Annotated in this window: 56 protein-coding genes, 1 tRNA gene, 3 pseudogenes and 1 other annotated feature; of the genes and pseudogenes, 43 read left to right on the top strand and 17 right to left on the bottom strand. The window is 49.1% G+C overall.

The features are described 5' to 3' along the window. Together BZJ17_RS11225 and pspF are read right to left on the bottom strand one after the other, a co-directional pair. A partial coding sequence (locus BZJ17_RS11225) for an ABC transporter substrate-binding protein (RefSeq protein ID WP_241836792.1) occupies positions 1-1,170 on the bottom strand: 1,170 nt, incomplete at its 3' end. Between the two features lie 99 nt (positions 1,171-1,269). Continuing rightward, on the bottom strand, positions 1,270-2,283 hold the full coding sequence (pspF, locus tag BZJ17_RS11220) for a phage shock protein operon transcriptional activator (protein WP_077640773.1): 1,014 nt from the start codon (positions 2,281-2,283) through the stop codon (positions 1,270-1,272). A 214-nt stretch (positions 2,284-2,497) separates the two neighbouring features. Here pspF and pspA point away from each other — a divergent pair, with 214 nt between their 5' ends. From pspA to tyrR, 6 genes are all read left to right on the top strand, one after another. Next, complete coding sequence (gene pspA, locus BZJ17_RS11215) at positions 2,498-3,163, top strand: phage shock protein PspA (RefSeq protein ID WP_069588891.1); 666 nt, start codon at positions 2,498-2,500, stop codon at positions 3,161-3,163. Between the two features lie 20 nt (positions 3,164-3,183). Beyond that, complete coding sequence (gene pspB / locus BZJ17_RS11210) at positions 3,184-3,414, top strand: envelope stress response membrane protein PspB (RefSeq protein ID WP_069588893.1); 231 nt, start codon at positions 3,184-3,186, stop codon at positions 3,412-3,414. Further along, positions 3,411-3,803, top strand: coding sequence for an envelope stress response membrane protein PspC (pspC, locus tag BZJ17_RS11205; RefSeq protein ID WP_069588895.1), 393 nt, complete (start codon positions 3,411-3,413; stop codon positions 3,801-3,803). Before pspB ends, pspC begins: the two co-directional genes overlap by 4 nt. A gap of 95 nt (positions 3,804-3,898) precedes the next feature. Beyond that, on the top strand, positions 3,899-5,290 hold the full coding sequence (locus BZJ17_RS11200; protein WP_077640772.1) for a YcjX family protein: 1,392 nt from the start codon (positions 3,899-3,901) through the stop codon (positions 5,288-5,290). A gap of 11 nt (positions 5,291-5,301) precedes the next feature. Beyond that, positions 5,302-6,324, top strand: a complete 1,023-nt coding sequence (locus BZJ17_RS11195; RefSeq protein ID WP_077640771.1) for a TIGR01620 family protein — start codon at positions 5,302-5,304, stop codon at positions 6,322-6,324. A gap of 340 nt (positions 6,325-6,664) precedes the next feature. Beyond that, entirely contained in the window at positions 6,665-8,206 is a 1,542-nt protein-coding gene (gene tyrR, locus BZJ17_RS11190) for a transcriptional regulator TyrR (protein WP_069588901.1), read from the top strand. Positions 8,207-8,221: 15 nt separating this feature from the next. Here the strand turns inward: tyrR and BZJ17_RS11185 are convergent, their stop codons facing one another. After that, entirely contained in the window at positions 8,222-8,692 is a 471-nt protein-coding gene (locus BZJ17_RS11185) for a methylated-DNA--[protein]-cysteine S-methyltransferase (protein ID WP_241836791.1), read from the bottom strand. A gap of 34 nt (positions 8,693-8,726) precedes the next feature. Here BZJ17_RS11185 and BZJ17_RS11180 point away from each other — a divergent pair, with 34 nt between their 5' ends. Continuing rightward, complete coding sequence (locus BZJ17_RS11180) at positions 8,727-9,341, top strand: GNAT family N-acetyltransferase (protein WP_077640769.1); 615 nt, start codon at positions 8,727-8,729, stop codon at positions 9,339-9,341. A 56-nt stretch (positions 9,342-9,397) separates the two neighbouring features. Here BZJ17_RS11180 and pyk read toward each other — a convergent pair whose 3' ends face one another. After that, on the bottom strand, positions 9,398-10,843 hold the full coding sequence (gene pyk, locus BZJ17_RS11175; RefSeq protein WP_077480431.1) for a pyruvate kinase: 1,446 nt from the start codon (positions 10,841-10,843) through the stop codon (positions 9,398-9,400). 178 nt (positions 10,844-11,021) lie between these two features. Next, positions 11,022-11,876 carry a MurR/RpiR family transcriptional regulator gene (locus BZJ17_RS11170; protein WP_069588909.1) on the bottom strand — a complete coding sequence of 285 codons (855 nt, stop codon included), beginning with the start codon at positions 11,874-11,876 and terminating at the stop codon, positions 11,022-11,024. Between the two features lie 322 nt (positions 11,877-12,198). Between BZJ17_RS11170 and BZJ17_RS11165 the strand changes: the two genes are divergently transcribed. From BZJ17_RS11165 to BZJ17_RS11095, 15 genes are all read left to right on the top strand, one after another. Continuing rightward, positions 12,199-13,038: an SDR family oxidoreductase gene (locus BZJ17_RS11165; RefSeq protein ID WP_157893184.1), complete on the top strand. Its 840-nt coding sequence runs from the start codon at positions 12,199-12,201 to the stop codon at positions 13,036-13,038. Positions 13,039-13,950: 912 nt separating this feature from the next. Then, entirely contained in the window at positions 13,951-14,622 is a 672-nt protein-coding gene (locus BZJ17_RS11160) for a TetR/AcrR family transcriptional regulator (RefSeq protein WP_077640767.1), read from the top strand. Positions 14,623-14,814: 192 nt separating this feature from the next. Continuing rightward, positions 14,815-17,115: an acyl-CoA dehydrogenase gene (locus BZJ17_RS11155; protein ID WP_077640766.1), complete on the top strand. Its 2,301-nt coding sequence runs from the start codon at positions 14,815-14,817 to the stop codon at positions 17,113-17,115. Positions 17,116-17,331: 216 nt separating this feature from the next. Beyond that, positions 17,332-17,556: a hypothetical protein gene (locus tag BZJ17_RS11150; protein WP_077640765.1), complete on the top strand. Its 225-nt coding sequence runs from the start codon at positions 17,332-17,334 to the stop codon at positions 17,554-17,556. Positions 17,557-17,723: 167 nt separating this feature from the next. Continuing rightward, on the top strand, positions 17,724-18,926 hold the full coding sequence (gene fabV, locus BZJ17_RS11145) for an enoyl-ACP reductase FabV (protein ID WP_077455154.1): 1,203 nt from the start codon (positions 17,724-17,726) through the stop codon (positions 18,924-18,926). A 139-nt stretch (positions 18,927-19,065) separates the two neighbouring features. Further along, a tRNA-Ser gene (locus tag BZJ17_RS11140) sits at positions 19,066-19,156 on the top strand. A gap of 467 nt (positions 19,157-19,623) precedes the next feature. Continuing rightward, positions 19,624-20,025, top strand: a complete 402-nt coding sequence (locus BZJ17_RS11135; RefSeq protein ID WP_077640764.1) for an HIT family protein — start codon at positions 19,624-19,626, stop codon at positions 20,023-20,025. A gap of 76 nt (positions 20,026-20,101) precedes the next feature. Further along, complete coding sequence (locus BZJ17_RS11130; protein ID WP_077640763.1) at positions 20,102-20,998, top strand: hypothetical protein; 897 nt, start codon at positions 20,102-20,104, stop codon at positions 20,996-20,998. Between the two features lie 138 nt (positions 20,999-21,136). Next, positions 21,137-21,733: a DJ-1/PfpI family protein gene (locus BZJ17_RS11125; RefSeq protein WP_077640762.1), complete on the top strand. Its 597-nt coding sequence runs from the start codon at positions 21,137-21,139 to the stop codon at positions 21,731-21,733. 71 nt (positions 21,734-21,804) lie between these two features. Next, positions 21,805-22,323, top strand: coding sequence for a hypothetical protein (locus BZJ17_RS11120; protein ID WP_077640761.1), 519 nt, complete (start codon positions 21,805-21,807; stop codon positions 22,321-22,323). 157 nt (positions 22,324-22,480) lie between these two features. Continuing rightward, on the top strand, positions 22,481-22,720 hold the full coding sequence (locus BZJ17_RS17470) for a hypothetical protein (protein ID WP_077640775.1): 240 nt from the start codon (positions 22,481-22,483) through the stop codon (positions 22,718-22,720). A gap of 175 nt (positions 22,721-22,895) precedes the next feature. Then, positions 22,896-23,264, top strand: a complete 369-nt coding sequence (locus tag BZJ17_RS11110) for a VOC family protein (protein WP_077640760.1) — start codon at positions 22,896-22,898, stop codon at positions 23,262-23,264. Between the two features lie 131 nt (positions 23,265-23,395). Continuing rightward, the gene (locus BZJ17_RS11105; RefSeq protein WP_077640759.1) at positions 23,396-23,905 is read left to right on the top strand and encodes a hypothetical protein; all 510 of its coding nucleotides are present in this window, start codon (positions 23,396-23,398) and stop codon (positions 23,903-23,905) included. Between the two features lie 141 nt (positions 23,906-24,046). Beyond that, the gene (locus BZJ17_RS11100; protein ID WP_077640758.1) at positions 24,047-24,991 is read left to right on the top strand and encodes a D-2-hydroxyacid dehydrogenase family protein; all 945 of its coding nucleotides are present in this window, start codon (positions 24,047-24,049) and stop codon (positions 24,989-24,991) included. Between the two features lie 167 nt (positions 24,992-25,158). Next, positions 25,159-25,680: a GrpB family protein gene (locus BZJ17_RS11095; protein ID WP_077640757.1), complete on the top strand. Its 522-nt coding sequence runs from the start codon at positions 25,159-25,161 to the stop codon at positions 25,678-25,680. A gap of 166 nt (positions 25,681-25,846) precedes the next feature. On the opposite strand, the pseudogene BZJ17_RS11090 reads toward BZJ17_RS11095, so the two are convergent. Further along, positions 25,847-26,065, bottom strand: a pseudogene (locus BZJ17_RS11090) (IS110 family transposase); the annotation flags it as partial. On the opposite strand from BZJ17_RS11090, the gene BZJ17_RS11085 reads away from it, so the two are divergent. Both BZJ17_RS11085 and BZJ17_RS11080 read left to right on the top strand, forming a co-directional pair. Then, positions 26,059-26,322, top strand: coding sequence for a hypothetical protein (locus BZJ17_RS11085; protein WP_077640756.1), 264 nt, complete (start codon positions 26,059-26,061; stop codon positions 26,320-26,322). The pseudogene BZJ17_RS11090 and the gene BZJ17_RS11085 sit on opposite strands and share 7 nt — an antisense overlap. Positions 26,323-26,433: 111 nt before the next feature. After that, positions 26,434-27,120, top strand: a complete 687-nt coding sequence (locus BZJ17_RS11080) for an HAD family hydrolase (protein ID WP_077640755.1) — start codon at positions 26,434-26,436, stop codon at positions 27,118-27,120. A 262-nt stretch (positions 27,121-27,382) separates the two neighbouring features. Here BZJ17_RS11080 and BZJ17_RS11075 read toward each other — a convergent pair. Beyond that, positions 27,383-27,652 (bottom strand): annotated as a pseudogene (locus tag BZJ17_RS11075) (transposase); the annotation flags it as partial. 30 nt (positions 27,653-27,682) lie between these two features. Here BZJ17_RS11075 and BZJ17_RS11070 point away from each other — a divergent pair. The 8 genes from BZJ17_RS11070 to BZJ17_RS11030 all read left to right on the top strand — a co-directional run bounded on the left by BZJ17_RS11070 (position 27,683) and on the right by BZJ17_RS11030 (position 32,512). Next, positions 27,683-28,159 carry a GNAT family N-acetyltransferase gene (locus tag BZJ17_RS11070; protein ID WP_077640754.1) on the top strand — a complete coding sequence of 159 codons (477 nt, stop codon included), beginning with the start codon at positions 27,683-27,685 and terminating at the stop codon, positions 28,157-28,159. A 160-nt stretch (positions 28,160-28,319) separates the two neighbouring features. Continuing rightward, a complete protein-coding gene (pip, locus tag BZJ17_RS11065) occupies positions 28,320-29,270 on the top strand; it encodes a prolyl aminopeptidase (protein WP_077640753.1) in 951 nt (316 codons plus the stop codon). A gap of 358 nt (positions 29,271-29,628) precedes the next feature. Next, positions 29,629-29,967 (top strand): hypothetical protein, encoded by a 339-nt coding sequence (locus BZJ17_RS11055; RefSeq protein WP_077640751.1) that lies wholly within the window; start codon positions 29,629-29,631, stop codon positions 29,965-29,967. 56 nt (positions 29,968-30,023) lie between these two features. Next, the gene (locus BZJ17_RS11050) at positions 30,024-30,572 is read left to right on the top strand and encodes a GNAT family protein (RefSeq protein WP_077640750.1); all 549 of its coding nucleotides are present in this window, start codon (positions 30,024-30,026) and stop codon (positions 30,570-30,572) included. A 21-nt stretch (positions 30,573-30,593) separates the two neighbouring features. Continuing rightward, a complete protein-coding gene (locus BZJ17_RS11045; RefSeq protein WP_077640749.1) occupies positions 30,594-31,091 on the top strand; it encodes an ASCH domain-containing protein in 498 nt (165 codons plus the stop codon). 159 nt (positions 31,092-31,250) lie between these two features. Beyond that, complete coding sequence (locus BZJ17_RS11040; RefSeq protein ID WP_077458462.1) at positions 31,251-31,511, top strand: type II toxin-antitoxin system prevent-host-death family antitoxin; 261 nt, start codon at positions 31,251-31,253, stop codon at positions 31,509-31,511. Next, the gene (locus BZJ17_RS11035; protein WP_077640748.1) at positions 31,504-31,767 is read left to right on the top strand and encodes a Txe/YoeB family addiction module toxin; all 264 of its coding nucleotides are present in this window, start codon (positions 31,504-31,506) and stop codon (positions 31,765-31,767) included. The genes BZJ17_RS11040 and BZJ17_RS11035 overlap by 8 nt, the downstream gene beginning before the upstream one ends. Before the next feature lie 349 nt (positions 31,768-32,116). After that, positions 32,117-32,512, top strand: coding sequence for a DUF6232 family protein (locus BZJ17_RS11030; RefSeq protein WP_131826806.1), 396 nt, complete (start codon positions 32,117-32,119; stop codon positions 32,510-32,512). Positions 32,513-32,582: 70 nt separating this feature from the next. Here the strand turns inward: BZJ17_RS11030 and yciA are convergent, their stop codons facing one another. The 3 genes from yciA to BZJ17_RS11015 all read right to left on the bottom strand — a co-directional run bounded on the left by yciA (position 32,583) and on the right by BZJ17_RS11015 (position 35,111). Beyond that, positions 32,583-32,981: an acyl-CoA thioester hydrolase YciA gene (yciA, locus tag BZJ17_RS11025; protein ID WP_069590096.1), complete on the bottom strand. Its 399-nt coding sequence runs from the start codon at positions 32,979-32,981 to the stop codon at positions 32,583-32,585. A gap of 93 nt (positions 32,982-33,074) precedes the next feature. Then, positions 33,075-33,617, bottom strand: coding sequence for a septation protein A (locus BZJ17_RS11020; RefSeq protein WP_077640746.1), 543 nt, complete (start codon positions 33,615-33,617; stop codon positions 33,075-33,077). Positions 33,618-33,767: 150 nt separating this feature from the next. Continuing rightward, positions 33,768-35,111 carry a sodium-dependent transporter gene (locus BZJ17_RS11015; RefSeq protein ID WP_069590100.1) on the bottom strand — a complete coding sequence of 448 codons (1,344 nt, stop codon included), beginning with the start codon at positions 35,109-35,111 and terminating at the stop codon, positions 33,768-33,770. 566 nt (positions 35,112-35,677) lie between these two features. Here BZJ17_RS11015 and cls point away from each other — a divergent pair. The 5 genes from cls to BZJ17_RS10990 all read left to right on the top strand — a co-directional run bounded on the left by cls (position 35,678) and on the right by BZJ17_RS10990 (position 39,552). Continuing rightward, entirely contained in the window at positions 35,678-37,138 is a 1,461-nt protein-coding gene (gene cls / locus BZJ17_RS11010; RefSeq protein ID WP_077458260.1) for a cardiolipin synthase, read from the top strand. Positions 37,139-37,361: 223 nt separating this feature from the next. Then, complete coding sequence (locus BZJ17_RS11005; protein WP_069590104.1) at positions 37,362-37,667, top strand: hypothetical protein; 306 nt, start codon at positions 37,362-37,364, stop codon at positions 37,665-37,667. A 305-nt stretch (positions 37,668-37,972) separates the two neighbouring features. After that, positions 37,973-38,515, top strand: coding sequence for a hypothetical protein (locus BZJ17_RS11000; protein WP_077640745.1), 543 nt, complete (start codon positions 37,973-37,975; stop codon positions 38,513-38,515). A gap of 10 nt (positions 38,516-38,525) precedes the next feature. Further along, positions 38,526-38,852, top strand: a complete 327-nt coding sequence (locus BZJ17_RS10995; RefSeq protein WP_077640744.1) for a hypothetical protein — start codon at positions 38,526-38,528, stop codon at positions 38,850-38,852. Then, positions 38,803-39,552, top strand: a complete 750-nt coding sequence (locus tag BZJ17_RS10990; protein WP_198534153.1) for a GGDEF domain-containing protein — start codon at positions 38,803-38,805, stop codon at positions 39,550-39,552. Before BZJ17_RS10995 ends, BZJ17_RS10990 begins: the two co-directional genes overlap by 50 nt. A gap of 17 nt (positions 39,553-39,569) precedes the next feature. Here the strand turns inward: BZJ17_RS10990 and trpA are convergent, their stop codons facing one another. The 7 genes from trpA to aroF all read right to left on the bottom strand — a co-directional run bounded on the left by trpA (position 39,570) and on the right by aroF (position 47,365). Continuing rightward, entirely contained in the window at positions 39,570-40,391 is an 822-nt protein-coding gene (gene trpA, locus BZJ17_RS10985) for a tryptophan synthase subunit alpha (RefSeq protein WP_077640742.1), read from the bottom strand. Continuing rightward, entirely contained in the window at positions 40,391-41,581 is a 1,191-nt protein-coding gene (trpB, locus tag BZJ17_RS10980; RefSeq protein ID WP_069590112.1) for a tryptophan synthase subunit beta, read from the bottom strand. The genes trpA and trpB overlap by 1 nt, the downstream gene beginning before the upstream one ends. Positions 41,582-41,672: 91 nt before the next feature. Continuing rightward, positions 41,673-43,061 carry a bifunctional indole-3-glycerol-phosphate synthase TrpC/phosphoribosylanthranilate isomerase TrpF gene (gene trpCF, locus BZJ17_RS10975; RefSeq protein ID WP_077640741.1) on the bottom strand — a complete coding sequence of 463 codons (1,389 nt, stop codon included), beginning with the start codon at positions 43,059-43,061 and terminating at the stop codon, positions 41,673-41,675. Beyond that, positions 43,058-44,062 carry an anthranilate phosphoribosyltransferase gene (gene trpD / locus BZJ17_RS10970; RefSeq protein ID WP_077640740.1) on the bottom strand — a complete coding sequence of 335 codons (1,005 nt, stop codon included), beginning with the start codon at positions 44,060-44,062 and terminating at the stop codon, positions 43,058-43,060. The genes trpCF and trpD overlap by 4 nt, the downstream gene beginning before the upstream one ends. 77 nt (positions 44,063-44,139) lie before the next feature. Then, positions 44,140-44,754: an aminodeoxychorismate/anthranilate synthase component II gene (locus BZJ17_RS10965; protein ID WP_077640739.1), complete on the bottom strand. Its 615-nt coding sequence runs from the start codon at positions 44,752-44,754 to the stop codon at positions 44,140-44,142. Then, positions 44,751-46,355: an anthranilate synthase component 1 gene (locus tag BZJ17_RS10960; RefSeq protein ID WP_077640738.1), complete on the bottom strand. Its 1,605-nt coding sequence runs from the start codon at positions 46,353-46,355 to the stop codon at positions 44,751-44,753. Before BZJ17_RS10960 ends, BZJ17_RS10965 begins: the two co-directional genes overlap by 4 nt. Continuing rightward, the gene (gene aroF, locus BZJ17_RS10955) at positions 46,352-47,365 is read right to left on the bottom strand and encodes a 3-deoxy-7-phosphoheptulonate synthase (protein ID WP_069590121.1); all 1,014 of its coding nucleotides are present in this window, start codon (positions 47,363-47,365) and stop codon (positions 46,352-46,354) included. The genes BZJ17_RS10960 and aroF overlap by 4 nt, the downstream gene beginning before the upstream one ends. Before the next feature lie 83 nt (positions 47,366-47,448). After that, positions 47,449-47,543, bottom strand: a sequence feature (Trp leader region). A gap of 416 nt (positions 47,544-47,959) precedes the next feature. Here aroF and BZJ17_RS10950 point away from each other — a divergent pair. From BZJ17_RS10950 to BZJ17_RS10925, 6 genes and pseudogenes are all read left to right on the top strand, one after another. Next, the gene (locus BZJ17_RS10950; protein ID WP_077640737.1) at positions 47,960-48,862 is read left to right on the top strand and encodes a PHP domain-containing protein; all 903 of its coding nucleotides are present in this window, start codon (positions 47,960-47,962) and stop codon (positions 48,860-48,862) included. Between the two features lie 90 nt (positions 48,863-48,952). Next, complete coding sequence (locus BZJ17_RS10945; RefSeq protein ID WP_069590125.1) at positions 48,953-49,573, top strand: L-threonylcarbamoyladenylate synthase; 621 nt, start codon at positions 48,953-48,955, stop codon at positions 49,571-49,573. A 361-nt stretch (positions 49,574-49,934) separates the two neighbouring features. Next, positions 49,935-50,453, top strand: a complete 519-nt coding sequence (locus tag BZJ17_RS10940) for an Hcp family type VI secretion system effector (protein WP_077640736.1) — start codon at positions 49,935-49,937, stop codon at positions 50,451-50,453. 84 nt (positions 50,454-50,537) lie between these two features. Then, complete coding sequence (tssI, locus tag BZJ17_RS10935) at positions 50,538-52,598, top strand: type VI secretion system tip protein TssI/VgrG (protein ID WP_077640735.1); 2,061 nt, start codon at positions 50,538-50,540, stop codon at positions 52,596-52,598. Between the two features lie 2 nt (positions 52,599-52,600). Next, positions 52,601-54,142 carry a PAAR domain-containing protein gene (locus tag BZJ17_RS10930; protein WP_077640734.1) on the top strand — a complete coding sequence of 514 codons (1,542 nt, stop codon included), beginning with the start codon at positions 52,601-52,603 and terminating at the stop codon, positions 54,140-54,142. A gap of 78 nt (positions 54,143-54,220) precedes the next feature. Continuing rightward, a pseudogene (locus BZJ17_RS10925) lies at positions 54,221-54,548 on the top strand (ankyrin repeat domain-containing protein); the annotation flags it as partial.

The raw sequence follows: 54,548 nt of genomic DNA, 5'->3' as shown, positions 1-54,548 counted from the left end.
CATTGGCACGGTCAAATCAACGCTAAAACCTTGGCGATAGCCCGCTTTAGCAAGGAGTGCGGCGGCCAATTTCGGGTTGTATTCGGTTTGGCTGTTGGGATCGTAAGCCCACGACATGGGCGGCAGCAAACTGGTGGCCGGAGCGCCAGTGCCGTAATACACCGAGCTGAGCAGGGCATTGCGATCAATGGCAAGGTTAATCGCTTGACGGACTTCCACTTCAGACAAGGCCGGATGACGGGTATTCAAGGAGATAAAGGCGACGTTCATGCCGGTTTGAGATGACAAATGAAAACGCTTGTCATCGACGACCACAGGCAATTGACTAGCAACCGGCGAGGCGAGCACATCGCACTCACCAGTCAGCATTTTTGCTAAGGTGCCTGTGCCACGCGTTGAGACGTCAAATACCACCTGCTCCATGGGTGCTGGGCCCTGCCAATACTGCCAATGGCGACGCAAGCGAATAAATTCGCGTGGTTGAAACTCTGCCAGTGCAAATGGGCCCGTACCGACCGGATAGGTATCTATCTTTTTTGGGGTGCCAGCAGTAAGAAGTTGATCCGCATACTCTTTCGAGAGGATCACCGAAAAGTTGGTTGCCAAAGTGGATAAAAAAGATACATCAGGGCGTGAGAGCGTAAATTGAACGCGATAAGTGTCCAAAGCTCTTACGTCTTTCAATAACCCCGAGAAGTCCATGCTATCAAACCAAGGGTACTGGCCACCGGAGACAGGATGGTAAGGGTGATTGTTGTCGATGAGACGGCGAAATGAAAAGACCACATCATCAGCATTGAGGTAGCGTGACGGCGTAAACTGCACACTGCGATGAAACGCAACGCCCCGCCGCAGAGAGAACGTGTAGGTTTTACCATCCTCGCTGACTTCCCAGCTTTTCGCCAACATGGGTTCGGGCTGATACGTCTTAGGGTTTAGACGCAAAAGGCGATCGTAAAGCTGGCTCGATAAGGTATCGGCCGTGAGGCCGCCGTCGGTCAGTTGAGGGTTAAACGTGGTGGGCTGGCCCGGGCCACAAAAAACAAAGCCACGATTGTCGGCCGCACGTTGGTCCGTGGAGGCATCACAGCCTGCGAGGATCAAGCCGCTGACCCCAAGGATCAAAAATTGGATGAAAACGCGCATAAACCAAGTGAAATCAGCTATCAAAGTAAACCCCGTAATCTACCACCGAAACGGCCTTACCACCAAGCAAAGTAAGGGCAATGTCACGTATCATTTTCCCAGTGATGTACGTATTGGCTTACATCATTGTTCGTCGTTGCCCACATTGTGTTTCCGTAACAGCCCCCTGAGTTGATGGTAGCTGAGGCCGAGTAACTGCGCGGCTTTTCTTTGATGATATTTGGCCTGTGTCATCGCCGCCATCAGCATGGCCTTTTCCATCTCGTTTTGCCACTCCCGCAAATCTACCGGTAACGCAGGGATCGTCCCGCCTTGGTTGTCGGCCGCCGCATTGGTTTGACGTGGCGAGATCATCTCGGCTCGCCAAGGTGGTGTGAACGGGTCCAGACACAGAGATTCAACCGGCGTATCGGGATCATTGTGACGATACAAGGCGCGTTCCACACTGTTTTTAAGCTCGCGTACATTGCCAGGCCAAGGGTGGGCAAGTAACTGTGCTTGGGCTTGGGCAGAAAAACCGGCGAAGTAGCTATAGCCTAACTCGACCGCCATTTTTAGAGCGAAATGCTCGGCGAGTAATAAGATATCTTGTCGCCGCTCACGCAGTGGCGGTAGATGGACAACGTCAAACGCAAGGCGGTCTAACAGATCAGGCCGGAAGTCCCCACGCGTTGCCATCGCAGGAAGGTCTTCATTGGTCGCACAAATCAAGCGCACGTCCGCCTGCTTGGGCTGAGATCCTCCCACACGCTCATATTCGCCATACTCAATCACGCGAAGGAGCTTTTCTTGCACGCCCAAGGGGGCGGTGCCGACTTCATCTAAAAATAAGGTGCCACCTTCGGCACGCTCAAAGCGACCCGCATGACGCCCTTTGGCGCTCGTGAAGGCGCCCGCTTCATGACCAAACAGTTCAGAATCGATAAGACCTTCACTTAATGCGGCGCAATTTAAACTGACGAGGGGCTGAGACCAGCGATGTGATAAGTAGTGCAAGCGTTGGGCAATCAGCTCCTTGCCGGTACCGCGCTCGCCAAGGATCAGCACGGGACGATTTAATGGCGCGAGCCGCGAGACGTGGTCCAACACGGCTAAAAAGCGATCGGATTCTCCGATTAAATTGTCTTGTTCACGCATGGCGATTTTTACCAAATAGTGGTTTTATTCATCATGGCGCGTTTGATGGTAGGATGCAATAAACTTTAAGTGTCTGAAATATAAAGATTAAAAAGTTGGCACGTTAGTTGATTATACATTGGCTAGCAAACTATGGCTGAGCGATGGCGCTCAGACGAATCAGGCACAATGAGCATGTAATCTACTGCTTTGGTGCATCATTAAGGAGTCTATGATGGGTATTTTTTCTCGTTTCGCTGACATCGTAAATGCTAACGTCAATTCGCTGTTAGACAAGGCAGAGGATCCACAAAAAATGATCCGTCTTATTATTCAAGAGATGGAAGACACGCTGGTCGAAGTACGCACATCGTCCGCGAAAGCGCTCGCGGATAAAAAAGAAGTGGCGCGTAAGATTGAAAACGTCAATCGCCAGCTCCAAGAATGGCAAGATAAAGCCTCCTTGGCGCTGCAAAAAGATCGGGAAGATTTGGCGCGAGCAGCATTAATCGAAAAACAAAAAGCGCATGATATCAAAGTCGCGCTGGAAGAAGAGTTAAGCTTAATCGAAGAAAGTGTCGATAAGCTGAGCGGTGAAATCGCCGCACTTGAGACCAAACTGACGGATACCCGCGCGCGTCAGCAGTCGCTGGCTATTCGACGTGAAACCGCCGGAAATCGCCGTGACGTGCGTCGCCACTTAGGAAGCGGCCGTGCTGATGAGGCAATGGCAAAGTTTGAACAATATGAGCGTCGTATTGACGAACTAGAAGCGGAAGCAGACAGCTATCAAATGGGCAAAGGCAAGCGACTCGAAGATGAGTTTGCCGATCTGCAAGCTCAAGATGAAATTGAAAAAGAATTGGCGGCACTAAAAGCCAAAATGAACGATAAGCAATAACAACCACGATAGGAGCGAACATGTCATCATTCTTTTTAGGCATACCACTGGCGATTTTCTTGCTATTTGTCGCCCCGTTGTGGCTGATGCTGCACTATCGTAGTAAGCGTCAAATTGGGCAAGGCTTGAGTGGACAAGATTATGAAACGCTGCAATCACTGGCGCAGCGTGCTGAAAAGCTGCAGACCCGTGTGGATAACCTCGAGCGTTTGCTCGATGCTGAAGCACCCCAATGGAGGCAACGCGCATGAGTCAAACCCTGTATCGTGACCCGGAAAATGGACGCATTGGCGGTGTGTGCGCTGGCATTGCCAATTACTTTGGCATGGAAACCTGGTTGGTGCGTATCTTGACGGTTTCTGCGTTTCTGATTGGTTTTGGCTTTTTTGTGATTGTCGCGTATATCGCTGCGATGTTGATCCTCGATAAAAAGCCGACCCAGCCTGATGAACAACCCGATGCGACACCGCAGCCTGAACACCAAGTGAAACAAAAGGCGTGGCAATCGGGAAAGCCGGCGAGCCAACTGATTGCGGATCTCGATCGCGAGTTTAGCGAGATGGAAGCAAAAGTTGGCCAGATGGAAGCTTATGTCACCTCCTCGGCATTCAATGTCGACCAAGCCTTTAAAAAGCTGTAAAGCGTTTATGACTTAACAGCTACACAGAACCTATTCACGCTGTCCCATCGGATTCCTCTCGGGACAGCGTGGTCATAAAGGAGTCAATCTAACCGATGCCATCAGTGAAAAGGCGCGTAAAGCAGTGGGTAAGCCGCGGGGCTGACCGTCATGTGCGTCTCGCCGTTACCGGTTTATCTCGCGCGGGTAAAACCGCGTTTATTACCTCACTCATTAATCAGCTGACCCATTTAGGCACCCAGCCAAACTTGCCGTTACTGCAACTGGTGCAGCAAGGGCGCGCGCTGGGCGCACGTCGTGAGCCACACCCTCACATGCATCTTCCCGCGTTTGATTATGAAAACGCCATGCATGCCCTGCAAATGACACCGCCGACGTGGCCCTCGCCAACGCGAGATGTGAGTGAGGTGAGAGTGGCCGTGCGCTATCGCCCTCAATCTGCCGCCATGCGCGCGTTGAATGACATGGCTACCTTGTATGTCGATATTGTCGATTATCCGGGCGAATGGTTGTTGGACTTACCCTTGCTGAGCCAAAGTTACCCCCAGTGGTCGCAAAAGCAGTCCAGTATGTTAACGGGGAAACGCGCGGAACTTGCCAAGGTGTGGCAAGCGAAAGCGGCTCAACTGGACCCGCTTGCGCCGGCAGATGAAAAACAATTGGCAGAGGTCGCGGCAAGCTTTACTGAGTTTTTGCATGCTTGCAAAGCGCATGGAGGCTTACATTGGGTTCAGCCGGGACGGTTCGTGTTACCCGGTGAATTAGCTGGCGCGCCGGTCGTGCAGTTCTTCCCTTGGATGGGGGCATTAACTGACGATATCAAAGCCAAAGCGGACAAGCACACTAACTATGGCTTACTCAAGGCACGTTACGACTATTATTGTGAGCACGTGGTCGCTCAGTTCTACCGTGAGCATTTCGCTAAGATCGATCGCCAAGTGATCTTGGTCGATACGTTGCAGCCGCTCAATGTGGGGCCGGATGCCTTTCACGATATGCGTTTGGCGGTTGAGCAATTAATGCAGAGCTTTAAATATGGTAAATCTGGATTGCTCAAACGGCTATTCTCCCCGCGGATCGATAAAGTCTTGTTTGCGGCGACCAAAGCCGATCACGTTACGCCCGAACAACATCCGAATATGGTCAGCTTACTGCAACAAATTGTCCACCAAGCATGGCAACAAGCGGCTTTCGAAGGCATAGAGATGCGCTGCCAAAGTGTCGCATCCGTGGCGGCAACGACGCCCGGTTTCGTTGATGTTAAAGGCACCCAACACGCTGCACTGAAAGGCGAATTAGACGACGGCTCGGGGGTGACACTGTATCCGGGCGATGTACCAAACCAACTCCCCGATGCGGATTTTTGGCAACATCAAGGCTTTGATTTTCCATCATTTAGGCCGCCTCATGTGCCATTAGATGCGCCGTTGCCACACATCCGCATGGACAAAGCGCTCGACTATTTGCTCGGCGATAAATTTCGATAAGAGAGGGTGAGATGACGCAATATAAACCCAAGCAGACGTTCACTCATCATGGCGATAATGATGAGGCGAGTGCTTTTCATGATGTGAAACACCGTGCTGAATTTGATGCACAGGCTGACTTTTTGCCTGAAGCCACGTCGACACTCGAGTCGGATCTGGAAACGACGCTGACCCCTACGCGTACGCGTCGCCGTGTGTGGCCTTTTTTGGTGTTACTCGGCGTACTCTTGGCGGTTGTGCAGTCCGGTGTGAGTGTGTACCAATCGTGGCAGTCGCAAGATTGGCTGAGTTTAGCATGGCAAAGCTTATTGGTGGCGGTGGCCGCGACTGGGCTTGCGGTGCTGGGCCGTGAATGGCGAGCCATGCGTAAGTTAGTGCAGCGCGAGCAAACCCGCCAACATGCCGAGCAATTACTGGCTTCTGAGTCGGTTGGGCAGGGAGAGACCTTTTGTCGGACGCTGGCTGAGCGCACACAGCAAACCCATACTGCAGGGTTTGCCCACTGGCAAAGCCAAATCTCGGCCACGCATAACGATGGCGAAGTGTTGGCCCTGTATGAGCAAAATGTGTTAACCGACCAAGATAAAGCCGCGCGGTTATTAGTGACCAAATACGCGCAAGAAGCGGCACTTATGGTGGCGGTCAGCCCACTTGCGATTGCCGATATGTTGCTGGTGGCCTGGCGCAACTTGCATCTAATGACACGGATTGCGCAGATTTACGGTATTCAATTGGGTGTCAAAGCACGCTTCACCTTGCTAAAAATGGTGCTAACTAATATGGCTTTGGCAGGCGCCAGTGAGGCGATGACCGATGTGGGATTTGATGTCCTGTCGGTGAATATGGCCGGTCGCGTCTCCGGACGTGTGGCGCAAGGCTTGGGGATTGGGCTGCTGACGGCACGCTTGGGTCTTAAAACCATGACCTTAATGCGTCCGCTGCCTTGGCATGGCCAGCCCGCTCCGAGTTTGTCACAACTTCGTCGCGAGTTAGTTAAACGGCTTTTGGGTAAAGCTGAACGCTCAGCGTCGTAATGGGTCGCCCTTGGCCGCGAACTCGTCGCGATGCCAAGGGCGCGACAGACTCTCAGATCTGTTAGGTAATTCAACTTTATAATCAAAAATTTACCCAAACGGACAGTGTGCTACAAACGTGATATCAGGTGGCAAAAATTGCATCAGGGCTTGACTGTTTCCGCCAACCCGCTCAAACTCCGCTTCAGTGTCAACTTATCCTGACAGCTAATTCGGCTCCGACAGATAAACTGTTTGACCTCTTACCTAACTGACTGATGAGTGCCGTTTTTTTAACCCACTCATCCAACGATGTGACGAGCCGGTATTGGGTATCACTGTCAAGTTACAGGAATCCATTATGAGACTGAAAGTCTGTTGTGAAGACAGAATCGGGCTAACGCGCGAACTACTCGATATCTTGGTACGGCGTGAAATCGACCTGCGTGGTATCGAGATCGATCAAGTCGGCATTATCTACCTCAATTGCCCTGAAATTGAATTCGAAGCCTTTAGCCAACTAATGTCTGAAATCCGTTTGATTTCAGGCGTGACCGATGTGCGTAAAATCCAGTTTCTGCCTGCCGAACGCGAGCACCGTGAACTGCGCGCTCTGCTCGAAAGTCTGACTGATCCTGTGTTCTCGATTAACCTCGATGGTTATATCGATATGGCCAATAAAGCGGCACTGGATTTGATTAGCTCAAGCGAGCATCAATTAGTGGGCGAGCACGCCAACAGTGTGTTCCCTGATTTTCAATTTTCCCACTGGTTAGAAAAAGAAGAAGCAAGCCAAAGTTGCCGCATGGTTGTGATGGCCGGGCTCGACTTTCTGATGGAAGTGATGCCGGTTCACATTAACGATGAGAGTGATCAGCCCGTGCTGGTCAGCGCCGTTGTCCAGCTCAAGCAAGTGGCAATGAACAATACGCCACAAACCGTGTTCCGTACTCCTAGCGATCACGGTTTTGAGCATTTGGTAGGCCAATCTAACAAGTTTAAACAGCTGATTAGTCAAGCGAAAAAGCTTGCTATGCTCGACGCGCCATTATTAATCCAAGGTGAAACGGGTACCGGCAAGGAGATGATCGCTCGGGCTTGTCATCGCCATTCGCTGCGTGCGGATAAGCCGTTCTTATTGGTCAACTGTGTGTCTATGCCAGATAACGCCGCCGAAACTGAATTATTTGGTATGGCGGCGGCGGAAAATGGCGGCACAGCCAAAAAAGGGATTCTTGAGCAAGCTGATGGCGGGACGGTTTTCTTGTATGAAGTGGGCGAAATGAGCCGTCATCTGCAAGTAAAACTATTGCGTTTTATGCAAGATGGCACCTTCCGTCGCGTTGGCGAAGAGCGTGAAATGCACGTTGATGTGCGCGTGATTTGCTCGACACAAAAGAATCTGCCTGAACTGGTCGCGGCGCAGCAATTCCGTGAAGACTTGTTCTATCGGCTTAATGTCTTGTCGTTGACCGTGCCTCCTTTGCGTGAGCGTACCGCGGACGTCATGCCTTTGGCTGAACTATTTATCAAACAGTTTGCCGCCGATTTAGGCCAATCTAAGCCACGAATTGATAACGCGCTGGCTGATTACCTAACCCACTATGCGTGGCCGGGTAATATTCGCCAGCTTCGCAATATTTTGCTTCATGCCATGACCCAAATTGACGCAGAAGTGATGACGATCGACGACGTTCAGTTACCGGAGATCGAAAATACCCAATTCATCAGTGAAGAGTCTCTGGATGGTTCGCTGGATGAAATCATGAAGCGATATGAATCAGGGATCTTAAATAATCTCTATCGGAGTTATCCGTCGACCCGAAAACTCGCCAAACGCTTGGACGTGTCGCATACCGCGATTGCGAATAAGCTGCGTGACTACGGGATTGGCAAAAAGTAGTCAACTCGACGCGCACTAAGCGGGCCCCTCTAGGGGCTCGCCTTGCTCAAGTGCCAATAAGGCGTGTTTGAGCAAGGCGCCATAACGGTAATCACCCACTTGGTGGTGCTCGTTAAGGACACGATGGCAAGGGATGATGATAGGAATCGGATTCATGTTGCAGGCCATCGATACAGCACTGAGCATATGTGGCTCACCCAGTGCAGCAGCTAATTCTCGGTAGGTGCAGGTATCACCGTAGGGGATCTGCTGTATTTGCTGCCACAAACGACATTGAAACGGGCTGCCTTCCGGGCACAAGGGCAGTGAAAATTCAGTCCGTTGGCCTGAGAGGTACTCGAACAGCTGCGTTTTGTAGCGGTGGAGTGCTCTTGGGTCATGTTGCCACTCACGACTGGGCTCAAAGGGGTGATACACCGACAAGGTCAGCTGTCTTAGTCCGTGTTCGTCCGCTAATAAGCTGATTTGCCCTAGCGGTGTTGTCATGCAGTCAAAAAACATAATCGTTCGGAACCACAGAATGTCTGATCCCAGTATAAGCCGTTTCCCGCGTATCATTGTCGATGATTTACGGATTGATGCGATCTGTCACGAAGACGTGACGCGTATTGTTCAATACTTCCAACGTAATCGCACGTTCTTGACCCCGTGGGAGCCGACACGCACCGATGGTTTTTATACCGAGCAGGGCTGGAAACGCCGCGTATTGCAATTGATGGAGCTGCAAAAACACCAGCTGGCTTATTACTTTTTAATCGCAAAGCCAACCTCACCGCAGGTGTTAGGCGTGATCTCTTACACCAGCATGATGCAGTATCCGTCTTACTCATGCACTGTGGGTTACTCATTAGATGAGCTCGCTCAAGGGCAGGGAATTATGCGGCGCGCGTTATCAGCCACCAACCAATGGCTGTTTGATAACGTGAATATGCATCGCGTCTGCGCCTCTTATATGCCGAAAAATGAAAAAAGCGCCAAGGTGTTAGAAGCGGTTGGGTTTGAGCGCGAAGGGCGTGCGCGCGATTATTTGCTGATTAACGGACACTGGGAAGATCATATCTTAATGGCCCACATTAATCCGCGTTGGCAGCTACCTCGTCCTGAGAGCACGCAAAACGCGACCTCTCTTGGCTAACGGTTGGTGACGAAAAAGGGCGCCGCAGCGCCCTTGGTCATGGCTGATAGCCTCAATTATTTCACGGTCAGAACACGCATCGTGTTGGTTGAGCCGATCACTTCCATTTGGTCACCTTGGGTCATAATGACCTGATCCCCTTCATCCAAGAAGCCACCTTCTTTGAGGGTTTGCAGCGCGCGCTCGGCAACTTGCAGGCCGGCTCCGCTATCACTATCAAAGTACACCGGTGTGACCCCCCGATACAGCGCGGCACGATTGAGTGTGTGCTCGTGACGTGAGAGCGCGAAGATAGGTTTACCTGACGAAATACGCGACATCATTAAGGCGGTTCGGCCCGACTCGGTCAACGAGACCATGGCTTTCACCCCTTTCATATGGTTCGCCGCATACATGGTCGCCATCGAAACCGTCTCTTCTTGGCTATCAAATTGACGATCCAGGCGGTGATTCGACACATTGACGGACGGCATTTTTTCCGCCCCCATACAGACTTCGGCCATAGATCGAACGGTTTCTACGGGGTATTGTCCCGCCGCGGTTTCTGCAGAAAGCATGACGGCATCTGTTCCGTCGAGGACGGCGTTCGCCACATCCATGACTTCCGCGCGAGTTGGCATTGGCGCCGAAATCATCGACTCCATCATCTGAGTTGCTGTGATCACCAAACGGTTCATGCTACGGGCGCGGCGAATCAATTGCTTTTGGACCCCTACCAATTCAGGGTCGCCAATTTCAACGCCGAGATCGCCACGTGCCACCATCACCACATCTGATGCTTCGATGATGTCATCAATGCTGGCTTCGCTTGCCACGGTTTCAGCACGCTCAACTTTGGCGACCAATCGCGCCTCAAGGCCTGCGTCGCGGGCCAAGGTACGCGCGTAATTCATATCTTGACCGTTGCGCGGGAATGAAATTGCTAAGTAATCCACGCCAATTTTGGCGGCAGTATGAATGTCTTGTTTATCTTTTTCAGTCAATGCCGGCGCCGATAGACCGCCACCTTTTTTATTGATGCCCTTGTTGTTCGACAGCTTGCCACCGACCGTCACTTCGGTATGCACTTTCGCGCCGTCTACCGCCAACACTTTGAGTTGAACTCGGCCATCATCAAGCAACAGGATATCGCCATTGGTCACATCCTGAGGGAGCGCTTTGTAGTCGAGGCCGACTGCATCTTGATCACCCATACCCGGTGATAAGTCACCGTCTAGAGTAAATTTATCACCAACGGCCAGTTGGATTGCTCCGTCCTTAAAGGTCGATACACGGATTTTCGGCCCTTGTAGGTCGCCTAAAATACCAACATGACGACCTAATTTGGCCGCAATGGCTCGTACCTGTTCGGCACGCTTAATATGATCTTCTGCACTGCCGTGAGAAAAGTTGAGGCGAACCACGTTTGCGCCTGCCTTAATCACTGCTTCTAACACATCATCTTTATCAGTGGCAGGGCCGAGTGTTGTAACTATCTTGGTTCTTCTCAGTTTTGCAGACATGTTTAACTCCTGTTTTCATTGGGCTACGCCCAGACCGCGCATAGACCTGGATAGTGAGGTGCAACAGCAAAAACATCATGAAGCTCAACGTGCAACCAAGCACATTGCATCCAGTGTAGCGCAGGGAAAGCGTCGATCGTGTGACACAAAAAAGGAGTGCCGTGGGCACTCCTGCGTATTAAGTCAACGACTCTTTGTGAAAGCGTGAATCGCGAATCGCGTCTTTCACACGTTTCAAGTTTTCTCTAAACCCGGGACCGCGGCGAAGCGTGAAGCCAGTCGCTAGCACATCAATGACGGTCATTTGCACGACGCGACTCGCCATGGGCATATAGACGTCGGTATCTTCCGGGACATCAAGCTGAATGGTGTGTGAACACACTTTATCCAGCGGTGAGTCACGCTGGGTAATGCCGATAACCGTCGCGCCGTTTTCACGCGCTAAGTTCGCCACATCGACCAAGCTTTTGGTGCGGCCAGTGTGCGAGATCACCACCACGACGTCCCCATCGTTACAGTTAATACAGCTCATACGCTGCATTACGATGTCGTTGAAGCAAACAATGGGGATGTTAAAGCGGAAAAATTTGTTTTGTGCGTCATGCGCAACTGACGCCGAAGCACCGAGGCCAAAAAAGGCGATCTTTTTGGCTTGGGTCAGTAAATCCACCGCGCGATTAATTTGGTGGGTATCGATACTGTTTTTCGCGACATCCAAGCAGGCCATGGTGGATTCAAAAATTTTAGCGGTATAAGCGTCAGCACCATCGTTTTCTTCTACGTTACGATTGACGTAGGGTGTCCCGTTCGCGAGGCTTTGCGCAAGGTGCAATTTAAAATCAGGAAAACCCTTGGTGTCGAGTCGGCGACAGAAGCGGTTCACGGTTGGCTCACTCACATCCGCCATCTTAGCCAGTGTGGCAATGCTAGAGTGGATCGCAGTTTGTGGCGAGGCAACAATCACCTCAGCAACTTTTCTTTCAGATTTGCTGAAGTTTTCGAGATTTTTTTGTATTTTTTCCAGAGTATTCATTCGAGTTACCGCTTAAGTTCGTGACCAGAATGTAAAACAATCGTGACGTTATCCACGATCCAAATTCGATGTTAACTACGTATATCAACACGGTTTTTGACTACCGTTTCGTGGCATTTAGTCTATCTTCTCGCGCCTGCTAATGACATTATTATGACCATTCGAGCATGAAAACTTTGTCGCCATTCACGCTTTTGGTTATTTCCTTTCAGGATCACGGAATATATTTACAGCGTGAAATAAATAATAGACCAAAATAGGCGAAATAACGGCGCTGTTATCCATTACATTGAAAAATAATTACGTAACAAAAGGAGTGACTGTGACGGGTTTTAAAATAGGTATTTGTGGCTGTGGTTGGTTAGGCACGTCTTTGGCCAAACAGTTACTGGCTGCGGGCCATCATGTTGTAGGGACAAAGCGTGATGCGGCTGATGCACGGGCGCTCAGCGAGACGCTTGGGTGCGACGTGGTGCCGTTTGATGTGATGAAACCCGATTACACCTCCGCGGCATCCTTACTTGGCTGCGATATCGTCGTAATCAACATTGCTGCCGGACGGCGGAACGCAGACTTCAATGCCTATCAAGCAGCCATGACCGCATTTATCGACACATTGTTTGCCGCCGAGGTTAAGCATGTCCTCTTTATTAGCACCACCTCTGTGTATGGTGATTTGAAAGGGCAGGTGACAGAACACTCGATGCCGGCACCACAGACTGCATCTGGAAAAGCTCACCACGCGATTGAAGCGCACCTTCGCGCTCATTACGGTAATACCTCGACGGTGCTGCGTCTAGCCGGATTGATTGGTGGAGACCGTCATCCGTCGAAAACATTGGCAGGGCGGAGCGACTTGGCGGGTGCCAATGAGCCGGTCAATTTGGTGCACCGGGCGGATGTAATTAGCACCATTGCCGCAATTGTTCATCAGCAACAATGGGGACACACCTTTCACCTGTGTGCAGAGCTTCATCCTCCCAAAGCGACGTATTATCCGTGGGCCGCACGGGAAATGGGCCTAACGCCGCCGCAATTTACCGTCAGTGCGGGGGATGGTAAATGGATTGATGCTTCAGAAACGTTAAAGGCCCTTGGCTTGACGTTGCGATATGGCTCGMCCTATCAAATGATTGCCAATGGTGCTGTTAGCCCTGATTAAACACGGTGAGCGAAGATAAGTGCGCCCAAGATAAATAAGCCCAAGATAAATAAGCAAAGATCAAAAGCGGTTAGTGCCGTTAAAAAAAGAAAAGCCCACACAAGGTGGGCAAAAAATAAAGGTAGAGACAAACAAACTCTAAAGTGAGTAGAAAAAGCAGCAGCAGGTCGGAAAGAAAGAGAAATCATGCGCCCTCAATCGCTGAGGGAGATAAGGCATTTCTTACCGATGCACCCATTAGGACTGGGCGAAATTGAAGAAGTTCCTTAGGTTGAGAAAAACTGGCAATTATTTATTAATACGCGATTAATTCGTGATTTTTCTCACAAAAATTGTGCATTAGAGGAGGTGAATGGCAATATTTCTTTTGTCTCGTCACCGACTTAGCGTGGCGAGTTAGCATGTTGATGCGGCGCTGATTGAGTGCACGCACATAAAAAAGCCCACAAGCAACGAGCGAGTGGGCGTAGAAGAAAAGTCTTCTAGAAAAAGCAGTGGCACAGAGTGTGACCGCCATTAATGCGAAAGGGTTCCCAATTTTGCACAAAAAATCGCCTTTTTCTCCTCGTTGCATATTGACGTTGATCTTTTGCCCCCGACATTCAGTGTCATAGCGGGGATTGGCGGCAGAAATCACCATCCTATTTTTTACCAATCACCATACGCTATCGATTCGTTGCCTTGTGCTACTCGGTGTCGAGTGACTCCTTTCGCCACGGTAAGTCGCCCAAATACATGACCGAGTGTCGCTCGGAACAGTGCCTACCACGCGTCTTGCTCATAACACCGTTGAACCTATCGCTCGATATTCAGGAATGTGATGTTACTCATGTGATGATGGCGTGTTTCTATCTTGTTAAACCCAACATTGCGTTATAAAGTTAAACAAGCGTTTAATACAGGTGAATGAAAATGGCAGGACGAGGCGAAACCAAAGCAAAAATTCTGGATGCCGCGGAGCAACTCTTCGCCGAGCATGGGTTTAAGGAAACCTCACTTCGAACGATTACCGGCAAAGCGGGCGTTAACCTCGCGTCGGTGAACTACCATTTTGGGGATAAAAAATCACTGGTTCGGGCGGTATTAAGCCGTTATCTCGAGGCGTTTATGCCCGCGCTCGGAGAGCAACTGCAAGCGCTGCTCAGTGAACCCAATTGTACGATGGAACAAGTGTTTGCCTGTGCAAAACAACCTGTGCTTGCTCTTGATAAGTATCGCCCACATGGCGCCGCGACATTTATGCAGCTGATTGGACGTGGGTACAGCGATGTACAAGGGCACCTGCGTTGGTTTATTACCACCCGCTATGAGCATGTGCTCTCATTGTTTAACCAAGCGGTACGCAAAGCCAATCCAGATCTCACGTCAGAAGCGGTTTTTTGGCACTTACATTTCACCTTGGGCGCGGCGATTTTCACCATGGCGTCGAGTGAGGCATTGCGCGACATCGCCGAAAACGATTTTGGACGCACGTTAGATTCAGAAGCGATCGTTGACCGACTTATTCCGTATCTAGCTGCAGGGATGAACGCCAAACCAAGACAAGCGTCGCAAGATAACATCGTGGCATTTGCCGCAGAGTAACGCACGATTACCTTTGGGCTGATGGCGAAAAAATAAGCGCAAGGGACAGTCAAAGAGCGATGGGATTTAAGCCGTGCATCGCGCTGTTGTAACAACCCGTAAGCGGCACCCTAAGTGCCAAGTGAAAACCCGTTCTGGTCGCACAATAACACCAAAAAGAGTGCAACCATGATCAACAAAAGGACCTGAATCATGAGCTCTCAAACGTCAATGCGTCGATCACTGATTAGTGATAAAGCGTTTTCTTTCTTCAAAAAGGTACTGCCGCCGCTATCAGCGACCGAGCGTGAGGCGATGGAAGCCGGTAGCGTATGGTGGGACGGCGAGTTGTTCTCCGGCTCGCCAGATTGGCAAACCCTACACCAGTTCGGCAAGCCATCGTTAACCGCAGATGAGCAAGCCTTTATCGATAACCAGCTGGAAACGCTGCTGGCGATGCTCGACGACTTTAAAATCGTTCAAGAGCAAAAAGATCTGCCGGAAGAAGTGTGGGAATACCTCAAAAAAGAGCGCTTCTTTTCACTGATCATCCCCAAAGAATACGGCGGCCTCGCGTTTTCGGCGCTTGCCAACTCGACCATTGTATCGCGTATTGCCACTCGTAGTTTAAGTGCAGCAGTGACCGTGATGGTGCCAAACTCTTTGGGGCCGGGTGAACTACTGACTCACTATGGTACCCAAGAACAGCGTGATTATTGGTTGCCTCGCTTAGCGGATGGCCGTGAAGTGCCATGTTTTGGCTTGACAGGCCCAGAAGCCGGTTCGGATGCGGGAAGCATTCCTGACCGTGGTGTGGTGTGCATGGGCGAATACGAGGGCAAAGAAGTGCTGGGTATTCGCTTAAGCTGGAACAAGCGTTACATTACTCTCGCACCGGTGGCCACTGTGGTTGGTCTGGCATTTAAACTGGACGATCCTGACGGCATGCTCGGCGAGAAAAAAGAGCTTGGGATCACCTGTGCGCTGGTGCCTGCGGATCATCCCGGCGTTGAAATTGGTGATCGCCATAACCCGCTCAACATGGCGTTTATGAACGGTACTACTAAGGGCGAAGATGTCTTTATCCCTATCGATTGGGTGATCGGGGGCAAAGATTATGTCGGCCGCGGCTGGCGGATGCTGGTGGAATGCTTATCAGCAGGGCGCGGCATCTCCTTACCGGCGTTGGGTACGGCAGTGGGCCATTTGGCTAGCCGAACCACGGGTGCATACAGCTATGTACGTAAACAGTTCGGGATGCATATTGGTCGCTTTGAAGGAGTCGCCGAAGCATTAGGGCGGATGGGCGGATTGACTTATTTGCTAGAATCGACCCGCACGTTGACCACTACAGCGCTCGACAAAGGTGAGAAGCCAGCGATTATCACCGCGATCTCGAAATACCACATGACAGAGCTGGCGCGCACCATCTTAAACGATGCCATGGATATCCATGCTGGGCGTGCAATCCAATTGGGACCACTTAACTATATTGGCCATCACTACTTTGGGATTCCGGTCGCGATCACGGTAGAAGGGGCCAACATTTTGACCCGTAACCTGATGATCTTTGGCCAAGGGGCGACCCGTTGTCACCCATATGTACTCAAAGAAATGGAAGCGGCGGCGAACCCTGACCAAGAAGCTGGTGCGCAAGCGTTCGATAAGCTGCTGTTTAAGCACATCGGTCACGCGAGTAAAAACAGTGTGTTGGGCTTGGTTAACGCGCTAACCGGCTCCCTGACCAATCGCGCGCCAGTGAGTGGCGAAACGGCGAAATACTACCGTCATCTGACACGAATGAGCCGAGCATTGGCTGTGACCACCGATGTTGCCATGTTGGCCCTCGGCGGTGAGCTGAAACGCCGTGAAATGCTCTCAGCCCGTTTGGGTGATGTGTTAAGTCATCTTTATATGGCTTCTGCAGTACTGAAGCGCTTTGAAGATGAAGGACGTCCGCGTGCCGATTTGCCAATGGTGCACTATGCGCTGCAATACTGTTTAGCTCAGTGTGCAAAAGCCTTTGATGGCGCATTTAATAACTTCCCACGTAACGGTGTGGGTCGCAGCTTACGTGTACTTCTCTTCCCGTTGGGCATGCACTACAAAATGCCATCGGATAAATTGCTTAACCAAATTGCAGAGCAGCTGATGACACCGAGCGCGGATCGCGATCGCTGGACACACATTTGCTATGTGGGTGACAAGCCTGAAGATCCTGTTGCCGTGATGGAGCGTGCCTTTGTAGCCATGTGGGAATCACGCGATACCGACAAGGCGTTGATCAAAGCCGCCAAAGCGAAGCAAATCGACGGGAAAGCCAGCTTGGCTGATCGCTCACAGCAGGCCGTGGATCAAAACATCATTACCGCGCAAGCACGAGAGAAACTGCTTGAGGCTGATGCGCTACGTGCATATGCGGTTCAAGTTGATGATTTTAAAGCGGAATGGTTTGCATCTAGCCAGCTAGAAGGTGGTGCGATTAAAAAGCCGAACCCAAACAAAGCGGCTTAACTGCAAAGAGAACCGCACCATGACGACAAAAAGCGCTTGCTTCGGCAGGCGCTTTTTTATGAGACAGCGGCTTACTATGACTGCACCAACCAGTGTGATTAATGTCACATAAATGATGCAAGTCTGCTCTTTTTTACTTATTATGTTCTTTTGCAGTGTCGTGATGGCAAGACGCCAACATCGATCAAGCGTATCGAACTAAAGAGGTAAGTCACTGTGAGTAAAATCCATCAACCACGAGATACAGACGCTAGCTCAACCCCAACACGCCCTAAATTTGGCTTAACCGGTAACATTGCGTTTAACTGGGGCCAACACATCTTCTCGAATGCGTGGGAGCAAAGTGGCAATAAAGAAAACGCGCAAGACAATGATAAATTCATTTCGCCGAACCCTTATGCCTCTTGGTTTATGTATTGGCCGCTTAACCGTCGTCGTTAAGAGTGCGTCTTTGCGCCATTTCGGTGGCGCTGATCGCGATCTCGTCCACTAATCTTGTCTGCAACACCTCCAACCACTGGATATTTTCGTCATTTTTCCGCAAAAGGGGATGCATAGGTCGGCGTTAGTAATTATCCTTAGCCTCAATTTTGTGAGGGACGTTGAATATGATCATCAAACCTAAAATTCGCGGATTTATCTGTACGACCACCCATCCGATCGGCTGTGAAGCCAATGTAAAAGAACAAATTGACTACACCAAAGCGCAAGGCCCGATTGCCAATGCGCCAAAGCGTGTCTTGGTGGTAGGGGCATCCAGCGGTTATGGCTTGTCCTCACGCATTGCGGCTGCCTTCGGTGGCGGTGCGGCAACCATTGGTGTGTTCTTTGAAAAACCAGGCACCGAGAAAAAGCCTGGCACCGCTGGCTGGTACAACTCTGCCGCATTCGACAAGTTTGCCAAGCAAGAAGGCCTGTATTCCAAAAGCCTGAACGGCGATGCGTTCTCGCATGAAGCTAAGCAAAAAACCATTGATTTGATCAAACAAGATTTGGGGCAAATCGATATGGTTGTCTATTCGCTGGCCTCGCCAGTGCGCAAGCTGCCTGACAGCGGTGAGCTGGTGCGCTCATCACTCAAACCAATCGGTGAGACCTATACCTCAACCGCCGTTGACACCAACAAAGATGAAATCATCGAAGCCAGTGTCGAGCCGGCTACCGAGCAAGAAATTCAAGATACCGTCACCGTGATGGGCGGTGAAGACTGGGAGCTTTGGATTAACGCACTGAACGACGCTGGTGTATTGGCCGAAGGCTGCAAAACCGTCGCGTACAGCTATATCGGTACCGAGCTCACTTGGCCTATCTACTGGGAAGGTGCGCTGGGTAAAGCGAAAATGGACCTCGATCGCGCCGCAAAAGCACTGAACAATACGCTCTCGGCAAAAGGCGGTAGTGCCAACGTCGCCGTATTGAAAAGCGTGGTCACCCAAGCGAGCTCGGCTATTCCAGTTATGCCGCTATATATCGCCATGGTATTCAAAAAAATGCGTCAAGAGGGCGTCCATGAAGGTTGCATGGAGCAAATCCATCGCATGTTCACCCAACGCCTCTATAAAGACGATAACAGCGCCCCAGAGGTAGACAGCGAAAACCGTCTGCGTTTAGATGACTGGGAACTGCGTGACGATATTCAGCAGCACTGCCGTGACTTGTGGCCACAAATCACCACTGATAACCTCAGTGAGCTGACTGACTACAAAGAATACAAAGCTGAATTCCTAAAACTGTTTGGTTTTGGTGTTGAAGGCGTAGACTACGAGGCAGACATCAGCCCCGTGGTTGAATTTGATGTCGAAAACATCTAAAACGGTTTAAAAAACACACCAAAGAGGCCAGTCTAACGCTGGCCTCTTTTTTATTGGCTGAAAGCTGACCAAACGCACCGCGAATGTTAGTTTTGTACTTTACAAGCCAACGGGAAACCCATATTATACGCCGCGTTCCGGAGGGATGGCTGAGCGGTTGAAAGCACCGGTCTTGAAAACCGGCAAGGGTTAATAGCCCTTCTAGGGTTCAAATCCCTATCCCTCCGCCACATACCGAAAAGCCGCTGAGAAATCAGCGGCTTTTTTCGTTTTCTGCCCCGCAATCATGCAAATCCTGACATTGCCAACATTTTAGACGCCTCTGTCTAAACACCTTTCTCATGCTCTGGTAGTCTACGTCCCTTAAATATCTCCCGCACATGGTCTTTTGGATGCCGCCAACCGAAGGGCGGTAGCGTGGACGTTAAAGCAAATCCATTGGGCTTGTCGTACCTGCAAATTCCTCGTTCCCACGCTCCTGCGTGGTAACGAGTTGTGGGTCAGTTTTGAGTATTGGGGAGTGTGAATTCCTGAGCCGAGATGAAAGTATGCACACTTTCGCAGATAAGGCGATTGCTTCAAGGATTAAAAATGTGTTTAATTATAATCAGTTAGATGAAAAAAATCGCGTATAACGGTTTGGGAAAATCGAGCGCGGGCACTAATACAATGTTAGCATACTTTGATAGGCGCTCAGATGACTACGATAGTCGAACAAATTGTTAATCGTGAAATTGACTCGGTCATCGTTTACGAATCTGACCAAGTTATAGCTTTTGCGGACCATGACCCAATCAACTTTGGACACATTTTAATTTGCCCTAAGACTCAATACCGTACTTTCATTGACCTGCCTGAGTCTGTGTTTTTAGAGATCACCGACGTTGCAAGAGATTTATATAAACGTATAGAAGCTAAGTTCAATCCCGATGGTATAGGCTTTATGCAAAACAATGGAGAGGCCCCTCATTTCAACGAGCTCGACCACTACCATTTGCATATTTTTCCTAGATTCTATGGCGATCAGTACGGTTGGGTTAGTAGTGAACTTGGAATTCAAACTATGGATAAACTAAGAGAATCACTTAAAGAACTATGAGCATTGAAGAAGTATGCTAACAAAGCAATTCACGCGACAAGCGTGTGATTGCGGGCGTTAGTTTCATGGAAGATATATGAAAAATTTGGAATTGTTAGAACAAGCCTTACATAGTGGGGCAATAATTCATCAACCTCATGCGTTGAAAGCATTTTTATCAGCAAATTTCCTTGCTAAACGTTTTGGTGAAAATGACAAATTTTTTTCTCATACGTCTATTTTGATGGCTAATGATTCAGTTTTGGTACAGCCTACATATGAGGAATCTGTTCAAGCACCAGCATTACAAGACTTTCGTATTCAAAGAATACTGAATCGTGGTATTTATCCCGCAGCTTATCAAGCTACTTTTCAGTGGTATCAAAACAAAGGTTTTGATGAGATTTTTCGCCACTTTGCCACCAAAGCAGCATCTGCCAATGAATACTTATCCCACAATGTGACGATATTGCTTGCAATGAATAGTGTCTATAGGCAATTGAATGAACATCAGATCCCAGCCTTTCTTAATCGTTTTACAGAGTTCGTTACGTCTACGTTTTCAAATATAGATAACGTTAACTCGAAACCAGTGCCAGTAAAGGCCAGTCTCTCAGATGTATTATCATCTTGTATTGAGCAGTTTGGTTTCTTTGGACACAACTTGATCACTTTGGCTTGGCTATTACGTTGCAAAGATCAGTTATTAACATCGCTGTATGAAGCAATGCTGTCAAACTTATATGTTCAGGCCAATAGTCCTTTGGAAGACCCCGAAGATGAAATCGATCAAGTCATGTGGGGGCAATGCAAGGCTGAGCCGGGTATAGAGTTGTTTGAATCACGTATAAATTGCTTAATCTTTGATTACACGTCAAATTTGCATCAAATCACATTTGCTGATGCTCTATGCTTGTTACAATCTGAGTTTCCGCAATATACGGCGGATTTAAATAGAATAGCGCAATATCAATGTCTTGTTCTTAAAAAATGAAACTGACAAATCAATTCAAGGCGACCCAAGTCGTCGCACGGCTTTGGGTGATTGCCGCTTCGCGTCAGTGTATCACCAAAAAGCACCCAACAATTTGGGCGCGTGATTGGGGCGTTAAACACATTTAAGGAAGTTTCAGTGAAAAAGGTTATTCTCTTTCTATGTCAGGGCTTGGAAGAATACGAAGCAAGTGTATTCACTGATGCTCTTGGTTGGACGACAACCTATGGTTTAGAACCAATTGAACTTGTGACGGTTGGTTTACGTCCAAAGGTAAAATGCGCATGGAATTTCACGGTTGAACCTGAATTTCAAGTAAGTGAAATAGACATCGATGATTTTGATGCACTTGCTATTCCTGGCGGCATGAGTCGTTCTGGGTTTTATGAAGATGCATACGATGAAAGGTTACTTTCGTTAATCCGCGACTTTGATTCACAAGGTAAGATAATCGCTTCTGTTTGTGTCGGAGCATTACCAATTGCTAAAAGTGGTGTTCTTAATGGTCGTAATGGCACAACTTACCATTTAAGCGAAAAACGTCAGGCTCAAATGAAAGAAATGGGTGTAAACATCATCCAGCAACCCGTTGTTATCGACAAAAACATAATCACTTCAAGAAGTCCTTCAGCCGCGATGGATGTTGCTTTCACTGTTGTAGAAAAGCTCACATCAACGGCTAACTTAGATCGTATTAAAGAAGGCATGGGATTCATCGAAAAATCATGTGTTTAACAAAACAATCAAGGTGATGCATTACACTCGGTATTTTTGGTAGAGAGTCCGGTGCGCTTGGTTAGTTCAACATGGCACAACTTATTGTAGGCGTTATATTTTACGGGGGTAATATGCCAATCAAGCAGTTTGATAAGTGGATTGATAGCATCGTTTCTAAATACGAAATTGAAGCTCAATGCTGCAGTAAGTTTTCAGATGTTTTCTTAGGCTACTACTCTCCAGAATACTTAGCTAAATGCAAGTTTGTTGTAACGGATGTAATCCCGAAGCCTGACATTCCCGAACTATGCCATATTGGTTTAGGTGATTTTCTTGATATGGATTGTGGGGCAATCACCTACAAATACATGTACTTTATGAAACCCCAGCATCAAGAAAACTTAGAAATTCATATTCACGAACTCATGCACACAATTCAATGGGAGCAGCTAGGTGGAGAAGGCTTTTTGAAGCGGTACGTTCAAGAAATCAATGAACACGGCTATGACAATGCGCCATTAGAGAACATGGCATACGATCTAGGTCGTAGTTTCAAATCAGGTGGCGCTGCAGTTGATGTAGCTAACTTAGTGCGTGAAAAAATATAACAAACTGCTTAACAAAGACTCCTAACGCTTGGCGACTTAAGTCGCAATTTCAACTCTGTGTTTATGGCACAATATTTAAGTTAAGTGGCATCGCGTTGTCGCTTGTTAGCAAGGCGTAGTTGCTAGGTGAAAAATTAGGTTGTTGGAGATAATCAAGTTGGTTCAAATATACGGCGCTGAAGAGACCAAAGCGTTCTGTTGTAATTGCAAAAAGGTGACACTTCATAAGTATGAAAGCTTCTCTAAATCTAATGAAGCTACGGGAAAAGAAGTTAAGAGTTTCTTTTCTGGCTTATTTGCAGCAATAGCGAATGCGTTAATGGAAGGTGAGCATTCAGGTGATTACAAGTGCAAAGTCTGCGGTACAAACTTACATACACCAGACTACCTAGATTAAGGTTGTAGATCTCGGCAGGTGGTAAGTTTCACAACTAACAATAAAATTTAAGGGTGATTCACAACGCTAATCGCTCTCACTTCAAGCAAGTTTAGTGTTTATGGCACAATGCTTTAGGTAGGTGGTTAGCGTTGTTCACACCTTAATTTGGCGTTAGGGCGCAAGGAGTAAAATTATGATTAGTCACATAGATCATATTGTCCTTACAGTTTCCGACATAGAAAAATCAGTAGATTTTTACAAACGGGTTTTGTGCATGGATGAAGTCACTTTTGCCAACGGTCGGAAAGCTGTAACGTTTGGAAATCAGAAAATTAACTTTCAGCTTCTGGGTCAAGAACCGCGAAATATAGCCAAGGTGGGTTCAGGTGATGTTTGCTTAATTACTGATTGGTCATTGGCGTCAGTGATAGAGCATTTGGTCAAAGAAAATGTCAAGATCATTGAGGGTCCCGTAGAAAAATCAGGAGCTGTTGGTTCAATCCAATCGGTATATTTTTTGGATCTTGATAAGAATTTAATCGAAGTCAGCGTATACCAATAGGTTCTGCGCCCTAACAATAAAATTTAAGGGTGATTCACAATGTGCAGCGCTCTCACTTCAAGCAATTTTAGTGTTTATGGCACAATGCTTTAGGTAGGTGGTTAGCGTTGTTCACACCTTAGTTTGACGTTATGTTCTTGGAGGACATGGTGGAATATCAAAGGGACAGGGTAACTTTTGGCGTTTTTCAAAAACTTGTTGTAAGGCTGTATAAAGCCCTCGTATTCAAGCTTTCCAACAAAAAAGAGAAGCTAGAATGGCAGCTAATCTTGATCGCCGATTGTTTACGAATCATTGGGCTTTGTAGGTTAGCTTATCGGATGGCTTCCAAAGTGCATAATTCAACGTCTAGCGTTAAGAACAAGTTCTGGTCAACCCATACTTCGGGTATAGCTCTGCAATATTCAGATGACATGATTGGCGCTGAAAAAGCATTCTTAAAAAGCCAGGACTTTGCTTGTGAGCTTTCTTTGAGCTTTAGCTTGCAGCATTTGGGTAAATTGAACGTTGAGGTTGGCAACTATAAACTGGCAGAGCAACAGTTCATAGAAGCATTGGCAATTCGAGAAAAATTGAAACGGGCTGACTTGGTAGAGTCGACTAACAGGGCGATTCGAGGACTACAAAAGTTACGAACATAACAATACAAACTGTTTAAGAGTGATTCGCAACGCGTGTCATTCTCAGCTTAGATTGAATTTTGTGGTTAAGGTGTAATGGTTTAGGTCAGGTGTAAGCGCTGCTGACTACCAACGCGGCATTATAACAACAGGGAGATTTTCGTGAACGTAACAGTTTTAGATGACTATCAGGATGTGGTGAGAACGTTAGATTGTTTCGAATTACTATCACATCACGATGTGTCTATTTTGAACGAAACATTTCCTGAGTCGGAGTTGGTCGCTAAGCTAAAGCACACAGAGTGTCTTGTTTTAATACGAGAACGTACAGCCATTACAGAGTCACTGCTTGCACAGTTACCTAACCTTAAAGTCATCAGTCAAACAGGTAAAGTTAGCAATCATATTGATGTCCGCTTATGCGAAAAATATGGAGTAAAGGTATTTGAGGGGCGTGGCTCTCCTGTTGCTCCTTCGGAATTAGCTTGGGCACTGATTATGGCGGCAAGTCGCCACGTACCAACTTATTCAGCTAATCTCCAAAATGATAAATGGCAAAACTCTGGAGTGCTTGGTTTAGGTCGTACTCTAAAGGGCTTGAAGCTTGGTATTTGGGGCTACGGAAAAATTGGACAACGAATTGCTCAATATGCAAAAGCATTTGAAATGTCAGTGGTTGTTTGGGGGAGTGCGCAATCAAGAAATCTTGCAATTGAACACGACTTTGAGGCCGCTGCGTCAAAGGAAGCATTTTTCTCTGGTTCGGATATTGTATCACTTCACTTACGTTTGAATGAGGTAACTAGGGCGTGTGTAACAGCTCAGGACTTAAGCTTAATGAAGCCTGACTCTTTATTTGTAAATATTAGTCGCTCAGAGCTTGTCGCGACCTCTGCGTTATACAACGAACTGGTGGCGACCCCAACTAAGCGAGCTGCCGTTGATGTATTTGACAATGAACCAGCATCGCTTGATAGCGAACCTTTATTATCGTTACCTAACGTAACGGCTACCCCACATTTAGGGTATGTAGAGCAAAACAGCTATGAGCTTTACTTCAAAATAGCATTCGAGAATATTTTAGCTTTCGAGCGGGGTAAGGCATAAACATCAGCATCGAGGAAACCGTTATTATAACAATAAACTTAAGCAGCTTCTGTCAACGCATGGTGTTTCCAGTCCCATTGAACCACCGTATTACAGTTGTTGTGTTTGGGTTTGGTTGTTATGCGTTGCCAGCCCCTTAGGCTAGCCTCAGGCAAATGGAGATAGACGTGAGTTTAAGGAAAATTGAAGTCGTAGATTTTCAGTCGTCGTGGGCTGATGATTTTAATCGAGAAAAAGCGCTAATCTGTAATGCGTTAAGCAAAGAAAATGTGGTGGGAGTTCATCACATCGGTAGCACTTCAGTTGAAGGTTTATGTGCGAAACCAATTATAGATATTCTGCTTGAAGTTAAATGTCTCAGTGAGCTGGATGAGCAAAGCTACCTGATGGAATCGTTGGGTTATCTCGCTAAAGGTGAGTTTGGTATCCCGGGTAGGCGCTACTTTCAAAAAGGTGGGGTTCAACGAACTCATCAAGTCCACGCCTTTCTAACAGGTTCACATGAAGCGCAAAGACACATTGCTTTTAAAGAGTATCTTATTGCTTTTCCTGAAGTAGCCGATGAGTATGGTGTGTTAAAGAAAACGGGTGCAGCAATCTGCAACAATGACATAGATGTATATTGCCGCCATAAAGATAGCTTTATTAAAGAGCATGAGGCTAAGGCTCTCACGTGGAAGTTTGCGTAACACATATGAGGCCTTCTCCGGTCAATAGGCAATAGCATTTTTTTGCATGCGCCAGCAGCCAATGCTCTCGAACAGCAAAGTCGTCTACTTCGTTCTGTCCTTTCCGCCATTAAGTCATTGCTTACGGCAAACACATATAGAAGGTCTCTTACTGCCGTCTATCGCGACAAAGGTCACTCACCCAATACCAGCAATGCATACACTCGACGCCGACAACAATGTGGTCTTGAAAGGGCGCAAGAATGTCTAAGAGTGCGTCAGGGTTGGTGTCAACTTTCTTATTAACCACGGTGTTACCCGCAGAATCAATGATACAGACGTAAAGAATGCGCGCATGCAGATCGATGTCGCAGTAATAAACGTGCTGTGGATTATAAAATGTCATCGAGTCTTCTCCTTTTTATATACGATCTATCTTTACTTGGTGTTACTGAGAACATTTTCACTTTTGATAATCAAAAAGGCCATGAAATCGTCTTTGTTTACGAGGCAAAGCTTGAAGATGAGGATCTATATCACAAGCAAGAAATAATAGGTGTGGAAACTAACGGTGAAAGTTTTGTAGTTAAATGGTTTTCAGAAGATGAAATCAAAAGCAATAGAGTACCATTTTACCCCAATGGTATTGCGGGGCTACTTTAATATGTTTGACAAACAGCAGCATCGGACTGGCAAACCTATCACTCAAATTGCTGCGCAATTACGTCCCAGCTCTGCCATTCGCTGTGCTGGGCGTTAGGCAAAGAGGCTCAGATGTACGATACAGTGATTTTTGATTACGGAAATACCTTGTGTGAAATGGGTAGCCTTTCAGGCTCGTTGAAAGCTGTTCTTAAATCGCAGTATGCTGAGAAAATTGGTGATTTGATAGAGCGAAGTATTCAAGAGCTGTATATACCCGAACAAGTGGAGCAACCAAATTGGATTGATGTATGGCAAAAGGCATTTAATGAGTACAAGCTAGAATTTGACCAATCAATTGGTTTGAAACATTTGAATCACTTTGTAGATAGCGGTCGTCTTTATCAATATTCAATCCCGCTACTTGAAACCCTTTATGACCAGGGAACAAAACTCATATTACTGTCTAATGTAACGGGTAGTACAGAAGTGTTTCAACGTGACTTAATGAACCGAGGACTAGCCAAATATTTCGATAGTATAATCTGGTCTTCAGAAATTGGCTATAGGAAACCCAGCCGTCAGGCTTTTGAAATTGCATTAGAAAGTGTTGGAAGTTTGGCGAAAAATAGCATTATGGTTGGGGATAATGAAATTGCAGATATTCGTGGAGCTCAACTAGTAGGTATTTCTACAGTGCTTATCTCAGATATTAAAAACACAGAAAGCAGAGCAAGTCACGTGGTTAATCAAGCCAATGCTCTGGAGCACTTAATTCGCCTAACACATATGAGGCCTTCTTCGGTCAATAGGCAATAACGTTTTTTTGGCTACGCCAGCAACCAATGCTCTCGAACAACAAAGTCGTCTACTTCGTTCTGTCCTTTCCGCCATTAAGTCATTGCTTACGGCAAACACATATAGAAGGTCTCTTACTGCGGTCTCACCGCTGCCTGCCAATCCTGTGACAGGGCCATTAGACATTATTCGGTTAACCCAAGCAGGCGCTATTCAAAAAGAAGGCTAAACGTTTGTTTTCCAGTTATCTTCAGGCTCAGTTTGGGTGTAAGCAACGTTGTTGTTCGTTGAAGCGGTTGCGAACCTCCTCTCTGGCGCAGGGATAGCGCAGTTGGAGGTTAGGTGCAGGATGATTGTACTGACTAAAGGTGTTGGAGACATGGGCTTTCAAATCAGCGCCGTGACGCATGATTTTGGTTCGGCGGCGAAGCAAATCGCGAGTGGCCCTCATCGCTTTTGGATAGACATAAGCCAGCGGAAAGTTACCACCCCTGAGAAGAGAAGCAATCTTATAGGAATCAATGCGGTCGTTCTTGGTTTTGCCGCCGTGAATTAATTGAGCGTTATACGATTAAGGAGAAAAATGAAGCCGGATTTACGCGGAAGTAGAATCATATTGAGGTCTATTCAATCTAAGGATTGCAACGATCTGTTTGAGATTTATAGTGATAATCAAACAATGGAATTTGCCTCAGATCCAGTTTTTACATCGAAAGATATGATAGTTCAGATGCTAGAAAGTGTCGTCCGACTAGAGAAATCGGGTGAATCTTTGGAATGGGCGGTAATGGAGAAAGCGACAAATAAAGTTATTGGAACCTGTGGCTTACATAGCTTTAGTGATAACGGTGACGCCTGTGAGGTCGGATGCTTACTGAATTCATCGTACTGGCGACAGGGGTATATGTCGGAAGCTCTTTTTTTATTATTTTCTCATACTAAATCATTGGGGGTTGAAAAACTGTTTGCAGATATTGATGAGGGTAACTTTCGGTCTCAAGCTTTGTTTAGCAAGCTAGGTTTCAAAGCTAAAAATGGTAAGTTTCAGCGCTTTCTTTGAGGCATTTTATAACAAACGAGTATGTCTTCAATCACTAAATTTAGCGAGAATTTTTCCGTGGTTTTTAATGGTTAACGTGGTCTGATAAAAGTTCATTCATGCGGCACTCACCCTTTAAGGCATTGTTAGAAATTCATTGATAGATGGAGTCAGAATAAGGATGACAAAACGTTACCCACCGATTGAGCCGTTTAATTCGGGTATGTTAGAAGTTAGTGATGGTCACAGCATTTATTGGGAAGAGGTTGGCCATCCTGAGGGAACTCCAGCTATTTATCTTCATGGTGGGCCCGGAAGTGGTTGTGGTCCTGGTGCAAGGCGTAATTTTGATCCCGAAGCCTATCGTGCCATTCTATTTGATCAGCGAGGTTGTGGTCGTAGCCTTCCGCTCATGTCTGAGCCTGATGCTGATTTGAGTACAAACACGACCGATCACCTGATTGCTGATATCGAAGCCCTTCGTGAGCACCTTAATATTGATAATTGGGTTGTTGTGGGTGGATCCTGGGGGGTGACACTCGGTCTTGTATACGCTCAGCGATATCCAGAGCGAGTCAGAGCGATGGTGCTTGGGGCCGTAACGACTGGAACACGACGTGAAATCGATTGGATCACGCGGGACATGGGTAGAGTCTTTCCTCGTGAGTGGGAGCGTTTTTGTGCGCTAGTACCTGAAGCAAAGCAAAGTGGCGATATAACTGCTGCCTATGCACGACTCTTGGCCGACCCAGATCCAAAAATACGCGAACAGGCTGCACTCGAATGGTGTCGTTGGGAGGACATCCATGTTTCACTTATGCCAGATTGGAAGCCCGACCCTCGTTACAGAGAACCAGAGTTTAGCCTTATCTTTTCTCGTGCTGTAACGCACTACTGGAGCCATGATTGTTTTTTAAAAGATGGTGAGTTGATGGCGGGTATCAACCGTATCGGAGATATTCCGGCTGTCCTAATCCACGGTCGATGGGATATTTCTGGGCCGCTAGATATTGCTTTGGCGCTACATCGTGCGTGGCCGAAGAGTGAGTTATGTATCTTGGAAGAAGCTGGTCATGGTGGGATTGGTTTTCCTGAAGCGATGACGGCTGCACTGGATAAGTTTCGTAAATAGACATTCATTGTCTATCTTGGTGACACCAAGCTATCGCCAGCGTGGTGTCGGCAAAGCACTGATTTCAAGGTGGGTTAAAGAGGTTGAAAAGAGGGGACGTGTCGCCAGATATCGTGCCAACCGGGAAAATATTGCCTCCCGACGCCTTTGCGAGTCGTTAGGCTTTGTTGCTCACAGTCATATTCAAATACTGGCAAAACTATGAGTAGCGGCAACGACCCAATACGCATTGGTGGGGTTATCGCAATATGATGAGTGGGAGAGGCGTTTGTGGCTGATATTCATGGAGATTAAATGTTGTCTTTAGAACCCTCCATTGAGATTGTTGATGACTCATTTTTTAAGGGCGTTTTTGAGTATGATTAATTGGCTACGGGCTTTACTCGTGTTTGGGGCTTTGGCTGTCTCTTTTTCATCGATGGCGCAGTCGCTGCCAGAAGGAGCGGTCCAAGCAGGGTCACTAGCTAATCAAAAATTGATCCAAGATGCCATGGCAGGGGTGCTGGTTACGGTGGCATCTCAAGGCTGTGAGAAGCCAGAGGAGTTTGTGCCTTATGTGCGAGAAATGCCGTCAGGCGAGGTAGGCACAAGGGTGTGGCGGGAGCTATGGATTGTCGAAGGCTGTGGTGACAGCTATCCGATAAAACTTCGCTTTCAGGAGGCGGGAGCTGGCGCCGCGAATTGGATGATTGAATAAACCGCACTGAAAATAATAAACGCCGACAATTGTGTCGCATTAATAATGAGGAAAGTATGTTTACATTGGATGTTAATCGTGACCTARAACTGGAACTTATCAATACACGCTTTGCGCCGATTTATCTGGATATCGTTACCCGCGATCAGGAGTATTTAAGCCAATGGTTAGTGTGGCCACCGCATGCCCATGATGAAGCGTTCTTTTTGAGCTTTATTAAAAAATCCCTTCACGATTATGCAGAAGGTAAATCATTGGTATGTGGCATTATTTATCAGGGTCAATTGGCAGGCAGTGTGAGTTACAACACTATCAATCAGTCGCTTAAAAAGGTGGAAATTGGCTATTGGCTGAGCTCTTTGCACCAAGGGAAAGGGATTGTGAGTCAAGCCGTGGCTAAGCTCATTGAGCTGGCGTTTACCCAGTTTGGTATGGAAAAAGTACAGATATCGGCGGCAACGGAAAACACGCCAAGCCGAAAGGTCTGTGAGCGTTTAGGGTTCACACTCGAAGGCGTAATACGTCGTGCTGAAAATTTAAACGGACGCATTGTCGACCATGCCATTTATGGTTTAGATCGCGCTACCTGGCAAATCGCGGATTAGGTAGAAAAATCAAGGATGCTCATGAATACAGAACAACAGGCATTTTTAAACGCCTACCTTGCCACCTTAAGTGAAGCAGAACGTCAGGCTGTGCCTGGAACAATTGCTGAGTACTTTTGCGCGGATGAATACAATGCTAACGAATGCGCCCGTTTGATTGATCAAGGCATAAAACGCGCATCGTGCAGCTTAAAAGCTTGCTACGAGATCGAAAACGAACCTTACCCGCAAGTCGGACGTTTAACCGTGGTGCTTAACTGGGCGCAGCAGCCGGTTTGTATTATTAAAGTGACTGAAGTGAGCGAGTGTCCGTTTGATCAAGTGACTGCTGAATTTGCCGCTGCGGAAGGTGAAGGCGATAAGAGCTATGCGTGGTGGCGGCAGGCACATCTGGCATTTTTTGAGCAAGAGGGGCAGGCACTTGGCGTGCCGTTTACAACTCAATCCCCTTTGGTATTAGAGCGTTTTAAGAAAGTCTATCCGCTTGATCACCATGAAACTGAGCAGGGAAGCGCATGATAAAACAAGTCGGTCAAACATCCATCCAACCCGAACACTTGGCCCGCTGTCACTGCGGGACGGTTGTGCTCAGCGAACAACCACTAGACATGTTCTTTAAGTTGTACATGTCTGGTTTGTTGCTCTATACTTCGATGGTGTACGAATAGGAGCAATCCGATGAAAATCATTTCGTTTACTGAAGCGAGAAATGGCCTCAAAACGGTATTAGATGGGGTGGTTAATGACGCTGATACCGCTATCATTACCCGACGTGATGCGGAAGACGCGGTGGTGATGTCGCTCGATTACTACAACAGCCTTATGGAAACCGTTCATCTGTTGCGCTCACCCGCCAATGCTGAGCACCTAAATCGGTCTATTACTCAGTACAAGATGGGGAAAGCGATGGAGCACGCGTTAGTCGATAGCGATGAGTAGTCGCTTACTTTGCTGGACGGATGATGCGTGGAGTGACTACGTGTACTGGCAAAGCCAGGATAGAAAAACACTCAAGCGAATCAACAAGCTCATCCTCGATGTAAAACGAACGCCATTCGAGGGCATAGGTAAGCCCGAAGCACTAAAAGAAAACCTGACCGGCTTTTGGTCGCGGCGTATTGATGATACCAATCGGCTGGTTTACGCCGTGGATGATACGTCTATTACGATCCTATCTTGCCGATATCACTATTAGTCACCTAGCGCCTGCGGTGCATAATGGCACAATGAAGGCGCGAGGCGTCATGCCCACCACCCTCAATAAAAACCACTCCTTATAACGCCTCTGGATAAAATCACCGTCGCCACTGAATAATGGCGATGGGTGAGGTCAGTGCACTGACCGAAAAAGCTGCCAGCAGGGTTAAGCGTAGTAAGCACGTGTATAAATAGTTAACAAGGGGCGCGTAAAATGTTCATTGTTGTAGGTCACGTTTGCGTTTAGTCCTGCTCGCCCTGTTGATAAAAATAGACATAATAAGCGCCGCAGTGGAATGAGCCCTGTAAAGTGTGAGTCAATAACGCATCTTAGTATGGAAATAAAAATGAGAAAGTCAGTGGTAATAAAGCAAACGCCAACCCATTTATGTGTGAATGATGATTGTTATTCAATGCGCAATATTGTTGACGCCAGCGTTGAAGAACTTACATGGAAAGATCACCTGCTGAGGATGTTAGGGTTAGGGATACTAACCGCGAGCATTTTATTTTTTATGTTAGTGGGTGAACTGCCCTACGCGGAGTATTTACCTGCCGTGGGGTTTGTTGCAGGCGCGTTGTTAGCTTTGCTGACCAGCGCAAAATACGTGCTTCGTATTGAGTATAACCATCAAGACGATACGGGCGTACAGTGGCTGGCAATAGCCAAAAGTGGAAAGAAAACGGATAAATTGCTTTTTGAGCAGTACGTCGCGCAATTAAAGCAGTTGTTGGTCTCGTAGCAACGCTATTGATAGGGCGGATATACAAAGGGCCTGAGATTTAACAGGCCCTTTGTGGTGACTGAACACGTTATTTTTTGATCGGACGCGGCCGGCCGCTTTCATCAATGGCAACATAGTTAAATACGGCATCGCTCACCTTATAGCGTTCGCCGACACCGTCATGCTTAACCGGTTTTACCCATACTTCGAGCGCGACACTCATCGAGGTATTACCAATGCGACTGCATGTACCATAGCAGCAGACTACATCACCCACGCTAACGGGCGCTTTGAAGGTGATTTCGTTCACTGAAACAGTCACGACACGTCCGCCAGAGATTTCTTTGGCGAGGATCGCGCCGGCTAAATCGAGCTGGGACATGATCCAGCCGCCAAAGATATCGCCATTGGCGTTAGTATCGGCTGGCATCGCAAGTGTACGCAGCAACAGTTGGCCGCGTGGGCAGTTGTTTTTATTGTCAGACATGGCTCTCTTCACATCTTATTCAAAAGGGGCTGGCCCCTTTTTTTCAGGATAAGATTAGAATTGTGACCTCTGACACAGCATTTGGGCAAGTTTTTATTGGTCCGAGTTGCTCTCTTTGGGCATATGGCGGTAGATGTAGATACCTGTCGCGATGAGATATAAGAACGTTAAGATCATGGTGCCAAACACTTTAAAGTTCACCCAAACATCAAGCGGCATGCTGTATGCGACGTAAATATTGACCCCGGCTAATACCGAGAAAAAACTCACCCACGCCCAGTTAATGGTGCGCCATACGCGATCGGGTAAGTCCAGTTCTTTGCTGAGCATGTTTTTGATTAAGGGTTTACCCATCAGCTCAGAGGCTACCAAGCCCACCGCAAACAACACATAGACGATGGTCACTTTCCATTTAATGAAGTTGTCGTCATGGAAGAAGAGTGTCATTCCCCCAAACACCGCCACTAAAGCCGCAGTGACAATCTGCATTTTCTCCACTTTTCTATAAAGCGCCCACACTAAGGCGACTTGGATTAGGGTCGCGATGATCAATGCGCCTGTGGCGACATAAATATCGTAAAACTTATACAGCGCGAAGAAGATAATGAGTGGAATAAAATCAATCAGTTGTTTCATAAAACGACACGATGCCTTGTGGGCGGATTGAATAAATGTATTGGCAGTGTAACCAATTGCGGCGAGTGGAGGAAATACGAAATGGCTCGAAAAGGGGGAAGAGAAGATACCGCTCAGCACATAATACGTCATGTACTGAGCGGTGTGCGGTTAGATCCAGTCCCAACCGAAGACCAAGATCATTAAGATAGGGCAAATCACCCGCACATAACCCGGCCAGATTTTCCAAAACCAGGTTTCGCCAAGTTCAGGGCTACCTTGCACCAGCTCTTTCAAGATTTCGTTACGGTGCCACAACCAACCGGCGACCAAGGCAAATAGCAGGCCGAGAATAGGCTGTGCGTATTCGGTCGTCACGGTAACCACCAAGCCGAACAGATCGCCAAAGTTATACACAATGGTGGCAGAGGCTAGGGTGATCAAACCACCAATCCACCAAACGGCTTTCTCGCGAGACTGACGCAGTTCTTCGGTTGCACAAGCTACGGGCACTTCAAGCATTGAAATGGCCGATGTGAGAGCCGCAATGACCATCAGTAAGAAGAAAGCGAAGCCGATAAACAAGCCAGCACTGCCCATGGTATCGAACATGGCAGGCAAGACGCTGAACACCAGCGTATCGCTGCTGAGTAGATCCCCGCTTTCACTGTAAATCGCCACTCCGTTATGCTGAGCAACGAACATCGCTGGCATAATCAATAGTCCGGCAATAAAGGCGATACCGGTATCGAGCAGTGCCACTTGGGCGGCAGTTTTGGGAATACTGGCTGACTTTGATAAGTAAGAGCCATAGACCATCATTACGCACACACCGAGGGAGAGCGAGAAGAAAGCCTGCCCCATTGCACTTACCACCAGACTTGGCGAGAGATGAGAAGGATCGGGGATCAGGTACATTTTTAACCCCTCAATCGCGCCAGGTTGGAACAAGATGTACACCACCATCACTACGAAGAGTAAAAACAGTACTGGCATTAAGCGAGACGACCAACGCTCGATCCCGTTAGCAATGCCGTTACGAACCACCAAAATGGTCGGTACCATAAAGCACAGCATGAGGGCGAGGTTACGGGTTTCGCTGAATGACTCTAACCAGTTCGCCGCATTAACAAAACCCAGCGCGGTGAGCAGTGGTGACACCATAAAGCCGACCAGCCAACCGGCGACAATGGCATAGAAGCTAAGGATACCAGTTGCTCCGAGCATACCGACTAAGCCGAGCAAGCGACCCAACCACTTTTGTCCACCTGCCACTGAGGATAAAGACCGAACCGGGTTAGCATTGCCGTAGCGTCCAATAGTGAGTTCTGCTATTAAAAGGGGATACGCTAGGACAAAAACCATGATCAAATAAATGAACAGAAAAACAGCGCCGCCGTTTGAAGCTGTTTGAGTCGGGAACCCCCAAATATTGCCCAGCCCAATCGCTGAGCCGGCTGCCGCCAAGATAAACCCTAATCGGGATGAAAATTGTGCGCGTTGTGTGTTTGCCATATCTACTCGTCAGTTTATGCGACATACCCGTCTGACTCTACGCGAATGCGTCCAGCTGCTTGGGTATAGATGATTGATACTGCTCATAATGCCCATCGCTGATGCGTGAGCGACACCTTATGGTGTGTAAAGTTATAATTACAGAGTGAAGCTAGTGATTCGTTCCTCTAAGGCTCGTAAGTAAAACAGTTTATGCGTAAAATTTGAAGATCTTGCCGTATGTAATACCCCCAAACGAGCCAACTTCCCGATATTCTTTCCGCGTCTGCTTACTTATTCACCGATAGCGAGTGCGATTCACTGTCTATAGTCAGTACCACAGTGGCTTTCTCTGTCGCAATTATTGATTTAACACAATGTTAACAAGGTGATGGTGCGTCACGTATTTATGTGTCGGTTATTCATCTATGACATTTCTACTGTGGGCCACTTCACTTTTGGTGACTTGTGTTGTCATAAATCTAGACAAAACACTGCTTGCACCCAGTGGCAAGCTAGGCAGAATAGGGGAAGACCATGTGGTTGATAACCCGTCGATTCCAACAATAAGGTGTGCGCAAACAAGCATGGAAAAAGTCTACGAGATCCTGACTCTTATTTTGTTACTCGCGTATTGGCTAACGATCGCGGCGGTCACTATTCGTGTGGTCTTTAAGCGTCGTGCGCTCGGGGTGTCGATCGCATGGTTGATGATTATTTACATCCTGCCGATTGTCGGTGTCATCGCCTATCTGTTATTCGGCGAGCTCAATCTCGGGAAGACGCGTGCGGTACGTGCCAAAGCGATGTTTGAACCGTATCGGCAATGGTTGCTCAGCTTACAGGCGTGTCCGGCGCATCGTCCTCAGCACGTGCGCGAGCAATCTCATCATGTTAACCAATTATGCCAAGCGCGGATTGGTGTCCCTGAATTAACGGGCAACCAACTCCACTTGCAAACCGATCCGGCAGATATCCTTAAATCCATTGCCTTTGATATTCGTCACGCCACGCAAAGCGTAAACATGGTGTTTTATATTTGGCATCCTGGCGGCCATGCCGATGAGGTTGCGCAAGCCGCGTGTGATACCGCGAAGCGGGGCATTCCGGTTCGTATCATGCTTGATTCTGCGGGAAGTAAGACGTTTTTCCGTAGCAAATGGCCGAGTGTGATGCGAGAAGCGGGGATAGAGTTGATTGAAGCTCTGGCCGTCAACCCGTTTCGGATGTTCTTCCGCCGCCTTGATATTCGCCAGCACCGCAAGGTGGTGATCATCGATAATCATCTGGCATACACGGGCTCGATGAACATGGTCGATCCGCGCTTTTTTAAGCAAAATGCGGGCGTGGGTCAATGGGTAGACGTGATGGTACGTGTTACCGGCCCCACCGTTCCTGTGCTCAGCAGCATTTTTTCTTGGGATTGGGAAGTAGAAACGGGACTGCGAAATTTACCCGCACAACCCGAATGCTCACTTATTGAAGATCACCAGCATGCCAATCACGCTGTGCAAGCCATTCCATCAGGACCGGGTTTGCCGGATGGTATGATCCAACAGGTGTTAACCTTGGCTATCCACCAAGCCCATGACAGCATTACCATTACCACGCCCTATTTGGTGCCGAGTGAAGGGCTACTGTTTAGCTTACAAACGGCAGCGCAACGAGGCGTGAAAGTGACAGTGATTGTGCCGGAAAAAAACGATTCCTTAATGGTTGAGTGGGCCAGTCGGTCCTTCTTTGCCGATTTAATGGCGTCAGGTATTGAGATCTACCGTTTTGGCGGTGGCTTACTGCACACCAAATCTGTATTGGTTGATGAAAAGTACTGTTTGATTGGCACCGTAAACCTCGACATGCGCAGCTTATGGTTGAACTTTGAGTTAACGCTCACGGTCGATGATCCCGATTTTTGTGCCAGCGTGAACGCGCTACACCAGCGCTATCTCAGCCAATCTTTGCGTGTGGAACCCAAAACGTGGCAACAACGACCTGTTTATCACAAGCCGATTGAACAGTTTTTCTATATGTTCAGTCCGTTGTTATGACCGGCGCGCGAACTTGATTGAACATGCATACAGTGCGGTTGGTTATGCTATACCGTATAGGGGGCGTTATCCTAATCGCTTGTCAGCATTAAGATTATTAAGTGCCTCACAATTGGTAACCATTTATTCGCTTATATCCTAAAAATCCGGCGCCTTTCGCTGCCGTTTGAGGGCAGAGTTACTACACTTAGTAATGCCCCATATCGAGTGACAGGAGGTAGACATGTCTATCCGTTCACGCAGTTATACATTGAACACCACGCCCGCGCGAAAGGCGCACGTGCGGGTTGTGCCAAATGGCAATGTGTTGATTCAGATTGCCAACGAGAAAAAACCGCACCTCGCGGAATTTGACGAGGTGAAGTTTGAGCGTAAGGGAAAAATCACCCAGCTGGTTGCAGAGCATGTCGAGCCGGGAAGACGAGAAAATTGGGCACTGCCAATGCATCATGATGATGCAAACGAGCTGGCGTCCTTGATTGATCAGGCTCAGGAAGAGCTTGAAATATTAATGCGCGATCTTAGCTAATCAGCGTTGTTTTCCTGTCGGTACACAGAGTATCGGCAGGCTTTTTTGTTTATGGCCCATTGTCCCCGTCTGCTTTCTAGCCCCTGACTTTTTTTGTGCTGCGAGTTTATCTCAATTGTGAGATTTGTTAATAAATGCTGGCCCAAGCACTATAAATCGTTAACCCCTTTCAAGCACACTAGTCCCAACAGCGTCACATCTGTGACGTAATACAGACACGTGACTTACATTTGTGAGGCCAGCCTCAAGCCCCTTGCTGCTGACCGACAAGTCTCCGGTTGTCGTTGTGATGTAACTGGTGAAAAATGAAAGAAAAACCTCGCACAGCCTTTCTTGCAGCACCCATTGTATTGCTGCGTGGTTTAGTTCAAGCCCCCAATGTCGCGATGGTGGTGATTGGCGTTTTGATTACCTTCAGCGCTGGTGCCGCCTTGCGCGTGCCGATCAATCTCACCGTCAGTGTTACTCCAGAGCATAGTGTGCGATTCAATCGACAGGCGCTCGAGGCCTTACCTTCGGCACAAATCATCACTCAAACCCCATTTACCCAAGGTGAGCAACGTTTTGAGGGTGTGGCGCTATCAACCGTTTTGGACGCTGCGGGGATGGGGGAATGTGCTGACTTAAAACTAAGCGCGATGAATCGATACCAAGCGATGCTCAGTGCAGACATGGTGGCACGGTATCAGCCAGTGATTGCGATGAAACGCAACGGGCAAGCGATGACACTCAGAACACTTGGTCCACTTTGGTTAGTGTTTCCTCTCGACCAATATCCGGCCATTCAGAATGACCGATTTTACTCGGCAATGGTGTGGCAGCTGACTGACATAGCGTGCCAGCCCTAAGGAGTGACGAATGATGAGAAATGCCCAACTGAAGGTGATGCCGATTAAACGCACTATTTTAGTGGTATGTATTGCGATTATGGCAATCGGTGTGGTGTTAACCACCAATAAGATCACCGCGTTATCTGAGCGCCTAACCAATGGCCAAAGCAAGTTGGTGTGGTATATGCTCAGCTTGTCCAAAGAGTACGATGCGCTGATTACCTTGCTGGAACGCTACCAAGGTGGAAAGAGCAGCTTTGATCAGTTGGCGATTCAGCACGAGATCTTATGGAGCCGCTTTCCGGTTGCGATCACGATGGCGAACCGTGGTGATGGAGCATGCGCGGTTACTTAACCAGCTCGGACAACTGACCACCGTGATGACGTTAGGGATGATAGCCGTGGGCGCGACAGTATTGATGCTGCTTGCATTGGATGCCAAACGCTATTATCGCTTAGCGCGCGAAGACCAACTGACAGGATTGCATAATCGCCATTGGCTGTTTGATACGTTAAACGGTCGCTATCTATTCAACACTCATAGTATGGCGATGTTGGTGATTGACCTTGATGGCTTTAAGGCGATTAATGATAACTTTGGCCATGATGTGGGCGATCTTTTTCTGTCTGCGTTGGCAGAAAAGCTAGCGATGGCACTCCCGCCGCATGCGGTCATTGCGCGGTTAGGTGGTGACGAATTTGCAGTGGTGATGCCTTATCAGCTCGACGATGAGTCGAGAGTGCTTGCGCGTGTTCTTGTCGACGTGGCGCATCAACCGATCGCAATTGACACATACCTCTGCCAAGTGTCGGCCAGCGTGGGTATCGCGCATGGAAGGGACAAACTGAGCGGGGAGCGTTTACTGACTCATGCGGACACGGCAATGTATGCGGCAAAGCGGGCAGGGAAGAACCAATATCGCGTGTATCATGACACTATGCAGCCTCCCAATGGAAAACGACACAGTCGTGAGGAACCGCGGTTTGATGAAGCCACACCTTGGGTAAGTGGCCGTTCGCAAGGCGATGCTGAACAGACATCGCCCAACGCTTAGTGTTATCTAGCTTGATATTATTGGCGTGCTGTCGCCGCTTTCATGGTTTTGACGAAGTCCGTTAATGCCGCCAGCATCGCGGGCACATCATGTTGATGTTGCTCGATGATTTTCACCACCGCCGAGCCAGAGATGGCGCCTGCCGCCCCGGCGCTGATCGCCGCTTTGACTTGCTCAGGGGTTGAGATGCCAAAGCCTAGTAGGGGCCGTGGCGCCTCATGATGATGCAAGGTGCCGAGCAGGTGTTCAACCGGTGCCCCTGCTTTAGCCTCTGCCCCTGTGACGCCGGCGCGCGACACCAAATAAGTATAGCCACGGCCTAGCTCCGCCACTTGAGCTAAGGTTGTATCGTCTGCGTTAGGTGGAGCAATAAAAATCGGGTCAATGCCCTGCGCCAAGGCTTGTTTACGAAATGGCGCAGATTCAGTAATCGGCACATCTGCCACCAGCACCGAATCGACGCCGACATCCGCACACCGGCGGTAAAAAGTGTCAATACCGCGGGCGTAGACTAAGTTGGCATACATCAGCAACCCAATCGGAATGGTTGGATGCTTGGCGCGAATGGCTGCCAACATGTCGAAACAGGTATCGGGTGTGGTGCCAGCGGCCCGCGCGCGTAAGGTTGCGTCTTGAATGGTGGGCCCATCAGCCAATGGGTCGGAAAACGGCATACCGAGTTCCAGTGCGTCGGCACCGCCTTCAACCAAGGCATCGACCACGGCGAGTGATTGTTCTGGGTTTGGATCCCCCAAGGTGACAAAAGGAACAAAGGCACCTTGCTGTTTGGCATCCAGGTTTGCGAACATCGCTTGATATCGAGTTGATGGTGCCGTCATTACAGCTCTCCTTTGCCTTCTAAAATGTCATATACAGTGAAGATATCTTTATCACCACGTCCGGATAGGTTGACCACCAAAAGCTGCTCTTTTTCAGGATCAGCGGCAATCATTTTTTGCGCCTGGGCCAGTGCATGGGCAGATTCTAACGCGGGAATAATGCCTTCGTTGCGCGCAAGCGATTGAAACGCTTCTAAGGCCTCATCGTCAGTGACTGCCGGGTATTCGGCACGACCAATGGCGTTAAGGTGCGCATGCTGTGGCCCCACCGACGGGAAGTCCAATCCGGCTGATACAGAATACGACTCTTCGACCTGGCCATATTCATCTTGCATCAATGGGGATTTCATACCAAAGAAAATACCGGGTTTGCCGTGCTTTAAGGGCGCGCCGTGTTGATCGGTATCGAGTCCTTTGCCCGCTGGCTCAACACCAATTAAACGCACATCTTTGTCATCGATAAAGTCAGCAAACATGCCAATCGCGTTTGAGCCGCCACCCACACAAGCGATTACCGCATCCGGCAAGCGGCCTTCTACCTGCTGAATTTGCGCTCGGGTTTCCTCACCAATAATGCGTTGAAACTCGCGCACAATGGTCGGGAAGGGGTGCGGGCCCGCCGCAGTGCCGAGCAAATAGTGGGCGGTATCATAGTTGGCTGACCAGTCGCGCATCGCTTCGTTACACGCATCTTTTAACGTCGCAGAGCCCGCATGCACTGGGATCACAGTGGCACCCATCAGCTTCATTCGAAACACATTGGGGCTTTGACGCTCAACGTCTTTGGCCCCCATGTAGATGCGACACTTTAGCCCCAATAGCGCACATGCCAGTGCGGTTGCCACACCGTGTTGGCCGGCTCCGGTTTCGGCAATGATCTCTGATTTTCCCATACGCTGGGCAAGCATCGCTTGGCCCAGTACTTGGTTGGTTTTGTGCGCACCGCCGTGCAGCAAGTCTTCCCGCTTAAGATACAGCTTGGTATTCGTCCCCTTGGTGAGGTTGCGGCAAAGCGTCAACGCGGTGGGTCGTCCGGCATACTCTTGCAGCAGGCGGATAAAATCGTCTTTAAAGTTAGGGTCGTCTTGGGCATCAATAAACGCTTGTTCGAGCTGATCAAGCGCAGGCACCAGAATTTGGGGCACGTACTGACCACCAAATTCGCCAAAATACGGGTTAAGCTTGCTCATAATTATCCTTTTACGTCTTTAACTGGGGCCGAGATACGTTGACTGTCTTGGTGACATCTATCCTCTCAGCTAAATCAACTATCTCGAAAAATCAATAGCGGCGAAGAGCGCGGAACGCCGCGTTTAACTTGTTGGCATCCTTCACCCCAGGCGCATGCTCGACACCGGAGTTAAAATCCAGCCCAAGGCAACCTTGTTCGGCCGCTTTGGACGCATTCTCGGGGGTGAGCCCGCCGGCAATCATGACTTTGTCTTTGGCAGTTTTAGGGATCAGATGCCAATCAAAGGTTTTACCCGTGCCGCCAGATTGTTGGCCGACTCGGCTGTCGATAAGGTGACGGTCCGCATTCACGCCGTCTAAAGCCGGTGCGACATCAGAGACACCGTGCGCTTTCCAAATTTCACAGTGCTCAGGGAGCTTCTCACGCAATGCTTGTAGATACGCTGCATCTTCATCCCCATGCAGTTGCACCGCGTGAAGGCTGAGCTGTTGTGCGTACTCAGCCACGGTGTCTAGCGCATGATTTTGGAACACACCGACATAGCGAAGTGGCGCACCTTGTTGGACGCGCTCGGCCACGGCGGGTGTCACCGCGCGCGGGGAGTGCTCAACAAAAATGAGTCCGCCGTAGACAGCGCCTGCCTGATAGGCGGCGAGGGCATCATCAGCGGAGGTGAGCCCGCAGACTTTATTTTCTCCCAAGATCACTTTACGTAACGCGAGGGTAAGATCGGGCTCTGCCATTAATGCACTGCCAATCAAAAAGCCATCCGCATGGTGGGCAAGATCGCGCACATGGCGGTGGCTATGAATGCCACTTTCTGAAATCACGATCGCTTTTTCGGCCACTTGTGGTGCTAAGCGTTTGGTGCGGTCGCGATCGATGCTTAAATCGCGCAAATTCCGGTTGTTAATCCCAATTACCACCGCCCCTAAGGCATTGGCACGTGCGAGCTCGTCTTCGGTGCTCACTTCAGTAAGCACGCCCAGCTTTAGCGACTCGGCTAAATCGGCCAGCTCGCGGTATTCGGCGTCGTCGAGTACCGATAGCATCAATAAGATTGCATCGGCTTGATAATGACGTGCGAGGTAAACCTGATACGGGTCGATAATAAAATCTTTACAAAGCACAGGCGCATCGACTTGTGCGCGCACGATCGGTAAGAAGTCAAAACTGCCTTGAAAGTGGTCCTCGTCCGTCAAAACCGAAATGGCCGCGGCAAAGGGTTGGTAAGCACGGGCGATACTGGCTGGATCGAAGTCTTCTCGGATCAGGCCTTTTGAAGGTGAGGCTTTTTTGCACTCCAAGATAAACTGTGACCCCGGCGCGGCCAGTGCAGCACGAAAATCGCGATCACTGAGCGTCAGTTGGTCGATAAAGCTATCCAGCGGCTGAGCACTTTTGCGCGCGGCTACCCAGCGTTTCTTGTCATCGACAATGCGGCCTAAAATGGTGTCGTTGAGGGCTGAGGTGGTCATACTGCGCTCCTTTGTGCTAACGCTTGCATGATGGTGTAAGGCTTGCCCGACGCCATCACGTCCAAGGCCTGTTGTGTGTTTGCTTTCAAGTCTTCTTGTCCGAATAAGCGTAGCAATAGTGCCACATTGACGGCCACCGCGGCTTGCTGGGCGTCGGTGCCTTTACCTTGCAAAATCGCGCTGATCATCGCGCAGTTTTGCTCCGGTGTGCCCCCAGCAATACTGTCCAGCGGGTGTTGGGATACACCAAAGTCGCTAGGGGTTAAGGTGTAATGCTCAATGTGAGTTGGGGTGATTTCTGCCACCGTTGTGGGGCCGTGGATAGCCACTTCATCCAGACCGTCACCATGAACCACGGCCGCGCGCGTCATGTTGAGGTTTTGCATGGTTTGTGCAATCGGCGCAACTAGGGCTTGGTCGTACACGCCCATCAGCTCAATGCTGGGTTTCGCTGGGTTAATTAACGGCCCAAGCAGATTAAAGATGGTGCGTGTTTTCATTGCTTGGCGCACGGGCATCGCATGTCGTACGCCGGTGTGGTATTGCGGGGCGAATAAAAAGCAAACGCCCAGATTATCCAAGGCCTCGCGGGCGTGGTCGGCAGGCATCGCCAAGTCAATGCCAAAGGCGGCGAGTAAATCCGATGAGCCCGATTTGCTCGACACCCCGCGGTTTCCGTGTTTGGCAACTTTCACGCCACAAGCCGCGGCGACAAAGGCGGCCGTGGTTGAAATATTAATGGTGTTCGCGCCATCGCCTCCCGTGCCGACGATATCGGCAAACGGATAACTGGGGCGGGGGAAAGGTTCGGCGTTGTCAGTCAGTGCTTTTGCTGCCCCTGCGATTTCTTCAGGCGTTTCCCCTTTAATCTTTAATGCGGTTAATGCGGCCGCTAATCGCGCTGGCTCGAGCTCGCCCTGAATGATCGCACTAAACAGCTGCTCGCTTTGCGCTTGACTGAGTGACTGTTGTTGGTAGAGCGTCTCTAGTAGTTGATCCATCACTGTACTTAACCTCGGTATTTGTCTGTTCGAGCTCCGTGCTTATCTGGCACGTGTTGTTGTAAGCGCTAATGTTGTTAGCGCTGATAATAGCCACTGGCCCAATCGATGGTGTGGGTGAGCAGGGCAGCACCTTGTGCGGTCAAAATAGATTCTGGGTGGAATTGATAACCGACCACGTAGTCGGTATTGCTCACCACGGCCATTACTTTCTGATCGTCGCCATCCAAGGTCGTGGCGATGACATCCAAACTGGCCGGCACCTCAGTGGCCACCAGCGAGTGGTAACGGGCCACGGTGAGTGGGGATGCCAATGGGCCAAATACCGCATGTTGCTGGTGGTGCATGGCTGAGGCTTTGCCGTGCATGATGGTGCCAGCTCCGGCGACTGTGCCGCCGTACGCTTCGACGATCGCTTGCTGACCCAGGCAAATCCCTAGCATCGGCACTTGGCCGCGCAGCCTTTCAATCAACTCGGGCATACAGCCGGCATCGGAAGGCGCACCTGGGCCGGGCGAGAGCACTAGCAGCGGCTGGGGCAGGGAGCGAATATGACGAACAATCGCCTCGGCCTCTAAATGATTGCGGAACACCGTGACCGGGTAACCCAGTGCGCGAAATTGATCCACCAAGTTGTAGGTAAAGGAGTCCATGTTATCGAGCAGCACGATGTCCATTTGCGGGGTACTCATGATTGGCCTCCTTGGTGGGCGGTTTGAATCGCATGGATCACCGCTTGAGCTTTGCCGCGGGTTTCGTCCGCTTCGGCTTGTGGGTCAGAATCAAACACCACGCCCGCGCCGGCTTGCACGGTGGCAAGGCCGTTTTCAACGTAGGCAGAGCGGATCACAATGCAGGTATCCATCTCGCCTGATCCGGTAAAATAGCCCACGGCGCCACCATAACTGCCACGACGGCATTGTTCGGTGTCACGGATGAGCTGCATCGCCCGAAGTTTAGGTGCGCCGGTGAGCGTGCCCATATTCATACAGGCTTGGTACGCATGCAGCGCGTCTAAATCGGGTTTCAGCTGACCCACCACCCGAGAAACTAAGTGCATGACGTGGCTGTAGCGGTCGACTTTGAGCAAATCGGCAACATGGCGGCTGCCGGGCGTGCTAATTCGTGCCACGTCGTTGCGGGCCAAATCGACCAGCATCATGTGCTCGGCGTTTTCTTTTTCATCATTGCGCAGCTCAAGCTCAATGCGGCTATCCAAGTCGTGATCAATATCGCCTTGGGCAGTTTTCCCGCGTCGGCGCGTACCGGCGATGGGATAAATCTCAACCTGATTGGTTGCTTGAGTATATTTAAGGGCGCTTTCTGGCGAGGCGCCAAACAAGCTAAATTGGCTATCGCGCAGATAAAACATATACGGGCTAGGGTTGCCACGCTTCAGCGCTCGATAAGCATTGAGCGGTGACGGACATGCGAGGGTAAAGCGGCGCGATGGCACCACTTGAAACACATCACCGGCAATCACGTGCTTTTTCAGCGCGTCGACTTGCTGACAAAAGTCTGAGTCAGAGACAGAAACCGCGACGCTATGATCGGTGACCACGGGCGCTTCTGGAAGCGGTGCAGGCGATAAGCAGGCTTCTTTGATGCTTTGCAAACGACGMGATAAATCCACATAGTGGGCGCGGGCGTTATCACCACCAAATAAGGTGCCTTGTAAGCGCGCTCGGCGATGCTGGTGGTCAATCACCAGCAAGCTCTCTGCAACATAAAAAAGGTAGTCGGGGCAGTGCTCGGAGCCCTCCACCGCTGGCAGGGTTTCAGTGCTGGCCACCAAATCATAGGCAAAAAGGCCACCGACAAAGAGCGCGTCGTCAGGTTGGTTATTCAACGCGACACTTTGTTTGATAACACGCAGGGCATCAAACACCGACGCTTGGCGTAGACGGGCGTCTTCATCCAACAGCGCGCCATTGTCGTTGGGATGGCGGAACGTCAACGTTAGGGCGAGGAAGTCTCCTTCGTTGGCCTGCGCTACCTCACAGGCGAGGGCTTTCAGCGCTGCGCTCTGGGCGATGCTCTCCAGCAAATGACTGCCATTATGAGTGAGCGCTTGTAAGGTGACGCGCTGCCCGCGGCATTCAATGCGCACGGCCGCATCGATCAGCATCAGGCTTTTAAGGTTGCGTTTGGAGTCAATCTCTGCCGACTCCAACAGCATGCTATAAGGCTTATCTTGGCACACGGCGGCATACAACTCGGTCGGGTCAGCCACATAAGGCACCGAGAGTTGGAGCGTATCAAGCTCGCCATGTTGGGGATCATGAGTGTTCACAGCTTTCTCCCTGCCGCTTGCACAAAGGGGGTGAGTTCTTGCATCAGCTGCGCGAACATATCGCCGGTTAAGGCTTGGTGACCGTCTGACAGTGCTTCGCTTGGGTTTAAGTGGCTCTCCACAATGATGCCATCCGCGCCCACGGCCGCCGCAGCGCGTGATAGTGGCGTCACCAGCTCTCGCACACCCGTCCCATGGCTTGGGTCGACCAACACTGGCAAATGGCTACGTTGCTTCATCAAGGCCACGGCATTCAAATCCAAGGTGTTACGTGTGGCGGTTTCGTAAGTGCGAATACCGCGTTCACATAAAATCACATTGGGGTTACCCGCATCGACAATATATTCCGCTGCCAGCAAACATTCTTCGATAGTGGCGGAAAGCCCACGTTTTAACAAGACAGGTTTGCCAGTTTCGCCTACCGCTTTGAGTAAGCCATAGTTTTGCATGTTACGTGCGCCAATTTGCAAGCAATCAATGTACTCGCACACCGCGTCGACTTGGCTAATTTCCATCACTTCTGACACGGTTGGCATGCCAGTCAGCTCACTGGCTTGTTTGAGTAGCTTTAGTCCCTCAACCCCCATGCCTTGGAAATCATAAGGGCTGGTGCGTGGTTTAAAGGCGCCGCCCCGCAATACACGTGCACCATGGGTTTTAACGCGCTCCGCCACGGATAGCAACTGAGACTCCGACTCCACCGAGCAGGGGCCTGCCATGACCACGAAGTGTTGACCGCCTACAGGTACATTGCCGATATGCACCACGCTGTCGTGCGGCTGCACATCACGGCTCACGCGTTTGTACTTGGTTAAAATCGGTTTGACTTCCTCAACCAGCGGGTTGGCCTCAAAATGACACTGTTGCAACACACGTTCATCACCCAGTGCGCCCAATACAATGCGTTCCACACCCGGCATATAAAGTGGTTTTAACCCGCATTGTTCGATTTGATTGAGGAGGACGTTGGCATCCTGCTCGGTGGCTTGGGGTTTAAGTACAATAATCATCAAATATCCTTATCAATTATGGTTGCGGGTTACCGTGGTTGAATGCGTAGTGGCACGATAACGCGTGATGGCAAAACTGAGAGACAAAAACGCCCGCATCAGTGGCGGGCGTTGTGAATAAGGTAGCTGTTTATACAGCGCGTCACACCGCCCGTGAGGAGCCGTGCCACCAAATAAGCGCAACAGAGGTCATGGATGTCGCCAACACACTCACGGCCTGTTCGGCAGTGGGTGCAGTGTGAATCGAATGTGATCTAGACGCGGCGTTGAAATACATGCTGCGAGACTCCGTCGTGACTGTTACCCTTAGCGCCATATTGCTCCCCGAGACGGAGAAGTGGTGCGCGTTAACTTGTGTACTAGTAAACTGATATTTTGCTTCTGTGTCAACGGGGAAATCGAAAAGAATGCAGAAAAAGTGCGGAATAAGCACACGATAATAAAAAACAAAGATATTCACCGTGCTCGCCGAGCGCTGATTAACTTGGCGCATTCGCATCGACAGAGCCCGCATGGCGCGTACTCAGCCTCAGGCTGATAAGACACAAACCGACAGTGCTAAGGCGCGAGCGCATTAAGGAAACCCGATACACCATGATCATTGACTTACATAGCCATACCACTGCCTCCGACGGCCGTCTATCACCAAAAGATTTGGTGCAGCGCGCGGTCGAGCGTCGCGTGGGCGTGTTGGCGATTACCGACCACGACACCACCGCTGGGCTGGTGGAGGCGCAAGCAGAAATCGACCATCAAAACTTGCCCCTGACGCTGGTCAACGGCATCGAAATTTCGACCTTGTGGCAGAATTTTGATATCCACATTGTGGGATTAAATGTCGACCCCCAGCATCCGGCATTAACCGCATTGATTGCCGAACAAGCTGAGCGACGCCAACAACGTGCTGAGCTGATTGCTGAGCGGTTAGAGCGCTCGCATTACACAGGGGCTCTTGCTGGTGCGCGTGAACTGGCTGGCGATGCACCGCTGACCCGTGCCCATTTTGCACGCTGGTTGGTCGAACAAGGTCACGCGAAAACCATGCAAGCCTGTTTTAAGCGCTTTTTAACCCGAGGGAATACCGGCTATGCACCGCCTAATTGGTGTTCGATTGCAGATGCGGTTGCGGCGATCCATGAGGCCGGCGGGCAGGCGGTGCTTGCTCACCCAGGGCGATACAAGCTCAAAGCCAAGTGGTTGAAACGATTACTGGCTGCATTTTCTGAAGCCAATGGCGATGCTATCGAAGTCGCTCTTCCTCAGCAGTCGCAACAAGAGCGTCGTTTACTGGCCGATTATGCGCGAGATTATGGATTGTTGGCCTCGCTGGGATCGGATTTTCATTATCCTTCTCCGTGGACAGAGCTGGGACGCAATTTATGGCTACCCAAAGACAGTCAGCCGGTTTGGCATGATTGGACATGGTTAGACGCGGCTGAACAAAAATGGCAATCAGTAAATCAACTAGATAGCGACAAGCCAGACGCGTTACAATAGACGTATAAGAAGGATTATCCGGCGCGCTAGCCACCAACGCTGGATCGCGGTTGAGCATCCTAAAGTGGCAGAGCTAAAGCAGGAGGAACCATGAGTCAGTTTTTTTACGTCCACCCAGAGAATCCGCAAGCGCGGTTGATTAATCAAGCGGTGGCGATTATCCGAAATGGTGGGGTCATTATTTATCCGACCGATTCGGGCTATGCATTAGGCTGCCAACTAGAAAATAAACAGGCGCTGGAACGCATTTGCCGGATTCGTGATCTCGACAAAGACCATAACTTTACGTTGCTATGTCGTGATTTATCCGAGTTATCGCTTTACGCTCGGGTGGATAATACCGCGTTTCGCTTGATTCGAAATAACACCCCCGGTGCTTACACCTTCATTTTGAAGGCGACGAAAGAAGTGCCGCGCCGATTAATGAACCCGAAGCGTAAGACCATTGGTATTCGCGTACCGGATAACCGTATCGCGCTTGATTTGCTCGAGGCGTTGGGCGAACCCTTGATGTCGACGTCATTGATTTTGCCGGGCAATGATTTTACCGAATCAGACCCTGAGGCGATTCGTGATCATCTCGAACACAGTGTGGATTTGATTATGCACGGTGGCGTATTGGGTGAGCATCCCACCACAGTGGTTGATTTTAGTGAAGGCAACCCAGAAATTCGCCGCCACGGCAGTGGTGATCCACAACCATTTGAATAAAAAATGAACCAAATATCACCATGAGCCGTAGCTACTCATACAGTGCAATTGCATTGTGACAATGTGCTAGTTCTGATGTTGTGTCAGCGTCATGTTGACCTTCCATTCCCGCCCAGCCGCCTTGCTGGGCGTTTTTTTATCCTCTCCGTCATGATTATCGCTGTTTTGTTGTTAGTCGTTTTCCAAGCAAGTTTTTGCCTGCGTGAGCAAAAAGTTGCTTGATGCGTACAAAAAATTGGTCATGCTATTTATAAGGTTCTGATATTAAACAACAAAATAGTTGGCATGAAATTGGCTTGAAGACGCTCGACGCATAGCCAAGGTGGTTATGCCTAACGACTAAAAACTGATAGGAGCAATTATGCCAACTCCATGTTATATCTCGATTGAAGGTGAAACTCAGGGTTTGATTACTGCCGGTGCCTGCACCGCTGACTCAATCGGCGATGCCTTTGTTGAAGGCCACGAAGATGAAATGCTGGTTCAGCAGTTTGATCACAATGTAACCGTCCCAACTGACCCGCAATCTGGTCAACCATCAGGTCAACGTGTTCATAAGCCATTTAAGTTTACTGTTTCGCTGAACAAAGCTGTGCCTTTGCTTTATAACGCGCTGGCATCAGGTGAGAAAATGTCTACCGTCGAGCTTAAGTGGTATCGCACTTCAATTGAAGGTAAGCAAGAAAACTTCTTTACCACTAAATTGGAAAGCGCCTCTATCGTTGATATTCACTGTGAAATGCCACACTGCCAAGACCCGGCCAAATATGACTTTACTCAGAACCTAACTGTGTCTATGTCATACCGTAAAATTACGTGGGATCACGTCAACGCTGGTACCTCTGGTTCAGACGACTGGCGTAAGCCTATCGAAGCGTAATATCAAGATACGCGATATAAATCGAGTGGCCCGCTGGCACAGTGGGCTGCTTGTTTTCCCCATGTATAGAGGTAGGCATAAGTAATGGCAACGCTGAGATTTTCACTGGTTGTAGACGGTTTAGCAGAAGACACCTTTGTTGTACGTGAATATCAAGGGCATGAGTCCGTGTCTGATAGCTATGCAGGCGGTCAGCCTTTGTATGGTTATCGCTACGATATTTCGCTCGCCAGCCGCCAATCGGGAATTACTGCCGAGCAAACGGTAGATAAAAAAGCGCTTTTAACGGTATTTCGCAACGAAGAACCCGTGCAGTACGTACACGGTATTGTTCGTCGCTTCACACATAAAGACATCGGTCACCACCATACTTTTTATTCCCTTGTTCTGGTGCCGTCATTAGAGCGTTTATCGTTACGTCAAAATAGCCGTATTTTCCAACACCAGACAGTGAAAGACATCATCTCAACGTTATTAACAGAGATGGGAATTACTGATGTTAGCTTTACTCTCAAGCGAGAGTTACCTGAGCGTGAATTCTGTGTGCAATACAGAGAAAGCGACTTAGCGTTTTTGCATCGCCTCGCTGCTGAAGAAGGGATTAATTACTATTTTACCCACTTAGAAGATAAGCACACAGTGCACTTCTACGACGACTCATCACTTATAGAAAAGTATGCCAAGCCCGTTGAGCAAAATAGCCTTTCTGGAGGGACTTATAGCGATCCTTATGTTCGCCACATTGATATCAGTGACCAAAGTGAGTCGAATAAAACCGTCCTCAAGGACTATAGCTTTAAAAAGCCGGATTACAGTTTTCTTCAGCCCCATGAGGCGGATGGCACTAGCTATCAGCGCACGGACTATGAATATTTTGATGCCCCTGGCCGCTACAAAGACGATGCCAGCGGTAAGGCATTTACCCGCATTCGTAACGAGTTTTTACGACGTGAAGCCTCAACCGCTCAGGGTCAAAGTAATGTCCCTGCACTGCAAGCGGGTGTGAAATTTGATTTGATTGAAAGCTTGCACAAACCGGCTAACCGAGATTGGTTGGTGGTGAGTGTGTCGCATGTGGGTACGCAGCCTCAGGCACTGGAAGAAGAGGGCGGAACCGGTGCAACCACCTACCATAACCATTTTAAAGTGATCCCTGCGACAAGACAATGGCGTGCCACCCCACAGCCTAAGCCGCAAGTTGATGGGCCCATGATTGCCGAAGTGGTTGGTCCGAAAGGCGAAGAAATCTTTTGTGATGAGCACGGCCGCGTGAAGGTGCACTTTCCGTGGGATCGAGAAAGCAAACAAGATGAGCACAGTTCATGTTGGGTTCGCGTTTCCCAAGGCTGGGCAGGCGCACAATACGGCTTTATGGCAGTCCCTCGCATCGGCCATGAAGTGATCGTATCTTTCCTTAACGGCGATCCAGATCAACCGATTATTACCGGGCGCACTTACCACGCGACGAACGTGCCACCGTATTTGCTTCCTAACCACAAAACGCGCACGGTGCTCAAAACGCAAACCCACCAGGGTGAAGGATCGAATGAAATCCGCTTTGAAGACCAAGCGTCTATCGAGCAAATCTACATCCATGCGCAGAAAGACCAAGATATTGTCACCGAAAACATCCATCGCGAATTTGTGGGAGTGGATAGCCACCGTCAAGTCGGGCGCAACGCTTATCAATCTGTGACGGAAAATAGCCATCGTATGGTTGGCAAAAATGTCGTTGAAGAATTTGGTCAAGATCATCACCAGAAAATTGGCCGCAACCTCGTGCAGCGTATCTTGGGTAAACTGAGTCGCTTTATTTCTGGCGGTATGATCACCAAAGTGGAAGGCGGGATAGTCACACAAGCCACGGCCTCGGAAGAGAAAGAGATCGGTGCTAACCAACGGACCAAAGTCAGTAATGAGAGTTACTTAACCGCCAAAAATATTGTCCTAGAAGCTGGTAATGAGTTAACAATTAAAGGCCCCGGTGGTTTTGTCAAAATTGACGGCGGCGGGATCACTATCTCTGGCACCAAAGTCAAGATCAATGAAGGCGGCTCTCCCGGTAAAGGCACGGCACCTACTATGGTTCAGCCTGATGAGACAGATAAGCCTCAACAGCCTGACGATCCGGACCGACGGGGGTAATTATGCCAAGTGCTGGAAGACTCGGAGACAGTGCGGCAGGGCATGGTTGCTTCCCTGCCACCCCTATTATTAGCGGTAGCCCTGATGTGTCAATCAATGGCAAGCCAGCAGCCCGCAAAGGTGACCCTGTACTGCTTCATGCTTGCCCTTGTCCGAAAATGCCCCACGGTATTCATGGGCGTAGCATTAGTGCAGGGTCGTCGAATGTTTCCATCAACGGAAAGCCGGCCTCACGGGTCGGCGATGCCATTGGTTGTGGCGGTCAGGTTGCTGCGGGTTCAGGCGATGTGTTTATTGGTGATACACCTTATCAATCACCATCACATGATTGTGGTGAGGGGGCGGCTAAAAGCAATGCGCCTTTTTTGCGGATCTTGCCTTTGGTTAACCCGGTTGAAACACTTTGGTCAAAACCGATTTACAGTCCTGGCTATTTTAAGTCCGTGGCAGAGCAGCAGCTCAAGGGCACCATCACGCAAGCGCTTCCCAAGGAATTACCACCTCTCGGTGAAGCCTTATCGTCGTTGGTAAAAAGTGGCGGCTCACCCGAACAAATGCTGTATGTGTTAGAAAAAGGCACCACTAAAGCCAAGCGGCGCAAAGCACGAGAAGCGATCACTGAGCGTGCCAGCGAGAAAGAGCCAGAGGTTGCTGAACGATTTACGCAAGATATGGACGCGGCTGAAAAAGCGATGCTGAGTGATCACATCTATACGTTAGATAAGCCTGTTGATGATCTAGATGACAGACGCAAGCAGCTTGTCGAGGATTTTGATAATGATTCAGGATGGAAGCTGGCGAATGATGATGACTTAAATGATTTAGGATTGTCACGTAAAGACTTACGTGTTGAAGGAAGTAATTTCCGGGCTCAAGTGTATATGCCAGATCACAAGGTGTTTGGGCCAGATGCAAAACCAGTATTGGCATTCCGTGGGACAGAAAAAGGACAAGACTGGAGCCAAGCAAATTTGCCTCAAGGAGTGAATAAGGAGTCAGTGTATTACGAGCGAGCCGTTCAGATTGGAATCAAAACAAAGAGTGAAAGTGGCCGTATAGAAGGAACTGGCCACTCTTTGGGAGCGGGTTTAGCCTCTGCTGCTTCCAAAGCAGGTGATTTCCAAGTTACGACGTTTAATGGTGCCGGTTTACATGAAAATACGGTCGAGCGCTATGGCGTGCCAAAAGAGCAACAAGGCAGTGATGCGAATATCACCCGTTATCGAATTGCTGGAGAGTTACTGACGTTTCTTCAAGAAGATATACCATTGGTGAGTCGTGCTGCGCCGGCGGCCATTGGAAATACCACTCATACCTTATCTAAACCTAAATCATTGACTGCTTTAGCACTTAGTGCCAGCGGAGTCTTGTCTACAAGCCTTAGCTCTAATAGTTCTTTAATGGGCGCTGCTGCTGCGGCCGTTGTAAGTTTTGCCGGAGTGAAAGGAAAAGAAAAGCTAGATCTACATGGTATGGATATGATGCGCGAAGCTATTGAAGAGCGTAAAGTTGGCGATTTACACACGCTAGCCAAGCAGGTTTAACCCATTATGAAATACATTATTTTTATTATTCTGTCAGTTTTCTTACTATCAGCTACCGCAAAAGCAGGAGTGTTAAATATGTTCCGCAGTAAACCCTATCCAGAGGTCTTCTTTGAGGGGGAATTATTAGCCGTTGCCGAGGCGATTAAAGCCCATGATATCGATAGGGCGAAAGCATTGGCGGAAAAACTGCCAGAGATTGATGCGCCAGGCAACGAGCATTTCACTCTATTAGCCTTTGCGGTGGCTGATACCAATATTCCAGCTATCAAAATGTTGATGGCGCTAGGAGCCGACCCTGCCGCCAAATTCGGTCAAGGCGAGGGGGCACAGTCTGTTGCTTACTTTGCCATGTGGCGCAAAACGACAGATGCACTTAAAGCGATGTTGGAAGCGGGAATGGATC

Origin of the sequence: Salinivibrio sp. IB574, assembly GCF_001996205.1 — a bacterium.
Lineage (GTDB): Bacteria > Pseudomonadota > Gammaproteobacteria > Enterobacterales > Vibrionaceae > Salinivibrio > Salinivibrio proteolyticus.
Note: the sequence above shows the minus strand (reverse complement) of the source record. Positions and strands in the feature narration are given on the sequence as shown.

Coding starts and splice junctions, on each gene's coding strand:
- pspF (WP_077640773.1), bottom strand. CDS start 2,283: ATGCGTGAACAAGACAATTTAATCGGAGAATCCGATCGCTTTTTAGCC.
- pspA (WP_069588891.1), top strand. CDS start 2,498: ATGGGTATTTTTTCTCGTTTCGCTGACATCGTAAATGCTAACGTCAAT.
- pspB (WP_069588893.1), top strand. CDS start 3,184: ATGTCATCATTCTTTTTAGGCATACCACTGGCGATTTTCTTGCTATTT.
- pspC (WP_069588895.1), top strand. CDS start 3,411: ATGAGTCAAACCCTGTATCGTGACCCGGAAAATGGACGCATTGGCGGT.
- BZJ17_RS11200 (WP_077640772.1), top strand. CDS start 3,899: ATGCCATCAGTGAAAAGGCGCGTAAAGCAGTGGGTAAGCCGCGGGGCT.
- BZJ17_RS11195 (WP_077640771.1), top strand. CDS start 5,302: ATGACGCAATATAAACCCAAGCAGACGTTCACTCATCATGGCGATAAT.
- tyrR (WP_069588901.1), top strand. CDS start 6,665: ATGAGACTGAAAGTCTGTTGTGAAGACAGAATCGGGCTAACGCGCGAA.
- BZJ17_RS11185 (WP_241836791.1), bottom strand. CDS start 8,692: ATGACAACACCGCTAGGGCAAATCAGCTTATTAGCGGACGAACACGGA.
- BZJ17_RS11180 (WP_077640769.1), top strand. CDS start 8,727: ATGTCTGATCCCAGTATAAGCCGTTTCCCGCGTATCATTGTCGATGAT.
- pyk (WP_077480431.1), bottom strand. CDS start 10,843: ATGTCTGCAAAACTGAGAAGAACCAAGATAGTTACAACACTCGGCCCT.
- BZJ17_RS11170 (WP_069588909.1), bottom strand. CDS start 11,876: ATGAATACTCTGGAAAAAATACAAAAAAATCTCGAAAACTTCAGCAAA.
- BZJ17_RS11160 (WP_077640767.1), top strand. CDS start 13,951: ATGGCAGGACGAGGCGAAACCAAAGCAAAAATTCTGGATGCCGCGGAG.
- BZJ17_RS11155 (WP_077640766.1), top strand. CDS start 14,815: ATGAGCTCTCAAACGTCAATGCGTCGATCACTGATTAGTGATAAAGCG.
- fabV (WP_077455154.1), top strand. CDS start 17,724: ATGATCATCAAACCTAAAATTCGCGGATTTATCTGTACGACCACCCAT.
- BZJ17_RS11135 (WP_077640764.1), top strand. CDS start 19,624: ATGACTACGATAGTCGAACAAATTGTTAATCGTGAAATTGACTCGGTC.
- BZJ17_RS11130 (WP_077640763.1), top strand. CDS start 20,102: ATGAAAAATTTGGAATTGTTAGAACAAGCCTTACATAGTGGGGCAATA.
- BZJ17_RS11120 (WP_077640761.1), top strand. CDS start 21,805: ATGGCACAACTTATTGTAGGCGTTATATTTTACGGGGGTAATATGCCA.
- BZJ17_RS11110 (WP_077640760.1), top strand. CDS start 22,896: ATGATTAGTCACATAGATCATATTGTCCTTACAGTTTCCGACATAGAA.
- BZJ17_RS11105 (WP_077640759.1), top strand. CDS start 23,396: ATGTTCTTGGAGGACATGGTGGAATATCAAAGGGACAGGGTAACTTTT.
- BZJ17_RS11085 (WP_077640756.1), top strand. CDS start 26,059: ATGTCATCGAGTCTTCTCCTTTTTATATACGATCTATCTTTACTTGGT.
- BZJ17_RS11080 (WP_077640755.1), top strand. CDS start 26,434: ATGTACGATACAGTGATTTTTGATTACGGAAATACCTTGTGTGAAATG.
- BZJ17_RS11070 (WP_077640754.1), top strand. CDS start 27,683: ATGAAGCCGGATTTACGCGGAAGTAGAATCATATTGAGGTCTATTCAA.
- pip (WP_077640753.1), top strand. CDS start 28,320: ATGACAAAACGTTACCCACCGATTGAGCCGTTTAATTCGGGTATGTTA.
- BZJ17_RS11055 (WP_077640751.1), top strand. CDS start 29,629: ATGATTAATTGGCTACGGGCTTTACTCGTGTTTGGGGCTTTGGCTGTC.
- BZJ17_RS11045 (WP_077640749.1), top strand. CDS start 30,594: ATGAATACAGAACAACAGGCATTTTTAAACGCCTACCTTGCCACCTTA.
- BZJ17_RS11040 (WP_077458462.1), top strand. CDS start 31,251: ATGAAAATCATTTCGTTTACTGAAGCGAGAAATGGCCTCAAAACGGTA.
- BZJ17_RS11035 (WP_077640748.1), top strand. CDS start 31,504: ATGAGTAGTCGCTTACTTTGCTGGACGGATGATGCGTGGAGTGACTAC.
- BZJ17_RS11030 (WP_131826806.1), top strand. CDS start 32,117: ATGAGAAAGTCAGTGGTAATAAAGCAAACGCCAACCCATTTATGTGTG.
- yciA (WP_069590096.1), bottom strand. CDS start 32,981: ATGTCTGACAATAAAAACAACTGCCCACGCGGCCAACTGTTGCTGCGT.
- BZJ17_RS11020 (WP_077640746.1), bottom strand. CDS start 33,617: ATGAAACAACTGATTGATTTTATTCCACTCATTATCTTCTTCGCGCTG.
- BZJ17_RS11015 (WP_069590100.1), bottom strand. CDS start 35,111: ATGGCAAACACACAACGCGCACAATTTTCATCCCGATTAGGGTTTATC.
- cls (WP_077458260.1), top strand. CDS start 35,678: ATGGAAAAAGTCTACGAGATCCTGACTCTTATTTTGTTACTCGCGTAT.
- BZJ17_RS11005 (WP_069590104.1), top strand. CDS start 37,362: ATGTCTATCCGTTCACGCAGTTATACATTGAACACCACGCCCGCGCGA.
- BZJ17_RS11000 (WP_077640745.1), top strand. CDS start 37,973: ATGAAAGAAAAACCTCGCACAGCCTTTCTTGCAGCACCCATTGTATTG.
- BZJ17_RS10995 (WP_077640744.1), top strand. CDS start 38,526: ATGATGAGAAATGCCCAACTGAAGGTGATGCCGATTAAACGCACTATT.
- trpA (WP_077640742.1), bottom strand. CDS start 40,391: ATGACGGCACCATCAACTCGATATCAAGCGATGTTCGCAAACCTGGAT.
- trpB (WP_069590112.1), bottom strand. CDS start 41,581: ATGAGCAAGCTTAACCCGTATTTTGGCGAATTTGGTGGTCAGTACGTG.
- trpCF (WP_077640741.1), bottom strand. CDS start 43,061: ATGACCACCTCAGCCCTCAACGACACCATTTTAGGCCGCATTGTCGAT.
- trpD (WP_077640740.1), bottom strand. CDS start 44,062: ATGGATCAACTACTAGAGACGCTCTACCAACAACAGTCACTCAGTCAA.
- BZJ17_RS10965 (WP_077640739.1), bottom strand. CDS start 44,754: ATGAGTACCCCGCAAATGGACATCGTGCTGCTCGATAACATGGACTCC.
- aroF (WP_069590121.1), bottom strand. CDS start 47,365: ATGATTATTGTACTTAAACCCCAAGCCACCGAGCAGGATGCCAACGTC.
- BZJ17_RS10950 (WP_077640737.1), top strand. CDS start 47,960: ATGATCATTGACTTACATAGCCATACCACTGCCTCCGACGGCCGTCTA.
- BZJ17_RS10945 (WP_069590125.1), top strand. CDS start 48,953: ATGAGTCAGTTTTTTTACGTCCACCCAGAGAATCCGCAAGCGCGGTTG.
- BZJ17_RS10940 (WP_077640736.1), top strand. CDS start 49,935: ATGCCAACTCCATGTTATATCTCGATTGAAGGTGAAACTCAGGGTTTG.
- tssI (WP_077640735.1), top strand. CDS start 50,538: ATGGCAACGCTGAGATTTTCACTGGTTGTAGACGGTTTAGCAGAAGAC.
- BZJ17_RS10930 (WP_077640734.1), top strand. CDS start 52,601: ATGCCAAGTGCTGGAAGACTCGGAGACAGTGCGGCAGGGCATGGTTGC.